This is a genomic window from Bordetella sp., from assembly GCF_057362025.1.
The window spans coordinates 57,672-110,964 of record NZ_JBMQQZ010000097.1; the positions used below are offsets into that span (position 1 = coordinate 57,672).

Here is a 53,293-nt window from a genome sequence, read left to right on the forward strand (position 1 = left end):
GCTGGTCAAGCTGATGGCTCCCGTGCTGTCCTTCACCGCCGAAGAGGCATGGAAGGAATTGACCGGCACCGCGCTCACGCACCAGGCCGACGTCGCACGCGCCACGGTGTTCGCGGAAGTCTTCCAGGCCTTGCCGCCACTGGCCGAGGGGGACCCGCTGCCCGCCAAATGGAGTCGCCTGCGGGCCATCCGCGCGGAAGTGATGCGCAAGCTCGAAGAAGTGCGCAGCGCCGGCGGCATCGGTTCGTCGCTGCAGGCCGAGATCGACATCACCGCATCCGGCGATGACCTCGATGCGCTACGCAGTCTGGGCGACGACCTGCGCTTCGTCCTGATCGTTTCCCGGGCGACGGTACATGCGGGCACCGGTGGCGAGCTGCAGATCGCGATCGCGCCGTCCTCGCACAAGAAATGCGAACGCTGCTGGCACTGGCGGGCCGACGTGGGTGTGGACCCGGACCATCCGGAAATCTGCGGTCGTTGTGTCAGCAACCTGTTTGGCACCGGCGAGGCGCGCGAGCATGCTTGAGGCGGGCGATCGGTTATCCGCCGCCGGCGCGGCGCCCGCGCCACGTGGCCGCGGACTGGCGTTCTGGCTTTTGGTAGCCCTGGTCGTGATCGTCCTGGACCAGGCAGCCAAGCTGTACTTCAACGGCAGCTACTCCTATGGCCAGCGTGTCAATGTGCTGCCGATATTCGATTTCACGCTGGTGTACAACCGTGGCGCGGCCTTCAGTTTCCTGGCCACGGAAGCGGGTTGGCAACGCTGGTTCTTCACCGCGCTGGGCGTCGTCGCCGCCATCGTCATCACGGTGATCCTCGGGCGCCAGGGACGCCGCGCACATCCCCGATTCTCGCTGGCCCTGGCGATGATCATGGGAGGGGCGCTGGGCAACGTGATCGATCGGGTCGTCTACGGCCACGTGGTCGATTTCCTGCTTTTCTACTGGAAGGACTGGTACTACCCGGCGTTCAATGTGGCCGACGTCGCGATTACCTGCGGCGCCATCCTGCTGGTGCTGGATGAACTGCTGCGGATGCGCAAGCCCGATCCGGGCCCTGTCAACCGGCCATGATCGGCGCATAATGGGCACGTCTTCCCGATCCGCGATTCTTCCATGCTCGATCTCGCCCGCAAACGTATCGTCCTAGGCATGTCGGGTGGCATTGCCGCCTACAAAATCGCCGAGCTCGTGCGCCGGCTTACCGAACAAGGGGCGGTCATCGACGTCGTCATGACCGACGCCGCCACGCACTTCATCACGCCGGTCACCATGCAGGCGCTGTCAGGGCGGCCCGTCTATGTCAGCGAATGGGATGCGCGCGTCGATAACAATATGGCGCACATCGACCTGACGCGCGGCGCCGACGCCGTGCTGATCGCCCCCTGCAGCGCCGACTTCATCGCCAAGCTGGCGCACGGCATGGCCAACGACCTGTTGTCCACCTTGTGCCTGGCGCGCACCTGCCCCCTGCTGATCGTGCCGGCCATGAACCGCGAAATGTGGGCCAACCGCGCCACGCAGCGCAACGCCGCGCAATTGCGCGAGGACGGCATCGAAATCCTGGGCCCGGCGGCAGGCGACCAGGCCTGCGGGGAGATCGGCGACGGCCGCATGCTGGAGCCGCATGAGATCCTGGCCGACGTCATCGCCTTCTTCCAACCCAAGACGCTTGCGGGCAAGCATGTGCTGTTGACCGCCGGCCCGACGGTCGAACCCATCGACCCGGTGCGCGTCATCAGCAACCGTTCGTCGGGCAAGACCGGGTATGCGATCGCGCGGGCCGCCCGAGAGGCGGGAGCCCGCGTCACGCTGGTCAGCGGGCCGACATCCCTGCCCGCCCCCCGCGGGGTGGATATCCAACCCGTGCAGACGGCGCGGCAGATGCACGCCGCGGTCATGGCGCAGGCGCGGCAGGCCGATATATTCATCGCCGTTGCCGCCGTCGCCGACTGGCGCGTGAAAAACGCCAGCGCACAGAAAATGAAGAAGGACGAATCCGGGGGCGGCGCGCCGGTACTCGAATTCGAACCCAACCCCGACATCCTGGCCGAGGTGGCGGCAATGCCGAACGGCCCATGGTGCGTGGGCTTCGCGGCGGAAACCGAAGACCTGGCCGCGCATGCGGAAGCCAAGCGCCGGCGCAAGGGTGTCCCGTTACTGGTCGGCAACCTGGCGCATCGTGTCATGGACCTCGACGACACCGAGCTCGTGCTTTTCGATGAAAGCGGCATGCATCCGCTGCCGCCGGCCGCCAAGCTGGATGCGGCCCGCCGCCTTGTCGCCGAGATCGCGGCGCGACTGCCCGGCTGACTTGCTCTTAGTCCGCCTGCGCGGAAGCAGCCTGGGTGGTGCGGCTGGCCCAGGCTCCCAATGGCAGGGGCGGCTGCGGCGCGACGATGCGATTCAATATCTGCCGCAGTTCAGCCCACCCGCCGCGATCGGTCGGCCATCGGCTGGGCAGGACGGTCTGCCAACCCGCCAAGGGTGAGCCCCTCGCCATGACGAATCGAAAGGTGTAATACCCAGGCATGCCCATGCGCAAATCGGTGACCACGAGGTCGCCGCCGATCGCGTCGTAGCGCAGCCAGCCCCCCGTGAACCACTTCAGTCGCGCCAGCAGTCGATCGGGCGGCAGGCCCCGCAGCAATCCCCGGTTCAGCGGCTGGCGCAATTGCTCCGGTTCGTCGCGATCGAACACGCTGGCCACGGTTTCGTAGTACGTGTCGTCGGGCCCGCGCGCGACAACCCGCCAAAGCAGGCTATTCAAGGGCATGGGCGCGGAAAACATCGCCGACGCGCGCTCGCCGCGCGCGGCCAATGCGGTACGCACGTGCTGCTCGACCAGGGTTTTCGCGACCAGCGTCCAGGCCAGGTAGGCCGCCGCGAACCCCAGCGCCCCGCCGCGCAGGCGGCTGATGCGTTCGCCCCAGACGAGGTTGGCCAGGAATGCAGCCAGCAAAGGCAGCGTGAAGACCGGATCGATAATGAAGATGCTGGATAGGCTGGCAGGCTGCACCGGCAACGGCCAGAACAGCTGGGTTCCATAGGTCGTCATCGCATCCAGCAACGGGTGCGTGATCAGCACCAGCCACAAGGTAAGGAATAAGCGGCTCGCGGAATACGGTACCGACGGCCAGCGCCGGCGCACCAGCCAGGCCAGCACGGCGGCCAGGCCGGTCAGGACGAAGAGAGAATGGGAAAAACCCCGGTGATAGGTCATCAGCGAAACCGGATCGGGATACGGCACAAACACGTCCAGATCCGGCAGCGTGGCGAGGACGGCGCCATACAGCAGCGCCTTGCGTCCCTGAAAGCGACCCAGCAGGGAGGCCTGAATGGCCCCACCCATTGCAACGTGCGTAAGCGAATCCATGTTTGCGTGTATTCCCTTGCCAGCGGTGCGCGGCGCCGCCCCGCGCGGCGCCCAGCCGACAAGGTAAGATACCGCATCCGAATGGCGGGGCGCGACATGGACCAATTCGTCGACCAGGTACGAAGCTTTATCGAGGCCAACCAGGATTGGGCTGGCCCCATCACGGCCCTGCTGACCATGGCGGAATCGCTCGTAATCGTCGGGCTGTTCGTGCCCGCCACGGCGCTGATGCTGATCACCGGCGGGCTGGTCGGCAGCGGATCGCTGGACGGCAGCACCATCCTGCTTTGGGGCATCGCGGGCGCCGTCGTGGGCGATGCCCTGTCGTATTGGCTGGGGCGCGGCGTCGGCCCGCGCGTGCTGCGCCGCTGGCCGCTCAGCAATCATCGCCCCGCCGTCGCGCGCGCGCGGCTGTTCTTTTCGCGGTACGGCTTCGCTTCGGTGCTGGCCGGACGGTTCATGGGCCCCATCCGCAGCACGATCCCCACGGTCGCCGGGGTGATGGGAATGAGCCACGCCCGCTTCCAGGCGGCCAATGTTTTGTCGGCCGCCCTGTGGATGCCGGCCATGCTTGCGCCCGGCTACCTGACCATGCGGCACACGGACGATATCTCGGGCGCCAGCCACATCGGCATGCTGATCGGCACGGGCATCTCTATCCTGCTTGGCGTATGGCTGTTGTGCGTGATGCTGCGCAAGCGGCGTATCCCCTCGGCCGCGCGCCGGACGCGCCGGTAGGAGCTCGCATGACGATCGATGGCGAGCCCAAGGACGGCGATTACGTCCGCTATATCGAGAAACTGGTGAACCGCGGCCAGGCCGCGCCGGGCCAGGTCCTCGGCAAGGCGGGCCACGCGGGGCCGTCACCGCTGCCACCGCCCTCGCCCGGCGAAGTGGTTCGCGAGGCGCCGACTGCCGCCCGCCGGCCTGCCGCGGCGTGGGGCCGCGGGGCCGCGTCGGCCACACCCGCTTCCGCGCCGTCACGCGGCACCGCGCCACCCGCGCAGGACACTTTGGCCGCGCGCGCCGGCAAGCGCCGTGGCGCTCTGGCGGTCACCATCGTGGCCCTCGCCATCGCGTGGCAAGCGCTTCGCATGCTATTCCAGGCGCTGCGCCAGCCGGGATTCGATCCGCAGGACCTGGTGCCCGTCGCCTTTCTATTGATTTTCGCCGGCATGCTTTGGCGGGCTGCCCGCAGCCAGCGGACACGGGCCGGCCAGCCGCCCACTCGCCTGCCTCCGTTGACCACCATCGCCAAACACGAGCCCGGTAAACCCGCCCGCTGAATCCCTTGCCGTCCGCGTTCGGCGGATGCTCCAGCCTTACCATCCCGAAACAATGAAATCCGTAGCCCTGAAAATCCTCGACGAACGCATGCGCGAATTCCTGCCCGCCTACGCCACGCCCGGCGCCGCCGGCCTGGACTTGCGTGCCTGCCTGGAAACCGCGCTGACCCTTGCCCCGGGCGAGACGGCGCTCGTGCCCACGGGGCTGGCCATCCATATCGGCGATCCCGGATACGCCGCCCTGATCCTGCCGCGTTCGGGCCTGGGCCACAAACACGGAATCGTACTGGGCAATCTGGTCGGGCTGATCGACTCCGACTACCAGGGGCAATTGATGGTGTCGACGTGGAACCGTGGCAGTGCCGACTTCACGTTGCATCCCATGGACCGCCTGGCGCAGATGGTCATCGTGCCCGTGGCCCAGGTGGCCTTCGAAGTCGTGACGGACTTCGACGCGTCGGAGCGCGGCGCCGGCGGCTTCGGCAGCACGGGCCGCGGCTAGCTGGCGCTTTGTTGCGCCAGCGGCCGCCAGGGGCTTTTGCCGGGAAGCGGCCCAGCCGCCCCCCGCGTGCCTATCGTTGACCGAAGCTGGCGTCGACGAACAGCGTTTTCAACTCGCGGGGCTGCGAACGCCAATACTGCTTGGGTGCCTGTACATGCTCTCCCAGCTGCGCCGCGGCGTGCCAGGGCCAACGCGGGTTATAGAGCATGCCCCGCGCCAGCGACACCATGTCCGCCTTGCCTTGGGCAACGATCTCGTCGGCCTGTTCGGGCTCCGTGATCAACCCGACCGCCATTGTCGGCAAGCCGGTCTCGTGCTTGACGCGTTCGGCGAAAGGCACCTGGTATCCCGGCCCCAGCGCGATCTTCTGGGCGGGCGACATACCGCCCGACGACACATCGATATAGTCGCATCCCCGCGCCTTCAAGGCGTGGGCGAAGGCCACGGTTTGCTCCAGGTCCCATCCGCCGTCCACCCAGTCGGTCGCCGACACGCGTATGCCGACGGGCTTGTCCGCGCCGAATGCCGCGCGGACGGCATCGAACACTTCCAGCGGAAATCGCATGCGGTTTTCCAGGCTGCCGCCATATTCATCGGTGCGGCGATTGGCAAGCGGCGACAGGAACTGGTGCAGCAGGTAGCCATGCGCGGCATGCACCTGGACGGTATCGAAACCCAGACGGTCCGCACGGCGCGCGGCTTGCACAAAGGCGGCGCGGACGCGTTCCAATCCGGCGGCATCCAGCGCATGGGGCGGCTCCTCGCCGTCCTTGTACGGGACGGCAGAAGGCGCGTCGCATATCCATCCCCCTTGGGCCGAGGGAATCTGGTCCCCGCCTTCCCAAGGCGTATGGCTGGAGGCCTTGCGGCCCGCGTGCGCCAGCTGCATTCCCATGTGAATGGTCGAATAGCGGCGGATCGCATGCATGACCTTGGCGATGGAGGCCTCGGTCGCGTCATCCCATAACCCGAGGTCGGCGGGAGTGATCCGGCCACCCGGCTCGACGGCGGTGGCCTCGGTAAACAGCAGGCCCGCGCCCGACAGCGCGAGATGCCCGAGATGAATCATGTGCCAATCCGTCGCCTTGCCATCCTCGGCAGAGTATTCGCACATAGGAGCGATGACGATACGGTTGGGGAGCGACATCCGCCCCAGCGAGATGGAAGAGAATAGCGATGCCATGCGAACTCCGAGCCAGGAAACCTTGCCGTTATACCGCAGGGATCGGCGTATTTTCCTGAATACCCTACTTCGAGTCCGGGCAGCCGCGGGGACTATGATCAAGGAGTCATGCGGCTCCGCATGACCGGTTTCCGACACTCACCCGTCAAGGAGTACGAGCATGAAGCGAAAAGCATCGGCAGTATGGAAAGGCGATCTCAAGTCCGGCACGGGGACGATTTCCACCGACAGTGGCGCGCTATCCAGCGCACCCTATGGCTTCAACACACGTTTCGGCGATACCAAGGGTACCAATCCGGAAGAGCTTCTTGGGGCAGCGCACGCCGGCTGCTTCTCCATGGCGCTCTCGAATATCCTTGGCGAGGCGGGCATGACGGCCGATAGCATCCAGACGGAAGCGGTCGTCACGCTGGACAAGGCCGACGGCGGATTTGCCATTACCGCGGTGCATCTGACCGTCGTGGCCCAGATACCGGGGGCGGATCCACATGCCTTCGAAGAAGCCGCGAATAAAGCCAAAGCCGGCTGCCCGGTCTCCAAAGTGCTGAACGCCACCATCACCATGGACGCCCGCCTGGCTTCCTGACGCGCCGTCACGCCGGGCGCCGCCACGGTGCCCGGCAGCGAACTCCTCGCCGCCTTCCCTACCCTTCTGGATGAGGCCGCCGCGCCGTGGGCACAACTCCTGCGTTCGGGGCGACCACGGCCCCCGTTCAGGCGACGTCCTCAATAGGCCCACCCTAATTCCACCCTAAGTTTAATTTATTTGACCAATTGCTCATCCGCCCCGACAATAAGAACCATTCTCATAAGGAAGACGCCATGAGCGAGTTGATTTACGCGATTTCGGGGGGCAAGGCTGCCCTTCAGGACGGCGGCAAGATGCCCGCCGGCCTGCGCCGGCTGATCGGCTCGGGATTGCTCGTCGCGGTGGGATACATCGATCCGGGCAACTGGGCCACCGACATCGCCGGCGGCAGCCGCTTTGGCTACCATCTTCTGATGGTGGTCTTCCTGGCGGCTTTCCTGGCGCTCGGATTCCAGGTACTGGTCTCGAGGTTGGCACTGGCGACGGGCCAGGACTTGGCGACGCTGACGGTGCGCCATCTTCCGCGCCCCTTGGCCAGGACCGCATGGCTGGCAGGCGAAGCGGCCATCCTGGCCACTGCCCTGGCGGAACTGATCGGCGGTGCCATTGCGCTGCGCCTGCTTTTCGGCATCCCGTTGATGGCTGGCGTCGCCATGACGGGTGCCGGCACCTATGCCGTTCTTCTGTTCGCGCGCAACAATGCCGAGCGCCATGAGCGCATTATCGGCCTGCTGCTCGCGATCGTTTCGGTGTCGTTCGTGTATTTGCTCTTCCAGGCGAACCCGGCGTGGACCGAAGTCGCCAGCGGCGCCGCGCAGCCCATCCGCGCGCTGCGGTCCCCTGAAGGGTTCATGATTGCCCTGGGCATCATTGGCGCGACGCTCATGCCGCACAATCTCTACCTGCATTCGGGTGAGCTGGCCCAGCGCGCGCACGGCCTGCCCGTGGCGATGCGAGGCATGGCGATGCGCGTGGCCCGTAGCGATACGGTGTTCTCGCTGGGCATCGCGACCCTGGTCAATGCGGCGATCATGATCGTCGCCGCCGCCTCGCTCTCGGGAAACGGGGTAGCGGTCAGCAGCCTGGATCAGGCCCACGCCGCGATTGGCAAGACCCTGGGCGTCGGCGCGGCTATCGTGTTCGCCGTGGCCCTGTATGCGGCCGGGCAAAGCTCGACCATCACAGGCGTACTGGCCGGCAAGGTGCTGTCGAAGGGATTCAGCACCGGAGGATGGTCCGACCGCAGGCGCGCTTTGGTGACGCGCGCGGTCGCCGGTGTCGCGGCAATGGGCATGCTGGCCTATACCGGAGGACAGGATCCCGATCAGTTGCTGGTGCTGAGCCAGGTGATATTGAGCCTGGCATTGCCCTTCGCCCTGGTGCCGCTCGTCATGCTGGCCGTGCGGCGGGACGTGATGGGGTCTTTCGTGTTACGCGGGGTCTGGCGCGCGTTGGCGATCGCGGCCACGACGGCGATCATTCTGCTCGACGGCTATCTCTTGCTCGTCCAGGTAATGCCCGGTTAAGGGTCACGGCCAGGCCACTGCCGAAGGCAAGGGGCTGGCCGTGACCATGCAACGCATCAGGCGGTTTCGAGTTCGCCGAGATACGCCGCCCGGACCTTGGGGTCCGTCAGCAAGGTCCTGGAAGTACCGGACAAGATCAGTTCCCCCGACTCCATCACGTAGCCGCGCTTGCTGTATTCGAGCGCGAGCCGCGCATTCTGCTCGATCAACAGGATCGTCACGCCGTCGGCGGCGATGCCCGAGATCACTTCGAATACTTTCTCCACCATGAGCGGCGCGAGTCCCATCGACGGCTCGTCAAGCAGCAATAAAGTGGGACGGGCGATCATGGCACGCCCCAGGGCGACCATTTGCTGCTCGCCGCCGGACAGCGTGCCCGCCGCCTGCTTGCGGCGTTCCGCCAGGCGCGGGAACTGCTCGAAGACGCTTTCCATATCCGCGCGGATTCCGGCCCCGTCGCGCCGCACATAGGCGCCCATCGCCAGGTTTTCCTCGATGGTCAATTGGCCGAAAATGCCGCGTCCTTCGGGCACCATGACAAGTCCTTCGCGGACCAATTCGTGGGGCCGCCGTCCCTGGATGGACGCTCCCTGGTAAAGGACTTGTCCACCGGCGACCGGGATGAGGCCGCAGATGGCGCGCAGTGTCGAACTCTTGCCCGCCCCATTGGCGCCGATCAGGCACACCAGTTCGCCTCGGTTCACCACCAGGTCGACACCACGCACCGCGCGAATCCCCCCATAGGCGACCTGCAGGTCGCGCAATTCGAGCAAAGGCGCTTGGCTCATGCCGCCGCCTCCTGCGCCGCGCCGGCGCCCAGGTACGCTTCGATCACCTTGGGATCGCGCTGCACGTCGGCCGGCTTGCCCATGGCCAGAACCTTGCCGTATTCCAGTACGAGTACGCGATCGCACAAGCCCATTACCAATTTCATGTCGTGTTCAATCAAAAGCACGGTAACGCCATCGGAACGAATTTTCTCGATCAGGCGGCGCAGGACCACGGTTTCGGAGGCGTTCATACCGGCCGCCGGTTCATCCAGCGCCAGCAGACGCGGTTCGGTCGCCAGCGCCCGGGCGATCTCCAGCCGCCGCTGATCCCCGTAAGACAGGGACTTGGCGATGTCGTTGGCACGCGCCGCGATGCCGGTGTATTCCAGCAAAGCATGCGCGCGCGCTTCGATAGCGGCCTCTTCCGCGCGGGTTCGGCGGTTGCGCAGCACCGCCCCGATCAGCCCCGCCCGCGTGCGTACATGCCGGCCGATCATGACGTTTTCAAGCGCCGTCAGATTCGCGAACAAACGGATGTTCTGGAAAGTGCGCGCCATGCCCAGCATAGCGATTTCATGCGGCTTCGCACCCACCAGGTTTTCACCGGCGAACACGCATTGCCCCGCTTCCGGTACGTACAGCCCCGTCAGCACGTTGAACAACGTGGTCTTGCCCGCCCCATTTGGGCCGATCAAGCCATAGATTTCGCCGCTCCGGATATCGAAGCTGACGTCCGATAGCGCCTGCAGGCCACCGAATCGTTTGCCCAGCCCGCGGGCTTCAAGCAAGGTTGCGGTCATGCCCGACCTCCTTCGGACGATCGGCTCAGCTCGCGTTTGCGCACCGACGAGGGCCACAAGCCGGCGGGCCGGAACAGCATGACGCACACCATGGCAAAGCCGAACAACAACATGCGAATGCCTTCCGGATCGACCACGACGCTGCCGAAAATGGCCTGCTGAGCAGGAACGATAACGGCGCGCAGGAACTCCGGAAAAACCGCCAGGACGATGGACCCGAGGATCACACCCGGAATATGGCCCATCCCACCCAGCACCACCATGCAGAGGACGGAGATCGATTCGGTAAGGCTGAAGCTTTCCGGACTGACGAAGCCCTGCATGGACGCGAACAACGAACCCGCCACGCCACCGAACGAGGCACCCATCGCGAAGGCCAGCAATTTGATGTTGCGGGTATTGATACCCATGGCCTTCGCCGCGACTTCGTCTTCCCGTATGGCTTCCCATGCCCGTCCGATGCGTGAGTTCTGCAATCGCAGGCACACGAACATGATCAGCAAGGTCAACAAGAGCAGGAGGTAGTAATACTTCTCCGGCCCCGTCACGCGTATCCCGAACAGCGTTTCGGTGCGGTTGAAGGCAAAGTCCGCCACGCGGAAGGGATCCACGCGGTTGACCCCTTGCGGCCCGTTGGTGATATTGATGGGAGCATTCAGGTTGTTCAGGAAGACCCGGATGATCTCGCCGAAGCCCAATGTGACGATGGCCAGGTAATCGCCGCGCAGCTTCAGGGTGGGCGCCCCCAGCAGAATGCCGAACAGGCAGGCCAGCGCGACGCTGATCGGCAGGATGGCCCAGAACGGAAGGTGCAGGTTGAAATGCGGCGACGCCAGCAACGCCCAGGTATAGGCGCCAACGGCGTAAAAAGCGATATACCCCAGATCCAGCAGGCCGGCGAAGCCCACCACGATGTTCAGGCCAAGGGACAGCATCACATACAACAGGGCGAAGTTGAGGATGCGGACCCAGCTTTGACCAGCCATGCCCAGCAGAAAGGGCAGGACGGCCAATGCGGCCGCCACGAGCCCGATACCCAGCCACGCGGCGGGCGAAATGCGGCCGCGCGAAGCAAAACTTGTCATCATGCGCGATCCCCCACACGTTCGCCGAGCAATCCGGAAGGACGGAAGATCAGGACGAGCACCAACACGAGGAATGCGAACACATCCTGATAGTTGCTGCCCATGAAACCGCCGGTCAGATCGCCGATGTATCCTGCCGCCAAGGCTTCGATCACCCCCAGCAATATGCCGCCGAACATGGCGCCGGCAAGGTTGCCGATGCCGCCCAGCACCGCGGCGGTAAAGGCCTTCAGGCCGAGCATGAAGCCCATCGTGTAGTGCGCCACGCCGTAATAGGTAGTCACCATCATGCCGGCCACGGCGGCCAGTGCCGAGCCGATCAGGAAGGCGGCGGAAATCACCGTATTGATATTCACGCCCATCAGCCCCGCGACTTCGCGGTTCTGCGCGGTCGCCCGCATGGCCGTGCCCAGGCGGGTCTTGTGCACCAACAGCAGCAGCGCGACCATGACCAGCGCGGCGATGAGAATGATGGCGATCTGCAGCGAACTGATCTTTGCCCCGCCCAACGAGAACATCTGGAGTTTGACGATCTGCGGGAAGTGTTCGTAGTCACGTCCCCAGATCATCATGGCAAGGTTCTGCAGGATGATGGAAACGCCGATCGCGGTGATCAGCGCCGCCAACCGGGGAGCTCGCCGCAAGGGACGGTAGGCGACGCGTTCCGCCAGCCAGCCCAGCGCCATGCAGACGGGCGCGGCGCAAAGCAGGCCTACTCCGAAGACAAGCCATGGGGAAACCGACGGGTCCGCGCCGACCAGGGTCAACGCGAGCGTGGTCGCCACCATGGCACCCACCATGACCACATCGCCATGCGCGAAGTTGATCAGGCCGACAATGCCATACACCATGGTATAGCCCAGCGCGACCAGGGCATACATGCTGCCCTGCGTCAGGCCGTTGATAAGTTGCTGAATGAAAATATCCATGGAATGCCAGGTGAAACGTGAATCGCGCGGACAGCCGATGCCGCGCAGTGATGCACCCCGGGGGATGGGGTTGCGGCACGGCGTCGCGCCGTGCCGCGGCGCCTTTATTGCGCCTGGCTCACCATGGTCTCGACCATCTCCCACTTGCCGTTCTTGACCTGGTAGATGGTTACGGACACTTCCTTGAGGTCGCCGTTGGCGTCGTAGGCGATGCTTTCGCTGGTCGCGCCCTTGCGATGCAGTTTGCGCAGCATGGGCAGGTACTTGGCCGAGTCGGCGGAGCCGGCCTCTTCCATGGCCGTGATCATGTTCCACGCACCGTCATAAGCGTACGGCGCATAGACACCTGGCTCTTCCTTGAACCGCGCCTTGTAGGCCGCGGCGAACTCCTTGCCCGCGGCCATTTTGTCCAGCGGTACGCCGGCCAGCGAGGCATACGTGCCTTCCGCTGCGTCTCCGGCAAGCTTCAGGAAGGTTTCGCTGCGCGTCATTTCGCCAGATACGAAAGGCATGGTCAGCCCCAGCGCCGCGAGTTGACGCTTCATCGGGCCGGACTGCGCATCCAGGCCGCCGAAGAAAATCGCCTCGGGAGCAGCGCCCTTGATATTGGTCAGGATGGACGTGAAGTCGTTCGCCTTGTCAGTCGTGTACTCGCGCCGGACAACCTGGCCACCCGCCGCTTTCACGGCTTTCTCGACCTGGTCGGCCAGGCCCTGGCCGTAGGACGTGCGGTCATCGATGATGGCGATCTTCTTGCTGTGCAGGGTCTCGACCATGAACCTTCCTACCGCGGCGCCCTGCTGGGTATCGCTGGTCATCATCCGGAAGGTGTTGTCATAACCCTGCCTGGTGTATTCGGGCGCGGTACCCATGGCGATCTGCACCAGGCCGGCATCGTGATAGACGCGCGAGGCGGGAATGGTAGTGCCGGAATTGAAGTGTCCCAGAATGCCGCTGACATCGTCATCGACCAATTGCTGCGCCACCGTTACCGCGGTCCGAGGGTCGGCCTGGTCATCCCGGGAAACCAGCACGAACTTGACCGCTTTGCCATCGAGCTTGATTCCCTTCTTATTGGCTTCGTCGATGGCCAGGATCAGGCCTTTCTGCATGTCCTCGCCATAGTGCGCCTGGGGCCCGGTCAGCGGACCGGCATAGCCTAGTTTGATTTCCGTATCGGCCGCATGCGCGGCGCCAGCCACGCAAAAGCCGGCGGTGACGGCCATGGCGAGCGATCGTATCGTTGTCGTGAAGCGCATCTATTCCTCCTTGTAGGATAGCCAGTAAGATCTGCGGGAGGGTGGTCCCGTCCGTCCTTGCCGCACGGTCCGCGGGTGACGCGGACCGGTGCTATTGTGATTTATGCATGCGCCGGATAGGCGCGCCTCTGGCGCCAACGGCGCCATGGCAACGGAATTTTCGATGCCGCCAAGGGCGACAGGTATTGGCGATTACCCTCCCCACCATAAAGCCGGGCATCCCGGACCCTACGGCAGGCAGAAGGATATGTCATGTCGTCCCCGGCGCGCTTCAGTATCTGGCTGCTGAAGCACACCGGGGTTTTCGCTTTTTCAACGCTCGCACGCCCCTGGCGTGGAAAATGCCTTAGCCTATGGTCATCAGGCTGGCATTGCCGCCAGCCGCCGCGGTGTTGACGCTGATGGAGCGTTCCGCCACCAGGCGGTCGAGCACGTAGGATTGCCCTTGTGCCAATGCGTCGACCGATAGCCCCTGCACCGCTACGATCGGTCCTGGGCGGGCGGCCACGCGTCCGCTCAGCAACCTCAGCGCATCGCTGTCGCCCTCGAACAGGACTGCCTGGAAATCGGCCGATTCCACATCCTCGTCGCGCATGAAGGCCACGCCATCGCGCTGGGCAGACGGCAGGCCCTGGACGAATTGGCGGGAAACGCCGCCATCGGCGAACAGCACCCGATTACCCGTCGCCTGGGCCGCCGCCCATTGCGCACGCGCGCCTTGTTCGGAGGACGCCACACAAAGCACCGTGCCACGGGGCTCCAGCCGGTAGGTATTGGCTTCACCGGTAGGCCCGGGCAATGTCAGGACGATGGGCATCGCGGAAGTCCCGCCACCTACCGGCAACTGCGCCGGACGAAGCGACAACAGCCTGTACAGGTACAGCGGCCCGCCGGCCTTGGGACCGGTGCCCGACAGCCCCTCGCCGCCGAAGGGCTGCACGCCCACCACCGCGCCGACGATATTACGATTGACGTACATATTGCCGGCATGCACCCGGGACGTGACGTGGCCGATGGTTTCGTCGATCCGCGTGTGGACGCCGAAGGTCAAGCCGTATCCCGTGGAATTGATGTCTTCCAGCAGGCTGTCCAGTTGATCCCGCTTGTAGCGTACGACGTGCAGTACCGGCCCGAACACTTCACGCTTGAGTTCGCGCACGCTGCCGATTTCGATCAAGGTGGGCGCGATGAAAGTACCATTGCGGCAGGCCGGCGATAGCGGAATCTGCGTGACCGGCTTGCCGGCAGTACGCAGGCCCTCGATATGGCGTTGTATGCCGTCCCTTGCCTCGTTGTCGATGACAGGGCCGACATCCGTCGACAGATGGTCCGGATTGCCGACCCGCAACTCGGCCATGGCGCCACGCAGCATTTCCAGCACGCGATCGGCACTGTCCTCCTGGACGCACAGCACGCGCAGCGCCGAACAGCGTTGACCGGCGGAATCGAAAGCCGAAGTCAGTACGTCGTAGACGACTTGTTCGGTCAGGGCGGAAGAGTCCACGACCATCGCATTCTGGCCACCCGTTTCGGCGATCAACGGAATGGTGTGGCCGGCATCATCCAGGCGATCGGCCAGGCTACGCGCAATCAGGCGCGCCACATCGGTGGACCCGGTGAACAGCACGCCCCGGATATCGGGACTGGCCACCAGCGCTGCACCGACGGTCTCGCCACGACCGGGCAGCAACTGCACCGCGTCTTCGGGCACGCCCGCCGCACGCAGGATGTCGACGGCCCGCGCCGCGATCAGCGGAGTCTGTTCGGCCGGCTTGGCGATCACCGCATTGCCCGCGGCCAGCGCCGCGGCCACCTGGCCGGTGAAAATGGCCAAGGGGAAATTCCAGGGGCTGATACACAGCACCGGTCCCAGCGGGCGATGAGTCGCATTGTCGAACTCGCGCTCGGCCTGTTCGGCGTAATAGCGCAGAAAATCGACGGCTTCACGCACTTCGGCAATCGCGTTCGGCAGGGATTTCCCCGCCTCCCGCACAATGAGCCCGAGCAGTGTCTGCATCTGCTCTTCCAGCATCTGCGCGGCGCGGCGCAGGCACAGCGCGCGCTCGGCCACCGGCGTGGACTGCCAGATCGACGCGCCCTGCCCCGCACGGCGCAGCGCCTCCTGCGCTTCGGCTTCGGATGCCTCGACGACATGACCGACGATATCGCGGTGATCCGCGGGGTTCCGCACAGGCACGGCGCGCGCGTCGTCCCACGCATTCGGCCCGACCGTGGGATAGGCGCGCCAGGCCGTCGCCGTGCTGGAAAGCAAGGCGGCGGACAGCGATGCCAGGCGGTGTTCGTTGCTGAGGTCGAGCCCTTGCGAATTGGCGCGCGCGCCCGAACGAATGCTGCCGTAAAGCTCGCGCGGCAGCGGGATTTTCTCGTGAGGCGCCCCCAGCGGGACGATCGCCGACGCCGCTTCCACCGGGTCTTCGATCAATTCGTCGATCGATATGCTGTGGTCGCCGATGCGGTTCACGAAGGACGTATTGGCGCCGTTCTCCAGCAGCCGGCGAACCAGATAAGCCAGCAGCGTTTCGTGGGTACCGACGGGCGCATAAATGCGGCAGGGACGATTCAGCTTGCCCTGCGCCACGGGGCCCACCACTTCCTCGTACAGCGATTCACCCATGCCGTGCAGGCACTGGAACTCGTACTGGCCCGGATAGTAGTTCTGCCCCGCCAGTTGGTAGATCGCAGCCAGGGTATAGGCATTATGGGTGGCGAATTGCGGGAAGACCGCTTCGGGCGCGCCCAGCAGCTTACGGGCGCAGGCCAGATATGCCACGTCCGTATAGACCTTGCGCGTATAAACCGGGTAACCCTCCAGGCCGTCCACCTGCGCGCGCTTGATCTCGCTATCCCAATACGCGCCCTTGACCAGCCGTATCATCAGGCGATGGCGGCTGCGGCGGGCCAGATCGATGACGTAGTCGATGACGAAAGGCGCGCGTTTCTGGTAGGCCTGGATCACGAAGCCGATACCGTTCCAGCCTTCCAGTTCCGGATCGAAGCACAGCGCCTCCAGCAGATCCAGTGAAATTTCGAGACGGTCCGCTTCTTCCGCATCGATGTTCAGACCTATGTCGTAGCCGCGCGCCAGGCGGGTCAGCGACTGCACGCGCGGCAGCAGCTCTGCCATGACACGGTCGCGCTGCGCACGCGAATACCGCGGATGCAAGGCCGAGAGCTTGATGGAAATGCCGGGCCCCTGGTAGATGCCCCGTCCCGCGGCGGCCTTGCCGATGGCATGGATGGCCTGCTCGTACGACGCAAAGTAGCGGTCGGCGTCTGCCGATGTGGTCGCCGCCTCGCCCAGCATGTCGTAGGAATAGCTGAAGCCCTTGGCTTCCATTTTGCGGTTATTGGCCAGGGCCTCCGATATGGTCTGGCCGGACACGAACTGCTCGCCCATCATGCGCATGGCGATGTTCACGCCCTTGCGGATCAAAGGCTCGCCGCCCTTGCCGATGAGGCGTGTCAAGGCGCGCGAAAGGGATTGTTCGCTGTTCACCGCCACCAGCTTGCCGGTAAGCATCAAGCCCCACGTCGCGGCATTCACGAACAGCGACGGCGATTCGCCGACATGCGAGCGCCAGTCTCCGCGCGCCACCTTGTCGCGGATCAGGGCATCGCGCGTAGCGCGATCCGGGATGCGCAGCAGGGCTTCCGCCAGGCACATCAGGGCCACGCCTTCCTGGCTGGACAGGGAAAACTCCTGGATCAGCCCTTCCACCCCGCCGCCGGTACGTTTCTCCCGCAGCGCCCGCACCAGGCCGGCCGCCGTGGCGTGGATTTTTTCCGGGTTGGGCATCCGCGCCTGTCCCAGCAAAAGCGGAACGCATTCCGGCTCGGGTCGCCGGTAGGCCGCCGTGATGGCCGCGCGCAAAACGGACTGCGACTGCACGTCCTGACCGAACTCGAAAAAGGGCGGCACCTGTGCCTGCGGTTGCAATTCGGGCTCTTCGGCGGTCCCCTCTCCCCCCGTGAAGTGCGCGATCTCCGCCGGCAGCTGGCCACGCTCGATACGGTCGAGATAGGCCACAATGGCTTGCTTGTGGAGCCAATGCGGCGTGCATTTCAGTTTGGATGCCGCGTCCTTCAGACGGTCGCGCAACGTTTCGTCGACTTTGACGCCAAGAGTGGTAGTGCCCATGCTGGCTTGATACTCGCTATTTCTTGAAAAGGGCTGGACAGACCTCGCCCAAGGCGGAGGTTCACCGCGATAGTAGGCGGGTTACACCTTGCGGAATATTAAGGTTAACCCTAGGTTTCCTCAGCCTTTCTCTCGAAGGGAGGCCGTTGAGCCCAGCCCCCGTTCCCGCGATCATCTAGCCGACATCGCAGCCCTTGAGTTGCACCGCCTCGCTACCTGCCTGGGCGCGGGCGCCTCCCGCCCGGATACCGCTGGCGATGGTTGCCGCCAAATCGGCGGTCGCCCTTTGCTGCGCGGCGACCGCGCGCGCAGGCGTAGCGCCATCCAGGGGGACGTGAATCACGCTGCGGCACAGCAGCATCTGGCCCGGCAGGTTCAAGGGCCGCAGCCGCCAGGTCGCATCCAGTACCGCATCGCCGTGCGCCGTTGCGTCGAAGCGCTGCACATCCAGCTGGACCCGCCACATCGCCGCGTTGGAGGGCGCGTTAATGGATTGCACATCGACCACGCCCAGATCGCGCACCAGGTTATAGGACACGGCGCCCCGGATTTCGTCGGAAAGGGGGGCCGTCCAGCGATCGGAGTAATAAGCCGAGACTACACCGTCGGCTTCGCGCAGCATGATCTGGGGCTGGTCGGCCTGCGGCGGCACGGTGACAGGCAGGACATCCAGCAGGAAAGGCGGCTTGCCGCCATCAGACCGGGCTGGCGCGCGCGACTCCTGGCCGGCATCCGGCGTCAGCAGCGTGTAGTAATGCACCGGGGGAGAAGTGGAACACCCGGCCAGCGCGGCCCCAAGTACCGCCGGCGTGAGCACGCGTCGAATCGTCGAGTTCATCGTGGGCTCCTGGTATTACCGTAGTTGGGCAACGGATCCGGCCCGCGACCGCGTAACAGGGCCTCCGGACTGGTCTGAAGATAGTCAGCCAGCGCCCGCAGCGAGCGTGCCGCCCTCGATAGCTCGTCCATCGCATTCTGCGCGTTGACCGGCAACGGCGAATCCGGAGCCAACAGATTACCCAAATCGGCGAGGGATTTGTTGGCTTGTTTGAGCAATGCCTCCGCCTGAGGAGCGAGCTGCTTATCCAGGCGTGCCGTCAGGCGCGCGGTATTCGCCAGTGTCTTCTGCAAATCCGTGCCTATTTTGTCGAACGGGATCTTGTCCAGCTTGGCCGCGACGTTGGCGATCTGTTGCTGCAATTGGTCCAGGTTCCCCGGCTGCGTCGGGATCCTCGCTGGCGTGGACATCTCGAATGCCACCGGCTTGGCGTTCGGAAACACATCCAGCGCGACATACAGTTGGCCGGTCAATAGATTCGAACTGCGCAACTGTGCCCGCAATCCGTGCTGCACCATGGAGCCCAACAGACGGCCGCCAGGGTGAGTGGTGCCCTCTGCGCCGGTCTTTTTATCCTCTTGCTCGGAATATTCGCGCACCCGCTCGTAGACAGCTCCGAGCCGCTGCGGGTACAGGTTGGCATGGACGAGCGCGAAGAAGCGCTTCGACGCGCGATCGAAATCCATACTGATGGAGTCCACCTGCCCCAGCACCACACCATTGAAATCGATGGGCGCACCCACGCTCAGGCCGCGTATCGATTGGTCGAAACGCATGACGATGGGGAACGGCTCCCCGTCCTGCCTGGCCTGGGCCGCGGCCTCCGTGCCGTATAGCGTGAACACCGTATCCGCCTTGGCCGGTGTTTCCGTCGCGTCATCATCCGGCTGGCCAAAGGCGATGCCGCCCACGGCCACGGACAGCAAAGACTGCGTGCGTACCTTCAGGCCATCGGCGTTAAGGGTGAAATCGACACCGCTGGCATTCCAGAAGTGCGTATCGGTAGTCACGAATTTGTCGTTGGGCGCATCGACGAACAACTGGATATTGACGAAGTGGCCGGTAGGATCCAATTGGTATCCGATTACCTGCCCGACACTGATGCGCCGGTAATAGACCGGCGAGCCCACGTCCAGGGACCCGAGATCCGTGGCCCGCACCGTGAACCGCTTGCCCGGCCGGTCGTGCGTGACTTCGGGCGGTGTCTCCAGTCCGACGAACTCGGTTTTTTCTTCATCCGACGCCGACTTGGCCGCATCCTTGCCATTCCTGGCGTCCACACCGATATAAGCGCCGGAGAGCAACGTACCGAGACCGGACACGCCGCTCAGGCCCAGGCGCGGCCGCACGACCCAGAATTGCGTGCCTTCCCGGGCGATACTGGCAGCCTCCTTGACCAGATCCGCCTTGACGATCACCTGGGACCGGTCTTCGCTGAGATGGATGCTGCGCACGGTGCCGATATTGACGTCCTTGTAACGGACCTGGGTCTTGCCGACTTCCAGGCCCTCCGCCGTCTTGAAGGTGATGGTGACGGTAGGTCCGGATTCCCACCACGTCTTGGCAACCAGGGAGAGCCCGGCGACGGCGGCGACGAATGGTACCAGCCAGATCCAGGAAATACGGCGCTTGCGCCGGGTGACCTCCGGAGTCCGGATCCCTTGGTTGTCTCCGGACGGTGCTGGGTCTGACATACAGCTGCTTCCTTATTCCTCTTGTTTGTGGATCGCATTGCCCAAGGCCTGCATGGCCGCCGGCGGATTGGCCGCCGGGTAAGCAGCCCGGGGCGACAACGGCGTCGCATGATCGGCCTGATCGGCGGCCATATCCCACCCGTACCGCGGATCGAAGCTCATTGCGGCCAGCATGGTCAATATGACGACCGTACCGAAAGCGCCAGCCCCAGCCCCGGCGCTGATAGTCATCAAGCCCTGGAAGTGCGCGAGCGCGGCCAGCAGGATAACGACGAATACGTCCAGCATCGACCATTGGCCGATGAACTCCACCATACCGTACAGACGCGTGCGCTGACGCAGCCCCGTCGCGCTGCCGCGCTGCACCTTCCATGCCAGCACCGCAAGCGCCAGCAACTTGGTCAACGGCACCATCACGCTGGCGACGAAGACAATCAAGGCGATATCCCACGAGCCGGTTTGCCATAATTCGATCACACCGCCCAGTATCGTGTGCCCGCTGTCGCCGAAAATCGACTCGATATTCATGACGGGCAGGACATTTGCCGGAATATAAAGAATCGCCGCCGCGATGAGCAATGCCCAGGTCCTGGCCAGGTGATCCGGTTTGCGCAGATGCAGCGGGCTATCGCACCGCACGCAGCGATGCGGCGAACCCGGATGCCCGCGAGGCAAGGCCTGTACCTGCCCGCACACATGGCACCCGGCCAATGCCTCGCCCGGGCGGGCATGAGGAATATGCAGGCCCACGGCCCCCGTCCGCTCCGCATAACGCCAGAGCGATTGCGAAGAAAGACGGCCCAGGGTGGTCAATAATATGGTCAACAGGGCAAAACCGGCCAGGCCGACACCGGGCGACACCGACGCCATTCCGGCCAGCTTCACGACAGCGACAAGCACACCCAACACGAACACCGGGACCATGCTCCACGGCGCGAGCAGGCGCAACATTCGGGTAGAGGAAGCGAAGGCGGGAGGACGGACGCCCGTCGATAGGGGGTACAGCACCCATACCAGCAGTACCAATTGCAGCAATGGGAGGACCAACCCCGCCAGGCCGGTCATGACCGCAACAACCTCATGGCCCTGCCGCCACGTGACGAGAACCGCCTCCGGCAATGAGGCCGCCTGCACCATACCCTGCACGCGCATGATGGCGACAGGATAGGCATTGGCGATGATGAAAACAATCAGGGCGGCGAGCGCAAGCGCAAGCCACCCCGAGGGATGAAGACCACTGTAGCGCCACAGCACCGAGCCGCAGCGGCTGCAGGAAGCCTGTTCACCTGGCCTCAGCTCCTGGCGGCGGTAGATCGTGCCGCAATGCTCGCAGGAGATGAGAGGCGGTGTCGACGCCATTACTCCGCCAGCGCGACTTCCTGCGCATCCGGCGCGTCCGAAGCCGGCTTATCACCGAAGGTCAGCGAAACCTTGCCCTCCTGATCGAGATCCACCGTGACCGAGCCGCCATCGACCAGTTTGCCGAACAACAGCTCATCGGCAAGGGCGCGGCGTATCGTGTCCTGGATCAGGCGCTGCATCGGACGTGCACCCATGAGCGGATCGAACCCTTCTTTAGCGAGATGATCGCGCAAGGCTTCCGTGAAAACGGCGTCGACGCGGCGCTCATGCAACTGGTCTTCCAGCTGCATCAGGAACTTGTCGACCACGCGCAGGATGATTTCGCGCGAAAGCGGTGCGAAGGGGATGATGGCATCCAGACGGTTGCGGAATTCCGGAGTGAACATCCGGCGGATCTCCGCCATCTCGTCGCCCACCACCCGCGCATTGGCGAAACCGATCGACGGACGGTTCAGCGTTTCCGCGCCGGCGTTCGTGGTCATGATCAGGATGACGTTGCGGAAATCGGCCTTGCGTCCGTTGTTGTCCGTCAACGTGCCGTGGTCCATGACCTGCAGCAGGATGTTGAAAACGTCCGGGTGCGCCTTTTCAATTTCATCGAGCAGCAACACGCAGTGCGGCTGTTTGGTGATCGCTTCGGTCAGGAGACCGCCCTGGTCGAAACCGACATATCCCGGAGGGGCGCCGATCAGGCGCGACACCGCGTGCCGCTCCATGTATTCGGACATATCGAAGCGCAGCAGCTCCACACCCATGGTGAACGCCAGCTGGCGCGCGACTTCGGTCTTACCCACGCCGGTCGGCCCCGAGAACAGGAAAGCACCGATCGGCTTCTCGGGCTTGCCCAAGCCGGAACGCGCCATTTTGATCGAGGCGGAAAGGGCCTCGATGGCGTTGTCCTGCCCGAACACCACCGTTTTCAGATCTCGATCCAGCGTGGCCAGCTTGCTGCGGTCGTCGTTGGACACGGATTGCGGCGGGATGCGGGCGATCTTCGAAACGATATTCTCGATATCGACCTTGCCGATCACCTTCTTCTGGCGCGAACGAGGCAGCAGGCGCTGGGCGGCACCCGCTTCGTCGATCACATCGATGGCCTTGTCCGGCAGATGGCGGTCGTTGATATGGCGCGCCGACAGCTCGGCAGCCGCCAACAGCGCCGCGGCCGAATAGCGGACATTATGGTGTTCCTCGAACCGGGTCTTCAAGCCACGCAGGATCTGCACGGTTTGTTCGACGCTGGGTTCGCTGACATCGATCTTCTGAAAGCGACGCGACAAGGCGTGGTCTTTTTCAAAGACCCCGCGATATTCCGTATAGGTGGTCGCCCCGATACACTTGAGCTGGCCGGACGACAGCGCCGGCTTGAGCAGGTTCGACGCATCCAGCGTTCCGCCCGACGCGGAGCCCGCGCCGATCAGGGTATGGATTTCGTCGATGAACAGAATCGCATCGGGATTGCCGCGCAATTGCTTGAGTACGCCCTTCAGGCGCTGTTCAAAATCGCCGCGGTATTTGGTCCCGGCCAGCAACGCACCCATATCCAACGCATAAACCTGGGCTGCCTGCAGAATTTCCGGCACTTCGCCACGGGTGATGCGCCAGGCAAGGCCTTCCGCGATCGCGGTCTTGCCCACACCCGCTTCGCCCACCAGCAAGGGATTGTTCTTGCGGCGCCGGCAGAGAACCTGGATGACGCGTTCGACTTCGGATTCGCGGCCAATCAGCGGGTCGATGCGGCCCGCAAGGGCGGCGGCGTTCAGGTCCGTCGCATACTGATCCAGCGGCGACTGGCGGGATTCGCCCTGTTCCTCTGGATTGGGCTGCTGTTCCTTCTGCGAGGCGGCCGACTCGACTTGCGGCTGCTTGGTGATCCCGTGCGACAGGAAGTTGACCACGTCCAGGCGCGTCACCCCCTGCTGCTGCAGGTAATACACCGCGTGTGAATCCTTCTCGCCAAAAATCGCCACCAGCACATTCGCGCCGGTCACGGGCTTCTTGCCGCTGCCGCCGGCCGAAACGTGCATGATCGCGCGCTGGATGACGCGCTGGAACCCCAGCGTCGGCTGGGTGTCCACCTCGGCGCCGCTGGGAATGACAGGCGTGTTCTCGTTCACGAACTGACGCAGATTGCGACGCAGATCGTCGAGATTGGCGGCGCACGCGCGCAGCACTTCCACCGCGGAAGCGTTGTCGAGCAGCGATAACAGTAGATGCTCTACTGTAATAAATTCGTGCCGGGCCGAACGGGCCTCGACGAATGCCATATGCAGGCTAACTTCAAGCTCTTGGGAAATCACGCTTCCTCCATAACGCATCGAAGCGGACAAAAACACAATTCATATTCTATGCCTATCAGGGCGTAACGCCAGCGATTTCAAATTCAATCCGGTCGTAACGGCCCCGGCTGTCCATTACCGTAAGCGTATACCGACCGGCGCGCCCCAACGACACCGTAAATGGATGATCCGCCCGCGCCTGTCCCAGCACCCGGCCGTCCAGCATCCACCATACCTCACCTTGCGCCCCCATCGCGTCTACGTCGAACGCGATAAGACGCCGTCCCGGCAAAGGCCTCAGAACCGCGCCCTGCGCCAGGCCCGTCACCCGCAGGGGTGCCTGCCCGGGGTCCGCATAACCCGCGAACGAGGGTGGGACAGTGTTGTTCAAAGCCCACGCCGCACGCGGTTCCTGACACATTTTGGCCTCCAGGCTTTCCCGGCGCACGCCCAACGGCCAGCAGATGACCACGGGTTGCACGCTGGCCGGCCGGATACGCGCGCGCGGCGGCCCGTCGGGCAGTGCGGCGACCACGTCCCGCAATAATGGCGCGGCGACGTTCGCGCCAAAAAACCCCGGATTCGGCGTGCCATCGGGCCGGCCCACCCAAACGCCGATCGTCCAATTGTCCGTCACCCCGACTGCCCAGGCGTCACGAAACCCGAAACTCGTGCCCGTCTTCCAGGCCAATGCCTTGCCGGGCGCACCGGTTTGGTGAAACGGCCGGTCCGGATGGCCTCCGCCTTCGAGGATATCGCGCACTATCCACGCCGCGCCCGCGCTGATCATGCGAGACTCCAGCAAGGGTTGCGCGGGATCGAGCCGCGGCTGGCCGGCCAGGCCGTCGCGCGCCAAGGCACGGTATGCGCCCACCAGTTCTTCCAAGGTGGTGCCAGCCCCGCCCAAAATCAAGCTTAGATTCGGCGAAGCCCCCGCCGGCATGCGCAGACGAACCCCACCGCTAAGCATAACCGAAGCAAAATGCGCCGGTCCGACACGATCCAGCAAGTCCACCGCCGGCACGTTGAGCGAGCGTTGCAATGCTTGCGCAACGCTGACCGGACCCGAGAATGCCGCCTGAAAATTGCCCGGCGCATAACCGCCGAACGACATCGGAACATCCATCAGCAGGCTTTCCGAATGGATCAGGCCATCGTCCAATGCCAAACCATACAGGAACGGCTTCAGTGTAGACCCGGGTGAGCGCACCGCCGCGACCATGTCCACGTGGGCATAACGGGTATTGTCGGTGTAGTCGGCCGATCCGGCATACGCACGAATGGCGAGGCTATCGTTATCCATGACAAGCACCGCCATGGAAACCTTGGGCGGCAACGCATCGACGCGATCCAGCAGCAGTTGTTCCACGCGCGCCTGGAGCTCGGCGTCGATGGTGGACGCGATGCGTTGCGTTCCCGGCTGGCCGGAAGATCCGGCGACCGATACCGTGCACGAGGGGCAGGATACGCTGGCCCCGGCCTTCGCCTCGCGCAACAGGCGCTGCGCCGCGAGCGGCGCCAGCCAATGCGCACGCAATGGCGGTGCCATGACCGGTTCCATCTTGGCGTCGGCCACTTGGCCGGGGGTCCAGCGCCCCAGCGCCGCCATGCGATCCAGCACCTTATCGCGGGCGGAGCGTGCCAGCTCCGGGTTGCGGTCGGGACGCAACAGCGATGGCGACTGCGGCAAGGCCGTCAACAATGCGGACTCGCCGGCACTGAGGTCGCGCGCGGACTTGCCAAGCCAAAGCCGGGAAGCCATCTCGACCCCCTCCACGATGCCGCCCATAGGCGCCCGGCTGAGATACATCGCAAGGATCTCGTCCTTGCTGTAATGCAGTTCCAGCTGGAGAGCCCGCAGCGCCTGGCGGGCTTTGGCACCCAAGGTGCGGGATGGATGGCCGGCGAGCGCGGGGTCGATCAGACGCGCCACCTGCATCGTCAGCGTCGAACCGCCGGACACGATGTGGCCGGACAACAGCCACTGGGCCGCGGCGCGCGCCATCGCGACGGGATTGACGCCGGGATGCCAGCGGAACCAGCGGTCTTCGTAGGTCAATAGCGTCTGCAGGTACAGGGGCGAAACATCTCCCGGCTGAACGGGGTAGCGCCAGATCCCGTCCCGGCTGGGGTAGTTGCGCAACGGCGTGCCGTCGGCTGCGGTGACCACAACGGCGCCGTCCGAATAAGGCGGTGGCAGCGGATACAGGCGATCCAACACGACGGCGCACACGCATGCCAGCAGGGCCAAACCCGCCGCCAACGCGGCAGCGAAGGTACGCGCGCGGCGGTTTTTTCTTCCGCGCGGAACCTTCGCTTTGGTGACCATCGTCATGGCTACGGCGGCGCACCGCGATCGCGGATCTCGATATCGCCCCATGACGCACCGACACCCTGGACCTCAGGACGATACATGTCCTCCCCCACGGTCGACGGTACGGCGTACCGGCCGGGCGTCACCACGCGCAGCAGATAGTAAATGTCGACCGGTCCCTGCCCCAGGGATACCGCGGCGACGTAGCGATCATCGCGGAACTCCGTGTGTTTGATGCGAGGATCGGACAAGGCGTCGGCCACGCGATGCTGGGCGATGGTCCAATCGTTCATATCGGGATTCTGCGACAGGTTCAGGTTCTCGACCTCCAGGCCCGCCGGCACGCGGTCGATAATCAGGCCGTCGGGAATGGCCTGGCTCGCGTCCGCGCGTATCCACGCCACCAGGATATCGCCGGTCTGCAGCGTGCCACCGTCCCAGGCCTTGCCGTCCGGCCAATACCATTGGCGCTGCAAACGGATAACGCCATCGCGCGGTGCAGGGGGATGGTCGGCCGTCCCCTGTATGTCGATTTCCGCGTACACCGGCCGGGCACCGGTGTTGGACAGCTGCATGCCATCGATATCGCCGGGCTGGAGGGTTACGATACGGTCGTCGTCTCCTTGCAGCACCGTGCGTCCGGCGCCCCTGGACAGCGTAGCTTCCCAGGCTCCGGGCGCGCCGCCGCCGGCCGCGCGCGCTGCCATCAGCAGCGCCATTTCTTCCTGCGTCGAGAAATACGACCGTCCTCCCAGGCGCGCGGCGAGTTCCGTCATCAGGACTTCCCGGCGCGGATGCTGCAGATCGTATTGCCCCATCAGCGCATAGGACAAGGCCAGGTCGCGTACCGCGCTGCCGTAGTCACCCATCCACTCATCCACGCCGCCGGACATCGTGCCGAAACCGTATGGACGGCTCATGCCCGCATCCAGCGCCGCACGCGCCCGGTCGGCGTCACCCATCAGTTTGAAGGCGGCGGCAAGCTGGACCAAAGGCAGGGGCGAACGCGCACGCGCCTGATAATTGTCGAATAACTGGCGTACCGTGGCCAGCGGCGCCTTGCCGTCGCGAGCAAGCACCAGCGATGCCGCGGCCAGGCCGGCGAAGCGCCGGTGATCGTCGCGCAGCACGCTTTGCGCGTCCGCCGGGATACGGCCGTTCTGCACCGCCGCGCGCAGTTGCGCGGACCAGACGCCGAAGCCGGAGGGCGCTCGCTGCACCTGTTCCAACAGCCAGCCGCGCGAGCGGTCCAGCACGGTCTCGGGTACGCTGAACCCGCGGTCGCGGACGTCCTGCAAAAAGCCGACGGCATACGCTGTCAGCCAAACGTCGCGCGCACCCGCCGGTCCACCCCATAGCGAATAGGCGCCGCTGGAACCGCGCATGCCGGACAGGCGCTGCAGTGCCCTGTCCACCCTGTCCTGGCGTGCCGCGGGCGAGAAATCCTTCACGCCATACAGGCGCGCGCTATCCGCGTCCATCAACAGCCAAGGCAATGCCGCGCTGATGGTCTGCTCCGTGCACCCATAGGGATATGTCAGCAGGTTGCCGACGATCCGCTGCACATTGAATGGCGGACGATCGGACACGGTCAGGCTGGCGGTGATGGAATCCGGGTAATACCCCGCTACCCATGCGGCATCCAGGCGCGTGCTGTCGCCCGGCATCAACCGCAGGCGGCGCACCTGACGCTCGGGCGCCTGCGCGGGCTCGACCTGGAGCACCGATTCGCGCACGATATGGACGGCGTCCGCGCCACCCTGGCCGGACACGGACAAACGCAATAAGCCGAGGCCATACGATCCCGTGGTCGTGGCGGTGTAGCGCAAGGTCGTTCGCTGCTGGTTTTTCAGCGTGACCGTGCGCTCTCCGTCGGCAATCGACAGGGGATCGCGCGCCTGCAGCGATACGGAAAACGTTTGCGTCGCACCGCTAAGATTCGTGACGTCAAGCGCGATCGCCGCGCGATCCCCCGGCGTGATGAAACGTGGCGTACTGAGTTCGGCAACCACCGGCGCGGCGACCACCATTTCGGCGTCCGCGCTGCCATATCGGTCCGCGGTGAACGCTACCGCCATCAAACGCAAGGTTCCGTTGAAATCCGGCACATCCAACGGGATTTCGGCTTCGCCCTTGGCATCCAGTGCTACAGGGCCGGAAAACAGGTCCACCAGTTTGACTTTCTTGGGAAGTGGGCGCGTATCTCCGCGCATCGCCGCATCGCCGCCCCATTTCAGGCGCCCTTTCGTGCCATCCATCTTCTCGATCAGTTTGCCGTACATGTCGAGCAGGTCGGGAGCATAGCGATGCTTGCCGAAGAAAAAGCCATACGGGTCCGGCGTCGCATAGCGGTCTATGTTCAGGATGCCGACATCGACCGCGGACAACGTTACCGTCGCCTGGGTATCGGCGGCGCCGTCGATCTTTACCTTGACGGTGGTGCGTGCCTCCGGGCGGACTTTCGACGGCGCCTGCAGGTGTACGTCCAGCTTGCGAGCCGAGGTATCCAACGGCAAAGGCGCCAGCCCGACCGCGCGCGCCGGCGTCACGCGATCGCCTTGGCTGCCCGGGCGAAAGACCACCGCGCCGAGGTAAAGATCGTGGCGCTTCCAGGCGGCATCCACCGGTATGTCGACTTCGGTGCCGGTGGCCTTCGCGTCTATCCACTTCGACCACAGCATGCGATCGCCTTCCACGGTAATCAGGGCATGACCATCATGCGGCGGCGTCAGCGTCAGGCGGACGCTATCGCCCGGCTTGGCGGGCAGGCCTTCGACCTTCATGCGCACGCGGTCCGGCCGGTTCCCGGCGGCCTCTTCGCCCTGCGCGCCCCAGCCCGCGTAGAACCGGTAGCGCAGGGTCTGCCCGGTTTCGGAATCGGAGATCTCCAGGCGATACCGGCCATAGCCGACCGGCACATTGAACGTTTCGCGTCCGCTCAGGGGCAAGGAGCGGGCGTCCGCAAACTCCTCGGTTTCGGTATAGCCGCTGTTCCAGCCCCGCTGCTCGTCGTAGCGCCAGTAGTACTGTCGCTCTTCGCGGTACAAACGGACCTGCGCCTGGCCCAGGGGCCTGATCTTGCCCTCGGCATCGACCCGCACTGCCTCAAATCCCGCAGGGGTATTTTCCTGCGTCACATCGCCGTCGAAAAGCGGGCGAACCGCGATCAGCGCGGGGGCGGGCCAGATCGACCGCGTCAAGGACCGGACAACCGGACGCCCTCCGGATTCCAGCAAGCTGGCCTGAACGCGGACTTGCAGCGGCGAGGTGGCCTTCTGTCCCGACAGATCGACATCGATCCGGCCTTTGCCCTCATCATCCAGTTGCGACTCGGGAAGTTCCTCGTAATGGCGCAAGCTATCGTCGGCGACGTCGCCGAAAATGAAACCGGGCCATTGTGACGGCAGCGCCTGCCGATCCCGTTTAACGGTAAAACTGGAAAGCAGCCGGTTGCCCGCGGCAGGCGCGCCATACAGGTAGTCCCCCTGGACCGCCACCTGCAAGGACTTGCCCGCCGGCAACACGCCTTCCGGCGCGCTCAACAGCAGCTTCATGCGTTCGGGAAGGAATTCCTCCACATGGAAGGCCCAGGTCGCATCGGCGTTACGCGCCGAGGGATCGACCCGCAGCTCCAGCATCCACGTGCCGGTCTGCGCATCGGGGGGCAATTCAATGGCGTGCCTGACGTAGCCTCGCACCGAAGAATCGGGCCGCCATAACGCACTCTGAACGACGCGCCCGTCGGGCCGTTTCAATGTCGCGGTCAACGGCGAAGCGGCCAGCGGACGGCCATCCGCATCGCGCGGCAGCACCGACACCTGCAGCGTTTCCCCGGGCCGATACAGGTCCCGCCCAGCGTACACGAATATGCTGTTGTTGACGGCCGGCAGGCCGCCCACATCGAACTCCGATAGATCCAGCGCCGGCTCGGCCAGCGACAAAACCGTCATCTCCTTGCCGCGCATGGCGCGCAGCACGCTGGCCCGTTGATAGTCCCCGTCGAAACGTACATGCCCCTGCGCGTCGGCCGTCGCCTTCGCCAGAACCCTGCCGCCGCCGTCCAGCAACTCCACGGTATCACCGGCTATGGGCTCCCCCGATCGCAGCGACACCGAAAACGCTTCGATGCGCCCTTCATAGCGCCTGGCGTGCAAGCCGATATCGCTGACGTAAAAGTAGGTGGTCTGGTACTCCGTTCGAAAACGACCCGGCTCGCTCATCACGGCGACGTAAATACCCGCCTCCTGCAGCTCCTTGATGTTCTCGACGGGAAGGAAAGTGACATGGCGGCGGTTCGGCTTATCGTCGGTCAGGAAGCGGCCCTGGTACACGCTTTCGGCGATGGATTTCAAACGATCCAGATCCCAGGCACCGACCGCGCCCTTCAACGATACCGAGTCGACGTAGCCGCCACTTTCCGCGTCGTCGTCCGCATCGCCACCGGACCTTGCGCGATTGCCGGCCAGAAGATCGAAAAACGCCGACACGTGTTCCGGAGCGACTCGAAGGAATTGCACGTCGACCTCCGGCGTATTGACCGTGGCCACCGGCAAGCCACCGTTCTGCCCTGCCGGCAGCACAACCCCGCGGCTGGCGAAGTAGAACGCAGGCGGCATCGCATCCGTAATCAGCTGGCAATGCGCGGCGTCGCGCAGCGAGGACCCATCGCCGGCGGGCAGTCCGGCACCCAGCCTGACGGTATAGCGGCGCTGAGGCAGGATGTAGGGAAAGTAAATGACCCGGGGGTTGTCGCCGACCACCCAATTGCCCTGTACCGGCTTGCCGGATGCAGTGACATCGCCCGGTTCGACGGCATGGGTGGCCGCGGACGCGGCCTGGACCGCGGTTTCATCGTTTGCTTGGCCCGCCGTCGTGGCCGCCCCGCCGTCGATGACCTGCAGGTGGCGTCCCAGGTCGCCCTTGCGATCGACCGGCTGGGTAAGCGTGACGGCCAGGGCAAGACTGCCTTGGTATTGCCGGGCGCCGCAGCTCAATCCCGCGAAGGGATCGGCGGCGACGACCGCCGCACTGGTCGGCGCGGTCGCTGTGCCAGACGAAGCAACTACGTTAACCGGGGTATGCGGCGGTACGGAAAATCGATGCGCCAACCATATGGCGATCAGAACGACCACGACGGCCACGATGGCCACGCCCGCCAAACGGCCGGCGCGCTTGTGCTGCTCCACGATACCCCCTCTCCCATATGCCGACTGACGCAGCCCCCGGCCCGCTTCCCCACGAGCGCGTACAGGCCTGCCAACTTTATTGCTTATTGCTTTACATATTGCCCCGTCGGCCCGGTCCGGCCAGGCAGGTCGTCAAAGAGGTTCCATGACGCACTGCAAGGGATGTTGCTTGGCACGCGCGTGCTGCGCCACCTGTGCGACACGGGTCGCCGCGATATCCCGCGGGTAGACCCCGCATACGCCGCGGCCCTCGTGGTGTACCTGCAGCATGATCCTGGTGGCCTCTTCTTCGCTTTTGCCGAAAAACTTCTGCAGCACCGCGACGACGAATTCCATCGGGGTGTAATCATCATTCAGCAATACGACCTGGTACATGGGAGGCGGCGCGGTTCGCGCGCTCTCCTTCTCCACGACAAGATCATGCTGAGTATCCGTGCTTGTGCTCATAGCGGCGGCTATTTTATTTAACAGTAGAAAACCGGGTATGGAAATCGGCGTATTTTTACATGTCGAAATGCGTAGTTTCCATACTTGACGCGCGAAAGAAAAACGGCGCATTATCGAAGAATTCTAAGTGCTTTCAACTGCTTGTTAGCCTTGGAAAAAAGGGGGGGAGACGGCCCGGCCGGGGAGCCCTTCTGTCAACATATGATTCAAGAGGCAGTCCGCATGTCTGATACGACCGCAACCGCTGTCCAAGGGGACAACCCAAAATCTACGGGAACCGTGAAGTGGTTCAACGACGCCAAGGGATTCGGTTTCATCACTCCCGACGACGGCGGTGAAGACTTGTTCGCACACTTCTCGTCTATCCAGATGAACGGGTTCAAGACCCTTAAAGAGGGCCAAAAGGTGGCATTCGAGATCATCCAAGGACCCAAGGGCAAGCAGGCTTTGAACATTACCGCGGCCTGAGCGATCAGTCGTGGCGTTGTAGGCGTCTTCGAGTACCATACGAAGGCGGGGCGGCTGACGCCCCGCCTTTTTTGCGTACTGCTTTCGTACTCATCATGCATAACGGTGCTGTCTTGCTGCAAGCTCAAATCAAGTCCAGGAGAAGCCGCGCGACCCTGCGCACCCTTCTCGCCGCTGCTACCCTCGCCGTCGCGGTCCTGCCGGCAATGGCCCGCTCCCAGGGTTTCACCGAAGCGCAGCCCCCGCTGCCGAAAACCCAGCTGTCGGCCGGCATCCACATCATCCAGGCCGAAGTTGCCAATACCGACGAGAGCCGCGAACGGGGCTTGATGTTCCGCAAGCGGCTGGAAGGCAACGACGGCATGCTGTTCGTGTTCGAGCGGCCCGATAAACAGTGTTTCTGGATGCATAACACCCCCCTTCCGCTGTCGATAGCCTTCATCGCCGACGACGGCACCATCGTCAATATCGACGACATGGCTCCCGAAACGGACGATACGCACTGCTCGCGCAAACCCGTCCGGTACGCGCTGGAAATGGCCCAGGGCTGGTTTGCGGACCACGGAATCTCCACGGGCAAGAAAATCGACGGCCTGCCTTAATTGTATGGAGAAGAATACATAATAAAAAAGCGAGCGGCGATGCTCGCTTTATTGATAATGATAATCACGGTTAATCTGAAGGGATAATACCGCAAGGTAAACAGGGCGGGCGGCGGACATAACCGTCGCCCGTCTTTCAGACCCGTTCCAGAATCACGGCGATACCCTGGCCGACTCCGATGCACATGGTGCACAGGGCGTATCGACCACCGGTGCGCTCCAACTGGTTGACGGCCGTGGTGGCCAGACGGGCGCCGCTGGCGCCCAGCGGGTGCCCCAGGGCAATGGCACCGCCGTTCGGATTGACCCGCGGATCGCCTTCGCCGATACCCAATTCGCGCAGCACGGCGATGCCCTGCGCGGCAAAGGCTTCGTTCAGTTCGATGACGTCCAGCTGGTCCAGCTTCAAACCGGTCAGCTCCAGTACCTTGCGCGTGGCCGGCACCGGACCGATTCCCATGATGCGAGGCGGCACGCCGGCCGTGGCCATACCGACGACCCGCGCGCGCGGTGTCAGGCCGTGCCGGCGCAATGCGCCTTCGCCGGCAAGCAGCAGGGCCGCTGATCCGTCATTGACGCCCGAGGCGTTGCCGGCCGTCACGGTCCCGCCCTCGCGGACTACCCCTTTCAGCCGGCCAAGCGCTTCCATGCTGGTTTCGCGGGGATGTTCGTCCTTGTTTACCAGAACGGGGTCGCCCTTCTTCTGCGGCACGGATACGGGGGTCAATTCGGTATCGAAGTAGCCGGCTTGCTGCGCCTTCACAGCCTTTTCCTGGCTGGCCAGAGCAAAGCGGTCCTGATCCTCGCGGTTGACCTTGAAGTCGGTTGCCACGTTCTCAGCGGTCTCCGGCATGGAGTCCACGCCGTACTGGGCCTTCATCAGCTTATTGACGAAGCGCCAGCCTATGGTGGTGTCGTAGATAGCGGCGTTGCGCGAGAACGCCGTCTCGGCCTTGCCCATGACGAAAGGGGCGCGGCTCATGCTTTCGACACCACCCGCCAGCATCAGGCCGGCCTCGCCCGCGCGTATCGCCCGCGCGGCGCTGCCCAGGGCATCGAGCCCCGACCCGCACAAGCGATTAACTGTGGCGCCGGGGACCTCGACCGGCAACCCGGCCAGCAGAAGCCCCATCCGGGCCACGTTGCGGTTATCCTCGCCCGCCTGGTTGGCGCAGCCGAAAATGACATCGTCAAGTTCGTGCCACTGCACGCCCGCATTGCGCGCCATCAAGGCCTTGATCGGTACGGCGGCCAGGTCGTCCGCGCGGACGGATGACAATGCACCGCCATAGCGGCCGAAAGGAGTACGAATGGCGTCACAGATGTAGGCGTGCTCGGTCATGGCTGGCTCTCGAAAAGTGCGAAGCGGAATGGTATCCCAGTCCATTTTGGACCCTGGCCGCATTGCCGCGGCTCGTCCATGGCATGGACGGCGTCTAGGGCGTGGACGCGCCTTTCGCCGCCGACGAAGCCTTGGCGGCCCGGCCGGCCTCTACGATGGCCTGACGGCGGAATCGCCCCCCAGCCAGATGGTAGAACGCCTGGGGGCAGAACTGGCGCGACACCAGAGATGCCGAGAGCGAGGCCAGGAGCAGCCAGAAGAGCATGGGTTGGCTGCCGGTCATCTCCATGACAACCACGCTGGCGGTCAGCGGCGCCTGCGTGGCCGCCGCCAGAAAAGCCGCCATCGACATGAGTACCAGCACCCGCTGGTCCACCACACCATCCATCAGGCGCCAAACGGATTCCCCTATGCCGGCGCCGGCGGTCAGTGCCGGCGTGAATATGCCGCCCGGAATACCCGCCCAGTACGATGCCAGGGTGGCGGCCACCTTGGCCAGCCCGAAGCCGTGCTGCTCCAACGGTTCTCCCGCCAGCAATTGCGCCGCCGCGCCATAACCCGTGCCGTAGGTCGTCCCGCCCATGAAGAGGCCCAACGCCGCCAGGGCGATACCCAACACGAAAGCCGTTGCGATCGGATGCGACCTCACGACGGAACGCCAGCGGGCAGGAACCAACACGGTTGGGCCCTTGCCGAGCAAGCGTCCGAATATGCCGCCCACCGCCCCGTTCACCACACCGCATAGCAAGACCCAACCGACCATGTGCGTCAGCGTGCCACCGCCGAAAACGCCGAAATACGGGTTGTTGCCGGCCAGAGCGACCACCATGAAGCCCGATGCCAGAACGCCAATCAGGACCAGGCGCTCCCAGCGCAGCACCGTGCTGCGCCCCAATTCCTCGATGGCGAAGATGACGCCGGCCAATGGGGCGTTGAAGGCAGCGGCCAGCCCTCCCGCGGCGCCAGCCGCGATCAGCTCGTTGTTGTGGAAGGACCGCAATGGCAGCCGGCGGTTCTTCCAGAAGCGCCCCCATGCCAGCATCAGCGCCGCTCCAACCTGCACCGACGGCCCTTCGCGGCCGATGGACGCCCCTGCCAGCAATCCGAGAAACGTCAACGGGATTTTCCAGACGGTCTGACGCACCGAGACGAGACTGTACTGCCCGGGACCTGGCGGTAAGGAAAGCGCGCCAATCACTTGCGGGATCCCGCTGCCCGAAGCATTCGGCGCCAGGCGCAAGGTCAGCCAGCGGATGACCGCCAGTCCGAAAGGCAGCAGGATGAAGGATAGCCAGGCCGACCGGGCGATCCAGGCGGCATTCCATTTCAGGGCCAGGTCGGCCAGTTGCGCGAAGCCCAGGGAAACCAGCGAAACCAGGGCTGCGCCGCCCAGCAACAAGGTCAGTTCCACCGATTTGCGAGATAGCCGGGAAGCCTGGTGCAGCTTGCGCCGAATGATGCGACGAAGATGCGTGGACCAGCCTCGCAGAGGCGAAGGCGAAGATTCGGACATGGAAACGGGACGATGGGGCGGGACAAGGGCGTAACCATACCATCATCCGCCGGGCGATTCCGAGACGCGGCGACAGCGGTTCCGACAGGAGTTTAAACAAAAACAAAGGGCCGCCGCGCAATGGCGGCGGCCCTTCGCGGGCTAGCGGGAGATCAGCCGAAATTCTTGGCCGCGAAATCCCAGTTCACCAGACTCCAGAAATTTTCCAGGTACTTGGGACGGGCATTGCGGTAGTCGATGTAATAGGCGTGTTCCCACACGTCACAGGTCAGCAAGGGCTTGTCCGCGGTCGTGAGCGGGGTGGCGGCATTGCTGGTGTTGACGATGTCGACCGAGCCGTCGCCCTTCTTCACCAGCCAGGTCCAGCCGGAACCGAAGTTGCCGGCGGCGGATTTGTTGAAGGCTTCCTTGAAAGCGTCGAAGCTGCCCCACTTGGCATTGATGGCATCGGCCAGCTTGCCGCTGGGGGCGCCGCCGCCTTGCGGCTTGAGGCTGTTCCAGTAGAAGGTATGGTTCCACACCTGCGCGGCGTTATTGAAAATGCCGCCGGAGGACTTCTTGACGATGTCTTCCAGCGAGGCGTTCTCGAACTCCGTGCCCGGGATGAGGTTGTTCAGGTTTGTAACGTAGGTTTGATGGTGCTTGCCATAGTGGAACTCCAGCGTTTCCTTGGAGATGTGCGGTTGCAGGGCATCCATCGGGTACGGCAGGGGGGGTAGCGTATGTGCCATATCGGGTTCCTTCTTTGTTGAGAGCACGATCGAGCCGACCATTGTATCGGCACTTTTTCCGCGGACGCATTAACCCCTGCCGTCAGACGGGATTAAGACGCCGCATCGCGACCGGCGGGTCGCGCAGCGAGCACGGAAACGTCCGCGCCGCCCTGGCTGAACAGCACGTCCAGTACCTGGCCGGCGGCCAAGGACCCGGCATCGCGGACCACTTGGCCGCGATCGTCCCTGACAAGCGCATAGCCACGCGCGAGCACGTGCTGCGGATCGAAGGCACGCAACTGCGATGCCAGGGCGTCCAGGCGCGCGCGGCGATGCTCCAGCAGGCGGATCTGCGCCCGCCGCAAGCGCCGGATGCGATCCTCCACCCGGTCCGTCGCGCGACTCAGGTCGGGACCGCGGTGCAGCACTTTGGCCAGGAGCAGATCGATGCGCGCCCGCCGGCGCGCCTGCGGCCCGGTCCAGGCATTGACCAGCCGGTGCCGCAAGGTCACCAGGCGCTCGCGCTGGTGGGCCAGCCGCTGGCCGGGCGAAGCCAGTTGTCCGGCGGCGCGGTCCAGTCGCTGCGCCAGGCGTTCCAGGCGCCGCTCCTGCGCACGCACCAGGAATCCGGCCAATTGCATGACACGGTTGTAGAGTTCCAGGCGCGGCACGCACGCCAGTTCGGCGGCAGCCGTCGGCGTGGGCGCGCGCAGGTCCGAAACGAAGTCCACGATGGTGAAATCCGTTTCGTGGCCCACGCCGCTGATGACCGGAATCGCGCTTGCCGCCACGGCACGGGCCAGCCCCTCGTCGTTGAAGCTCCAAAGGTCCTCGATACTGCCCCCGCCACGTACCAGCAGCAAGGTATCGACCTCGGCACGCCGGTTCGCCGCCGCGATCGCCGCGATCAGCCGGGGGGCGGCGTCGGCGCCCTGCACCGGCGCCGGGTACAGGATGACCGGCACATGGGGCGCACGCCGTGCCAGGGCCGACAGGACATCGCGCAGCGCCGCCGCGCGCAGGGAAGTCACCACCCCGATGGCCCGGGGCTGCGCCACGGGGGCGCGCTTGCGGTCCGCCAGAAAGAGCCCTTCGGATTCCAGTTTCTGCTTCAGGCGGAGAAACGCTTCGAAGAGATCGCCCAGGCCGGCGCGCCGCATGGCCTCCACCTGCAACTGGTAGTCGCCGCGCGGTTCGTACAGGCCGACACGCGCCCGCACCTCGACTCTGTCGCCAGCCCGGGGCCCGAAACCGACCGCCATGGCGCGCCCGCGGAACATTACGGCGCGGACAGCCGCCCGGCTGTCCTTGAGCGTGAAGTACCAATGCCCCGACGCCGCCTGGGTGAAATTGGAGATTTCGCCACGAACCCAAAGCATCGGGATATTGCGTTCCAGGACCTGGCCAACGGCCTGATTCAACTGTCCGACTGTGACGATATCGCCCGAAAACATGGCGTCTTTAACTTGAAATTCAACTGTCATAAGGCTTTCCGGGCGAAATCTGTCCACAGGGCGCGAAAATCCATGGGGAGGCCCCCTCCAAGGGCGTTTTCTTACGCCGCGTCGGTTTTCGCTTTAAAACACGCTCACAAGTCATTGATATATAACACTAAACAGCTTTGCCACCCGGTTGCCCTCAACAAGGGCATGCCGAAGATTCCCCGCCGAAATGGGCCATCCGCATGGGTTTTGCACAGAATTATCCACAAAAATTGTGGATAGCTTGCGGCGGGCGGGGCTATTGCCAGGGCCCGTGCCGGACCGTTACAGTGCGCTGATTCCGTCCCCTACCCTGGCCGTCTCCTGCAACCTTTGGAGTTTCTTCTTGCTGTCCGTCCTTCGTGATGCGGGTTGGCCCATCTGGCCCCTGCTTGCCACTTCCGTCCTTTGCCTGGCGCTGATCATCGAGCGGCTGTTTTCCTTGCGCCGCAACCAGGTGGCGCCGGCCGGCCTCGTGACCCAGGTGCTGGACATGGTGCGCAACCGCCAGGACTCTCCGGAAGCCATCGCCCGGCTGGAACGTAATTCCCCGCTGGGACGTGTCCTGGCGGAGGTCCTGCGCCAACGGCACCTGCCGCGGGAGGAAATGCGCGGCGCCGTCGAAGACACCGGTCGCGCCGTCGCGCATGAGCTGAACCGCTACATCGGCGCCATCGGCACGATCGCGGTCGTGGCCCCCCTTCTGGGCCTGTTCGGCACCGTGGTCGGCATGATAGACATATTCGGCTCGTACTCCCCCACGGGCGGCGATCCGGCGCAGTTGGCTCATGGCATTTCCGTAGCGCTGTACAACACCGGCTTCGGCATTCTGATCGCCATCCCGGCCATGATTTTCCACCGCTACTTGCGCGGCAGGGTGGACGACTACATGCACCAGCTGGAGAACGCCGCCTCCCGCGCGGCGCGTATCCTGGGCGCGCCCGCGCGCCGCCGCGGCGACGAGGACGACACGATCTTCGGCGCGCGCGCGGCCACGGTGCAGGACCCGTTGGCATGAATTTCGGCAATCATCGCAGGCAGGACGAACTGGAGATCAACCTCATCCCGTTGATCGATGTGCTGCTGGTCATCCTGATCTTCCTGGCGGCCACCACCTCCTTCGCACGCTTCAGCCAGCTGAAGGTCACTTTGCCCCAGGCGACCGCCGAACAGCGGCTGGCAGCAGCCATCGAGGTCGCGATCAGCCAGGATGGCCATTACGCGCTGAACGGCACGCTGCTGGAAGCCACCTCCACGGACGAAATCGTGGACGCGCTGCGCCGGGCCGCAGCGGGCCAGGCCGATCCGGTGCTGGTCATCAATGCCGATGCCCTGGCAACCCACCAGACCGTGGTGAATGTCATGGAAGCGGCACGCCTCGCCGGCATCGCCAGGATAAACTTCGCCACACAGCTCGCCCGGTGAGTCGCGTCATGCGCAACGTACTGCAGGCCCAGTGGCAACGCGGCGGCTGGCTGTCCACCCTCCTCGCACCGCTTTCCGCCCTCACGCTGCTGGCGGTCGCGGCCAAACGCGCGCTCTACCGGCGAGGCTGGCTGCAATCCTACCGGCCGCCCGTCCCCGTCATCGTCGTCGGCAACATCTATGTCGGCGGCACCGGCAAGACGCCGGTCGTCATCGAGCTGGTACGGGCCCTGCGGGAACGAGGCTGGACGCCCGGGGTGGTCAGTCGGGGATACGGAGTAAAAATCGGCAAGCATGCGCGAACCGGACAGGGAGAACTCGCCGCCGAGCGATTCGGCGACGAACCCGCGCTGATTGCTCACGCGACCGACGCGCCCGTCAGTGTCCACCCGGACCGTCCGCGTGCCGTGCGCACCCTGCTGAGCGCCTTTCCACGCGTCGACGTGGTGGTATCCGACGATGGGCTGCAGCATCTGGCCCTGGCGCGGGATATCGAAATCGTCGTCCAGGATGGGCGCGGCATCGGCAATGGGCGACTGCTTCCGGCGGGCCCGCTCCGGGAGTCGCCGACGCGCCTCGGGCAGGTACACGCCATCGTCACCAATGTCGATGGCCCCGTGCCCGCCGCGGCCGCCCCGTCTGGCGAGCCTTATCGTGTCAGCATGTGGATGGAGCCGGGCGCGGCCTGGAATCTGCGTGACGGCACCTTGCGCACGCTCTGGGAATTGCAGGCAACCTACCAGTCCGGCGGCATCGCCGCCGCCGCCGGCATCGGCAACCCGGATAGATTCTTCGCCACGCTGCGCACGGCCGGCGTGACGCTGAACACCACCGTCCCCTTGCCCGATCACTACAGCTACGCGAAGTCTCCGTTCGCATCGGTCAAGACCGCTCTCATCCTGGTCACCGTCAAGGACGCCGTCAAGTGCAGCGGCCTGGGCGACAACCGCTTATGGGCGGTCCCCGTCACGCCCCGTTTCTCCGACCCCGGCTTCTTCGACCGCGTGGCCGCCCGCCTGCCGGCGCGACAGTGAGGACGCCGGCGGTGCGAAAAGTCCACTAAAATCCGTCCATGGAATCCCGCCTGCTCGACATTCTCGTCTGCCCGATTTGCAAGGGCCCCCTCCGGTACGACCGCCAGAACGCCGAACTCGTCTGTGCGGCCGACCGTCTGGCCTTCCCTGTGCGCGACGGCATTCCCGTCATGCTGGAAAGCGAGGCGCGATCCCTGGACACCGACCGCGGTGTCGACGCGACGTAACAACGATCGTGGATTTCATCGCCCTCATTCCCGCGCGCGCGGCTTCCACGCGGCTGCCCGACAAACCGCTTGCCGATATCGCGGGCAAGCCCATGGTCGTGCGCACCGCCGAACGCGCGGCACTTTCCGGCGCCAGCCGCGTGTTGGTCGCCACCGACGACCCGCGCATCGTCCAGGCGGTCCGGCAGCACGGTCATGAGGCAGTGGTCACCCGCGCCGACCATGCCACCGGCACCGACCGCCTCGCCGAAGCCGTGGACCTGCTCGCCTTGCCGGACGACACGATCGTGGTGAACGTGCAAGGCGACGAACCGCTCATCGAGCCCGAATTGATCGACGCGGTCGCGCGCCTGCTCGCGCAACGGCCGGACGCGGCGATCGCAACCTGCGCGTCACCCGTGGCCGACGCCGGGGCCTTGTTCAATCCCGGTGTCGTCAAGGCCGTGTGCGCGGCCGACGGCCGCGCCCTGTATTTCTCCCGTGCGCCGATCCCCTGGGCGCGCGATGCCTTGGCCGACGGCCAACGGCGGATGGCGGACGGACTACCGGCATGGCACCATGTGGGCCTTTATGCGTATCGGGCCGAATTCCTCCGCCGCTTTCCGCGTCTCCCCCAGGGCGTGCTTGAACGCTTCGAATCGCTGGAGCAGCTGCGCGCCCTGGAACACGGCTACACCATTCTGGTCCACCAGGTGTCGAAGGCGCCCGCTGCCGGCGTCGATACGCCGGCCGATCTGGAACGGGTACGTGCCGTATACGCAAATCGGTTATAAGAGGTCGACACCTTACCGCTCCCGCGGGCATGCCTCGCGGTCGATGCGGCATAATCGGGCCCAGCACAAGAATTACATTCCTCAGGAGTTTTTATGCGTCTCATCCTGCTCGGCCCTCCCGGCGCCGGTAAAGGTACCCAAGCGGGCTTCATCACCCAGCAATTCGGCATCCCCCAGATTTCCACGGGCGATATGCTGAGGGCCGCCGTCAAGGCCGGCACGCCGCTGGGGCTGGAGGCAAAAAAAATCATGGATACGGGCGGTCTGGTCTCCGATGAAATCATCATCGGCCTGGTGCGCGACCGCCTGCAACAGCCCGATTGCGCCAAGGGGTATCTGTTCGACGGCTTCCCGCGCACCATTCCGCAGGCGGATGCCCTCAAGGATGCCGGTGTCAAGCTGGACTACGTCGTCGAAATCGAAGTACCCGAGGAAGATATCATCGAGCGGATGAGCGGCCGCCGCGTGCATCCGGCCAGCGGCAGGAGCTATCACGTACGGTTCAACCCGCCCAAGGCCGAGGGCAAGGACGACCTGACCGGCGAACCGCTGGTACAACGCGACGACGATCGCGAGGAAACGGTACGCCACCGCCTGGCCGTCTATCGCGATCAGACGCGTCCGCTGGTGGACTACTACGCCAACTGGGCCCAGTCCGACCCGCAAGCGCCGCGCTATCGAAAGATCTCGGGCGTCGGGGCCGTCGACGAAATCCGCGCGCGGCTGATGGCCGCCCTTCAAAGCTGACCAGGCCTGACGGCCGTATCGAACCATGGAAATCGCCAACAAAGTATTCATCGTCACAGGCGGCGCCTCCGGTCTCGGGGCCGGCACGGCGCGCATGCTGGTCGCCAGCGGCGCCCGCGTTGTCATTGCCGACGTACAGGACCAGGCCGGCGGCGAATTGGCGGCCGAACTCGGACAGCGCTATGTCCATTGCGACGTCACGCAGGAAGCCGATGCCCAGGCTGCGGTGCATGCCGCCACGGAACTCGGCGCCCTGTTCGGGCTGGTGAATTGCGCGGGCATCGCGCCCGCCGCCCGGATCGTCGGCAAGAATGGCCCGCACGCGCTGGACCTGTTCCACAAAGTCATCGCCATCAACCTGATCGGCAGCTTCAATATGATGCGCCTGTGCGCCCAGGCCATGAGCGGGAACGCGCCCGAGCCCACCGGCGAGCGCGGCATCCTGATCAACACCGCTTCGGTTGCCGCGTTCGATGGCCAGATCGGCCAGGCCGCGTATGCGGCCTCCAAGGCCGGCGTCGCCGGCATGACCTTGCCGATCGCCCGCGATCTTGCCAAGGTCGGCATACGCTGCATGACCATCGCGCCCGGCATTTTCGGCACGCCCATGATTTTCGGCATGCCTCAGGAAGTCCAGGATTCGCTTGCCGCCAGCATCCCGTTTCCGGCGCGCCTGGGCCGGCCCGAAGACTATGCCAAGCTGGTACAGAGCATCATCACCAACGACATGTTGAACGGCGAAACCATCCGGCTGGATGGCGCCATCCGCATGCCGCCCAAGTGAATCCCGGCGCCAGCAGCCGCGTTCGTCCATCTTCGCCATGAGTTTGCTGCGATCGGCCGCCACGGTCAGCGGTTTCACTTTGCTGTCCCGCATCGCCGGCCTGATCCGCGACATACTGGTGGCCCGCGCGTTTGGCGCCGGGCCCCTGACCGACGCATTTTGGGTTGCGTTCCGCATTCCGAACCTGCTGCGGCGGTTATTCGCCGAAGGTGCGTTCGCCCAAGCCTTCGTCCCCATCCTGGGAACGGTGCGGACCAAGCAGGGCGAAGAGCGGGTACGCACCCTGCTGGACCGGGTCGCACTGCTGCTGACCCTCGCGCTGATGCTCGTCACCCTGGTCGGCATCGCGCTCGCACCCTGGGTCGTCATGGCGATGGCCAGCGGGCTGCGCGACGAAGCGGGTGCGCAGGCTTTCGATTCGGCGGTGTGGATGACACGGATGATGTTCCCGTACATCCTTTGCATGTCGCTGGTTGCGTTCGCCTCCGGCGTGCTGAATACCTGGCGCCGGTTCGCGGTCCCCGCGTTCACGCCGGTGCTGCTGAACCTATCCATGATCGCGGCCTGCCTATGGCTGGCGCCGCGCTACCACCCGCCCATCTACGCACTGGCCATAGGCGTCATGGTGGGCGGATTCCTGCAATTGCTTATACAGTGGGCCGCCCTGGCACGCCTCGGCCTGGTACCCCGCTATAGCCTGCATGCGCGTGCCGCGTGGTCCGACCCCCTGGTACGCCGCATCCTCAGGCAAATGCTGCCGGCCATCGTCGGTGTCTCGGTGGGGCAGATCTCGCTGTTGATCAACACCAACATCGCCACATGGCTGCCCCCCGGCAGCGTGACCTGGCTGTCGTATGCCGACCGGTTGATGGAATTCCCAACGGCGCTGCTCGGCGTGGCGCTGGGTACCGTGCTGCTTCCCAGCCTTTCCGCGGCCAGCGCCCGCGCCGACACCGAGGGCTACAGCGCGCTGCTGGACTGGGGCCTGCGCCTGACGCTGTTGCTGGGTCTGCCCAGTGCACTGGGTCTGGCATTGCTGTCGGACGGTCTGGTGGCCACCCTGTTCCACTACGGCGCGTTCGCCGCGCGCGATGTCATGCAAACGCGCATGGCCGTCATGGCCTATTCCGTCGGGTTGATCGGCCTGCTGTCGGTAAAGATCCTCGCCCCCGGCTTCTATGCGCGGCAGGACATCCGCACGCCTGTAAAGATCGCCATCGTCGCCCTGGTCGCCACGCAGGCGCTGAACATCGTGCTGGTCCCGCGGCTGGCCCACGCCGGACTCGCCCTGGCCATCGCGATCGGGGCGTGCCTGAATGCGCTGCTATTGCTGACGGTACTCCATAAGCGCGGCGTCTACCGTCCCAGCCCCGGCTGGCCGGTCTTCCTGCTGCGCCTGGTCCCCGCCTTGGCCGCTTTGGCCGCTGTGCTGCTATACGCCGATCGCCACCTGGACTGGATCGCCTTGCAAGCCCACAGCTCGGCACGGGTCGGCCTGCTGGGGGCCGTCCTGGGCGCCAGCGTCGCGGTTTACTTTGGTTTGCTGCTTATCTGCGGATTTCGGCCGCGCGACTTCCTGCGGCACTCACCTGCTCCGGCGCCCGGCGCGGCCTGAGTCATCTGTTGTATTCACAATACACTTTCACGCATTGCTGGCCTGACGGGCCGGATGGGCGATATCCGCCACCTGGCCCCCTCAACCGGGAATTTTTAGGGACTGACACCCATCCCTTGCCGGATTTTTTGCTTACCACGCTGGCAAATTGCCCCTGTTCTTGATAAAACGCTTTAATATTTACAATTCGACACCCCTTGCGGCCACTCGGAAGTCACTTTGGATCAAGACGCCACCCCGGACAAATCGACGCCCGTCGCAGACCAGGTCGTAAACTGGCTGCTGCTGCTGCGTTCCGGTCGTGCGTCGCAATCCGATTACGCGGACTTTCTCGCCTGGCGGGCGGAAAACCCCATGCACGAGAGCGCATGGCAACAATTGACTTCGGCGCTCGGTTCGTCCTTTGGACGGCTTAGCGATTTTTATCCGATTGGCTTTTCCACCTCCAACAGCCGGCCTGTTCTGACACCCGCCCTGGCGGCATACCGGTCCACGCCCATTCCGTCCGCTCGCGCCTTGCCGGTGAACCCGGCGCGACGTCGATTCATCGCGGGCAGCACGGCGGCTGTGACGGCCGTCGTGGTCGGATCCGTGGTGCTGAACGAAATCTATCCCCTGCATAACCTGACGGCCGACGCCGCCACTGCCACGGGCGAACGCAGGCTATATGGGCTGTCCGACGGCAGCCAGATGCTGCTGGATGCCCGCTCGCGGGTCCAACTGGATTTTGCCGGTGCGCAGCGCAATGTCCGCCTGCTGGAAGGGGCGATCACGGTTTCCGTCGCGCACGACCCGAATCGGCCGTTCATCGTCACCACGGAACAGGGGACGGTGCGAGCCCTCGGCACCCGGTTCATGGTGCGCCAGCAGGCTCGCCGATCCCTGGTGGTGGTGCATGAGCACGAAGTCGAAGTGCAAACGCTCGAGAAGGCGCGCGGCGTGATCGGAGCCGGGATGGGCGCCCGCTTCGACGATGCCAGGGTGGACCCTCCCCGGGCCGAACTTCTCGCCGATGCTGCCTGGGAAACCGGCTGGATTGCGGTGCGCAACCGGCCGCTGGCCGATGTCATCGCCGCCCTGCGCCCCTACCGCAGCGGCATCCTGCGCATTTCCATGGCCGCGGGCGGCCTGCCGGTGACCGGCCAGTTTCCCCTGGACGATACGGACGCCACCCTGGATACGCTGGAGCAGAGCATGCCCGTCACGGTGCGGCGCTATACCCCCTGGATGGTCAGCATAGACGTAGCCCAGGCTTGAGCCTGGAAGCTTGCTTTCCGAGGCAAACTTGCTACAATGTCGAGCTTTGCCGAATTTCTAATTTTTCAACTGCACATGGCCAACACTGCCCAAGCTCGCAAACGCGCTCGCCAATCGGTCGAGCGTAACAAGCACAATTCCAGCCTGCGTTCCATGCTGCGTACCGCGATCAAGCGCGTGCGCCAAGCCGTGGAAGCTGGCGACAAGGCGGCTGCCGCCGCTGTGCTGCAAAAGGCGACCAGCGTGATTGACCGCGTCGCCGACAAGAACATCATTCACAAGAACAAGGCAGCTCGCCATAAGAGCCGCCTGTCCGCTGCGGTCAAGGCGCTGGCGTAATACGCCTGTTCTGAGTCTGAGTTCGGCCGTATTCCGATATGGGCCACCCCGCCCCAGGGTCGGCGGCCCGGCGTGGTTGAAGGCCGATTGCCGCGCGGCGGAGCTGGGTGCACATCACGCATGCACGTGACCTGGACCGCAAACGCGCTGCAATCGACAGCGGGCTCCCGGCCCCGCCCAAGCTTGAAGCAAGCAAGGTGGTGGCATCCCCGCATCGGCAAATAAAAAAGGACGCGCTGGCGTCCTTTTTTTTCGCGTTCCGCGCTTAGCGGAATGCCTCGCGCAGCGCAAAGGTTGCCTGTTTGAACACGCCAAGATCGGTGCCCACGGCGACGAAGTGCATGCCCATGTCCAGATAACGCCTGGCATCCGCGGCAACGGGTGCCAGTATCCCCACCGCCTTGCCATGCGCACTCGCGCGCTCGTGCAGATGGCGAATGACGGCCTGCACATCGGGATGCGACGGGTTGCCGATATGCCCCAACGCCGCCGCCAGATCGGATGGCCCGATAAAGATGCCGTCCACGCCTTCCACCGCCGCGATTTCGTCGACCGCCTCGATGCCCGGGCGGCTTTCGATCTGTAGCAACACACAGATGTTGTCGTTGATGGTGGTGAGGTAGTCGGGTACCGTCCCGAAGCGGTTACTGCGCTGCAAACCCGCCACGCCCCGCATGCCGGCGGGAGGATAGCGCGTCGCGGCGACCGCGCGGCGCGCCTCAGCCGCCGACTCGATAAAGGGAATCAGCAGGTTGTAGAACCCGATGTCGAGCAGCCGCTTGATTTCCACGGGATCATTGATGGTCGGACGCCCGACCGCCGCGGATTCGCTGCCCTGCAGAGCCTGAAGCTGTTGCACGAACAACGGCACGTCATTAGGCGAATGTTCGCCGTCCAGCAGCAACCAGTCGTAGCCGGCCAGCCCGGCCAATTCCGCGGTGATGTGGCTGGCCATACTCATCCAGAAACCGATCAAGGTCTCACGCGCAAGAATGCGCTGGCGAAAGCGATTGGGAATCGGTGCAGTCATCCTATCCATCCTGAAGGTGGCGCGGTGCACAGGCACCGCGGCGACGTGGCCGGCAATACGGCCGGCGACTTGAAGACATTGCGGGACACTTGCGCATGCCCGCATGCGAAGCCGTGTCAATCCATGCGTGCGCCCGAATCCTTGGCGGCCTTGCCCCATTTCGCGATCTCGGCCGTGACGAAATCCGAGAACTGCCGGGGGCTATCGCCGACCACCACGAATCCGACCGCCTCCAGCTTCTGGCGCAGCGCCGGCTCCGCCAGCGCGGCTCGCGTGGCCACGCTCAGGCGCTGGACGACGGCAGGCGGCGTTTTGGCCGGCGCAGAGAGCCCGAACCACGACTCCGCGGCAAAACCCGGATAGCCCGATTCGGCGATCGTCGGCGTATCCGGATAGGCCGGGTTGCGCTTTTCGCTGGCCACGGCCAGGGCCCGCAGCTTGCCGGCCCTGACCTGCGGCAGCACATTGTCCTGGTTCAGGAACAGCACCGATACTCGGCCGGCGATGGTGTCCGTGATGGCCGCCGCCCCGCCCTTGTAGGGGACATGGACCAGATCGATTCCGGCCGCGCGCTTGAGCATTTCCATCGCCAAGTGGCCGGACGAGCCGTTGCCCGAGCTGGCATGCGTGTACTTGCCAGGATTCGCCTTGGCCAGCGCAATGAAATCCTTGAAAGTCTTGGCCGGAAAGTCGGGGTTGGCCACAAGCACGTTCGGCCCGGTCGCGAGCAGGGAAATATGCTCGAAATCGCTGTCCTTGTACGGCATGCTGCCGTACAGCGCGTAATTGATGGCATTGGAACCTACGCCGGACAACAGCAGGGTATAGCCATCCGGCGCCGCCTTGGCGACGACATCCGAACCGATATTGCCGTTGGCCCCGCCTTTGTTCTCGACGATCACGGTCTGGTTCAGCGCCTTGCCGAGTTCCGCCGCGACCAGGCGCCCGACTGCGTCGGTACTGCCGCCAGGCGGGAACGGCACGACCAGCCGTATGGGATGAGAGGGCCAATCACCCGCCTGCGCGTGGGCGGCGCCAGACAGGCCTAGCAGCGCCAGCGCGAATATGGAAAGCGCCCGGCGCCGGGCGCCGTTGATGAAACGCGGGAACATGCTTGTCTCCTTATGATGATATCGGCTCCAACACATAACGGGCCTTGCAGCGTTCACAGATGTCACGCAAGCGGGTGTCGAGCGCCGGCGGGATCGGTATGCCTTCGCGGTGCCGCTGATCGCGCGTCCGGGCTTCGGGTTCGCCGGCCACCTGCACCGGCACATCGGCCCGCGCGCGCGGGGTGTCGTGCATCGCGTCGATCATTTCGTCCAGATCCGCCTCGAACGAGCCCGTGTCGCGGAATGCGTCGGGATTCAACGCCAGGAAGAAATGCCCGATATTGTCGGGGTCGCCCGGCCCGCGGCGCTTGGAGTGCAGCGCCGCGAAGCCGCTGCCGGTAAGCGTGGACCCCAGTATCTGCGCCATCATCGCGAGGCCATAGCCCTTATGGCTGCTCATCGCCGGCGTGCCGCCGAGCGGCGACAACCCACCTTCCGGATGCTTGAAGATATAGGCCATGGCCTGTGCCGCATCCGTGACGGCTTCGCCGCGTCCATCCATGGCCCAACCCGGCGGCAAGGGCTTGCCGTGAAAGTCGTATACCTTGACCTTGTTGGCGGCCACCGTCGTAGTTGCCATATCCAGCACGAAGGGCTCGTTGCGCGCGGCGGGCGCGGCGAAGGCGATCGGATTGGTGCCCAGCATGGGCATTGCGCCGCCGGTCGGCACCATGATCACGCCGTTGGCGCTACTGGTAACCAACCCCACGACGCCACGCCGCACGGCGATGCGGGCATACACGCCGGCAGCGCCGAAGTGGTGGGAATTGCGCACCGCCACAGCCCCCACGCCGTGCGCCAGCGCCTTGTCCACGGCAAGGTGCATGGCGTGGGCGGCAGCCGGATAACCCAGCCCCCCCATGCCGTCCAGCAAGGCCGAAGCCGGCCCGTCGCGAACCACTCGCGGCCGCGCGCCGATCGCCAACGTGCCGGCCAGCACCTTGTCCTCATAGCTCGGCAGCATGGAGATGCCGTGGGAATCGATGCCCAGCACGTCCGTCTCCGCCATCAGGTCCGCCGCCGTGTCGGCCAGATCGGCTTGCATGCCCCAGGCGCGCAGCACCAGCACGATTTGCTCGCGCACCGATGCGAGCGAAGCATTGAAACCCGATGTCTGTTCGCTTGCCACTGCCTGTCTCCCTAAAGTCGTTTATCGCGGCGATGGCGCTGCCGCGGTTCTAATCGCGGTCGCGGTCGACCAACCGATAGCGCGCCTGCCCCAGATGGAATTGCATGGCGGTACGTGCCCGTTCCCCATCCTGTTCGCGTATGGCCGCGAGAATGCTGGCGTGCTCGTCCATCACACGTTCCGCACGCTGGCGCGAACCGGTACGCGTCAGGTTCAGGGACAAACGCATAAAGCCATGAATGGATTCGTGGATCGTTTCCAGGACGCCCAGGAAAAAGTCGTTGCCGCTGGCCTCGGCGATACTTGCATGGAAAGCCAGGTCGGCCTCGGCGGATACCTGTCCCTGCGCCAGACCCTGGGCAAAGGTCTCATGCGCCTCGACGATTTTCTTGAGCTGCTCGTCGGTACGCCGCAGCGCCGCCAGCCGGGCCGCATCGCCCTCCAACGCCACGCGCACTTCCTGCGCTCTCAGATAAGCGCCGACGTTCTGGACATCGCCGAACGTTTTCAGGCGCGGTGCCGGTTGGTGGATAACGAAGGTGCCCAGGCCCTGGTACGCGCTGACCAACCCATCGGCGCGCAAGCGCAGCAACGCCTCGCGCACCACCGGCCGCGAGACACCGAACTGCTCGCAGATTTCGTGCTCGGACGGAAGCTTATCGCCCACGTTCAGGTCGCCCGACGCGATGCGATCGAATATCTGGCCGTAAAGCTGGTCACCCAACCGCACACGCTGGCCACGATCAAGCGTGCGTACGCCCTCCCCGCCAGCCTCGATGGCGCGGACACTGTCCGCATCCTGCGTGCGTTGCCTGGTGGACACCTTGCTCTCCTTTGAATCGAGCGCTAATCGTACGCCATCGACGCCCCGCGCCATCCGGTCACGCAGCCAGGACGTCGCGATCGCGCGCCAGCAGCGCACGGGCCACGGGAGCCACGCGCTCCCGCTCGGCGTCGCTCAGTCCGGTCAGCAGCGGCAGCATGGGGCCCATATCCGCGACGCCGGCCAGCGTCACCGCGTCGTGCAGAACCCGGATCGGGCTGATGGCATCGCGGCAGTCCTCCAGCGGCATATAGGCCGCGCGCACGCGCTCGGCCTCCGGCAAACGCCCTTCCTGCAGCAGACGCAGCAATTGCATGGAGCCGCGCGGCGCGACGCATACGGAACCGGACGTGAAACTCTGCAGGCCGAATTCGCGGCAATGCACGATCGCCGGCCGCTCTCCGATACCGCTGACCATCAGGCGCGGATCGACTGCCTTCAACAAAGCAGACAGATAAGGATCCACGGCAGGATCATGCCGCACAACCGCGTATTTCACGGCCGCAATGCGACCCTCTTCCACCAGGCGACCCAGGGTCGATGGCGCGATGTAGTCGGACGCCTTGATATAAACGACCACAGGGCGCGCGATGGCGTCGCTGAATCGCCGTATACCATCGGCCAGCCCCGCATCGGTAAAGGGGAACGACATAGGCAGCAGCATCGCAGTAGGAAAGCTCCGCGATTTCAGGATGGCGGCCTGGTCCATCAACTTGCCATAATCCGGCCCCGCGGACGGCAAGACCCAAGTGTCCGCCCCAGCCTGCTCCGCCAGGAAATCGACGATGCGCGCGTACTCGCTGACGCCGACGTTATAGAAGTTGGCGTTGCCTCCATACATCACGCTGCGCACCCCGCCCTGCTCCAGATGCCGCAGCAAGGCCGCGTTTGCCTGCGTATTGAGGCTGAGATCGGTGTGGCGCGCGAGCGGTGGTACTGCAATTACGGAACGGCGCAGATCGGTCACCGTAACGGCCGTGGTCTTCATGAATCGACTCCTGATGCGTGGAGGAAAGCAGCCCGCGCCAGGCATGGCTTTGCAGCGTCGGCGCGTTCATGGGCAAATGTCGGACAAGCGTCCTCGACGTCGGGTAAAAGTATACTTGGTTGACATATAGATGCTCAATACATATAGTTGTTTTACAAGCACGTAGTCTGACAACTGACAATAAACGAGGCGTGTGGCTCTCATGCCGAGAGGCGCGGCCTCACCATACAGGAGACCTCCATGACCACGTTCCCGCGCGCCATCGCGCTCGCCGCCGCCCTCACGCTGACAGCAGCGGCTCCCGTCCTCGCGAAGTACCCGGACAAGCCGGTCACGGTCATCGTTCCTTTCGTCCCCGGGGGATCCTCCGACATCACCGCGCGCGCCGTCCTGCCGGGCATGAACAAAATCTTCGGACAAACCTTCGTGGTGGAGAACAAACCCGGCGCCAACGGCGCCATCGGCGCTCAAGCGCTGGCGAGGTCCACCCCGGACGGCTACACCATGATGGTGGGATCCATCGGCACCTTCGCCATCAATCAGGCGTTGTACAAGGACTTATCGTACAACCCAAGCAAAGATTTCAAATACCTGACGATGGCGGTGCGCAACCCGAACGTGCTCGTCGCCGCGCCGAACTTCCCCGCCAAGACCGTGGCGGAACTGGTGGCCTATGCGAAGAAGAATCCCGGCGCGGTGTCCTACGCCTCGTCGGGCACCGGTTCCTCGGATCATCTGTCCGCCGTACTGTTCCGCCAGAAAAGCGGCACGACCGGTGTAGACGTTCCCTACCGGGGCGGCGCCGCGGCAATCAGCGATCTGATGGGTAGCCAGGTCAACGTATCCTTCCAGAATCTCGGCGCCGTCCTCTCCCATATCAAGGCCGGCAAGCTCAAGGCGCTGGCCACGACGGGAGACAAACGCATCCCCGAGCTTCCCGACGTACCGACGATGGCGGAAGCCGGCATCAACGATATGGTCGTGTATTCCTGGCAGGGATTCGCCGTCCCCGCGGCGACGCCGGCCGACATCGTGACCGCGCTTTCGGATGGACTGCGCAAAACCCTGCGCGACAGCGCGGTTGAAAAGACATTGCACGGCCTGGGTTTCGAAGTCGTCGCCGATAGCCCGGAGGCCTTCACGAAATTCCAACAGGCCGAAGTCAAGCGCTGGCAGGATGTGATTGCCAAGAGCAATATCAAGTTGGAGTAAATTACCCGCTACCGTTTTTTCCGTGATTGCTCAGGTAAGCACCCAATGACCGCCAAGCACCGCATCATCCAGGTCGGCTCCTATGCCGGCTCGCCCACAGCGAACGAACGGCTCGCCCGTGACTACGACGTCGTCGAATTGTGGAAGCATCCCGACCGCGAGGCCGCGCTGGCAGAACACGGCAAGGGCGTCGACGTCCTGGTGACCTCCGCCAACTTCGGCTGCACGGCGGCAATGATCGATGCCTTGCCCGACCTGAAGGCCATCTGCAGCTGGGGAGTCGGCTACGAGACCATAGACGTCAAAGCGGCGCAGCGCCGTGGGGTGCAGGTCAGCAATACGCCGGATGTCCTGACCGATTGCGTGGCGGACCTGGCCTGGGGCCTGATGATCGCCGCGGCGCGGCGGATCGCCTATGGTGACCGCTTCGTCCGCGACGGCGGATGGGGACAGGTGCACGGCAGTATCCCGCTCGGCTCGCGTGTCAGCGGGAAAAAGCTGGGTATCGTGGGCCTGGGCCGCATCGGCCAGGCCATCGCCAGGCGGGGCATCGGCTTCGACATGGACGTGCGCTATCACAGCCGCAACAAGCGCGAGGACGTCGACTACCGCTACGAGGCTTCGCTCGTCGATCTGGCCGCCTGGGCGGATTTCCTGGTAGTCGCCACGGTGGGCGGGCCGGGCACCCACCATCTGATCTCGCGCGAAGTACTGGAAGCGCTGGGACCGAAGGGGACCATCATCAATATCGCCCGCGGACCTGTCATTGACGAGGCCGCGCTGGTGCAGGCCCTGCAAAGCGGCAAGCTCGGCAACGCCGCGCTGGACGTATTCGAGCACGAACCCAAAGTGCCGGATGCGTTGAAGGCCAACGACAATGCCGTGCTTTTGCCGCATATCGGCAGCGCCACACTCGAAACGCGCCGCGACATGGAAGACCTGATGGTGCGCAATCTGGAGTCATTCCTGCAGACAGGCAGGGTGATCACACCGGTCACCGATTAGGGCCTCGGACCGTACGCCCCTGCCTAGGACGGATGGGCGATTTCGCGCTCTTCCGTCTTCAGGTGATTATCCGTGGCGAAATCCATGA

At 64.5% G+C, this 53,293-nt stretch carries 46 protein-coding genes (1 of these 46 running past the window's edge); 22 read left to right on the forward strand and 24 right to left on the reverse strand.

Going from position 1 to position 53,293, the window contains the following annotated elements; translation table 11 throughout:
• The 3 genes in view from ileS to coaBC are tightly spaced (at most 42 nt apart) and all read left to right on the forward strand, a layout consistent with a single transcriptional unit that may run on beyond the window.
• Positions 1–529: the end of an isoleucine--tRNA ligase gene (ileS, locus tag ACO1P8_RS21870; RefSeq protein ID WP_486297954.1), read on the forward strand. It extends 2,336 nt beyond the left edge of the window; the window shows 529 of its 2,865 coding nt (coding positions 2,337–2,865); its start codon lies off the left edge, out of view; it ends in the stop codon at positions 527–529.
• Complete coding sequence (gene lspA / locus ACO1P8_RS21875) at positions 522–1,076, forward strand: signal peptidase II (RefSeq protein WP_486297955.1); 555 nt, start codon at positions 522–524, stop codon at positions 1,074–1,076. The genes ileS and lspA overlap by 8 nt, the downstream gene beginning before the upstream one ends.
• A 42-nt stretch (positions 1,077–1,118) precedes the next feature.
• Positions 1,119–2,315 (forward strand): bifunctional phosphopantothenoylcysteine decarboxylase/phosphopantothenate--cysteine ligase CoaBC, encoded by a 1,197-nt coding sequence (coaBC, locus tag ACO1P8_RS21880; protein ID WP_486297956.1) that lies wholly within the window; start codon positions 1,119–1,121, stop codon positions 2,313–2,315.
• Between the two features lie 7 nt (positions 2,316–2,322).
• On the opposite strand, the gene ACO1P8_RS21885 is transcribed toward coaBC, so the two are convergent.
• Positions 2,323–3,378: a metal-dependent hydrolase gene (locus ACO1P8_RS21885; protein ID WP_486297957.1), complete on the reverse strand. Its 1,056-nt coding sequence runs from the start codon at positions 3,376–3,378 to the stop codon at positions 2,323–2,325.
• 96 nt (positions 3,379–3,474) lie between these two features.
• Between ACO1P8_RS21885 and ACO1P8_RS21890 the strand changes: the two genes are divergently transcribed.
• From ACO1P8_RS21890 to dut, 3 genes are read left to right on the forward strand one after another with little or no spacing between them, the layout of a single operon-like run.
• Positions 3,475–4,116 carry a DedA family protein gene (locus ACO1P8_RS21890; protein ID WP_486297958.1) on the forward strand — a complete coding sequence of 214 codons (642 nt, stop codon included), beginning with the start codon at positions 3,475–3,477 and terminating at the stop codon, positions 4,114–4,116.
• A gap of 8 nt (positions 4,117–4,124) precedes the next feature.
• Positions 4,125–4,664, forward strand: a complete 540-nt coding sequence (locus ACO1P8_RS21895; protein WP_486297959.1) for a hypothetical protein — start codon at positions 4,125–4,127, stop codon at positions 4,662–4,664.
• A gap of 52 nt (positions 4,665–4,716) precedes the next feature.
• Positions 4,717–5,166 carry a dUTP diphosphatase gene (gene dut, locus ACO1P8_RS21900; protein ID WP_486297960.1) on the forward strand — a complete coding sequence of 150 codons (450 nt, stop codon included), beginning with the start codon at positions 4,717–4,719 and terminating at the stop codon, positions 5,164–5,166.
• Between the two features lie 70 nt (positions 5,167–5,236).
• Here dut and ACO1P8_RS21905 read toward each other — a convergent pair whose 3' ends face one another.
• Entirely contained in the window at positions 5,237–6,349 is a 1,113-nt protein-coding gene (locus ACO1P8_RS21905; RefSeq protein ID WP_486297961.1) for an NADH:flavin oxidoreductase/NADH oxidase, read from the reverse strand.
• A 160-nt stretch (positions 6,350–6,509) separates the two neighbouring features.
• Here ACO1P8_RS21905 and ACO1P8_RS21910 point away from each other — a divergent pair, with 160 nt between their 5' ends.
• Both ACO1P8_RS21910 and ACO1P8_RS21915 read left to right on the forward strand, forming a co-directional pair.
• Entirely contained in the window at positions 6,510–6,935 is a 426-nt protein-coding gene (locus ACO1P8_RS21910; RefSeq protein ID WP_486297962.1) for an OsmC family protein, read from the forward strand.
• A gap of 236 nt (positions 6,936–7,171) precedes the next feature.
• Positions 7,172–8,464 carry an Nramp family divalent metal transporter gene (locus tag ACO1P8_RS21915; protein ID WP_486297963.1) on the forward strand — a complete coding sequence of 431 codons (1,293 nt, stop codon included), beginning with the start codon at positions 7,172–7,174 and terminating at the stop codon, positions 8,462–8,464.
• A gap of 56 nt (positions 8,465–8,520) precedes the next feature.
• On the opposite strand, the gene ACO1P8_RS21920 is transcribed toward ACO1P8_RS21915, so the two are convergent.
• The 13 genes from ACO1P8_RS21920 to clpS form a co-directional block, all read right to left on the reverse strand.
• Positions 8,521–9,252 carry an ABC transporter ATP-binding protein gene (locus tag ACO1P8_RS21920; protein WP_486297964.1) on the reverse strand — a complete coding sequence of 244 codons (732 nt, stop codon included), beginning with the start codon at positions 9,250–9,252 and terminating at the stop codon, positions 8,521–8,523.
• Positions 9,249–10,034 carry an ABC transporter ATP-binding protein gene (locus ACO1P8_RS21925; protein ID WP_486297965.1) on the reverse strand — a complete coding sequence of 262 codons (786 nt, stop codon included), beginning with the start codon at positions 10,032–10,034 and terminating at the stop codon, positions 9,249–9,251. Before ACO1P8_RS21925 ends, ACO1P8_RS21920 begins: the two co-directional genes overlap by 4 nt.
• Positions 10,031–11,119, reverse strand: a complete 1,089-nt coding sequence (locus ACO1P8_RS21930; protein ID WP_486297996.1) for an ABC transporter permease subunit — start codon at positions 11,117–11,119, stop codon at positions 10,031–10,033. Before ACO1P8_RS21930 ends, ACO1P8_RS21925 begins: the two co-directional genes overlap by 4 nt.
• Positions 11,119–12,048 (reverse strand): branched-chain amino acid ABC transporter permease, encoded by a 930-nt coding sequence (locus ACO1P8_RS21935; protein ID WP_486297966.1) that lies wholly within the window; start codon positions 12,046–12,048, stop codon positions 11,119–11,121. Before ACO1P8_RS21935 ends, ACO1P8_RS21930 begins: the two co-directional genes overlap by 1 nt.
• 104 nt (positions 12,049–12,152) lie before the next feature.
• The gene (locus tag ACO1P8_RS21940; RefSeq protein ID WP_486297967.1) at positions 12,153–13,307 is read right to left on the reverse strand and encodes a branched-chain amino acid ABC transporter substrate-binding protein; all 1,155 of its coding nucleotides are present in this window, start codon (positions 13,305–13,307) and stop codon (positions 12,153–12,155) included.
• Between the two features lie 346 nt (positions 13,308–13,653).
• A complete protein-coding gene (gene putA, locus ACO1P8_RS21945) occupies positions 13,654–17,466 on the reverse strand; it encodes a trifunctional transcriptional regulator/proline dehydrogenase/L-glutamate gamma-semialdehyde dehydrogenase (protein WP_486297968.1) in 3,813 nt (1,270 codons plus the stop codon).
• A 175-nt stretch (positions 17,467–17,641) separates the two neighbouring features.
• Positions 17,642–18,304, reverse strand: a complete 663-nt coding sequence (locus tag ACO1P8_RS21950) for a PqiC family protein (RefSeq protein ID WP_486297969.1) — start codon at positions 18,302–18,304, stop codon at positions 17,642–17,644.
• Positions 18,301–19,998: a PqiB family protein gene (locus ACO1P8_RS21955; protein ID WP_486297970.1), complete on the reverse strand. Its 1,698-nt coding sequence runs from the start codon at positions 19,996–19,998 to the stop codon at positions 18,301–18,303. Before ACO1P8_RS21955 ends, ACO1P8_RS21950 begins: the two co-directional genes overlap by 4 nt.
• Before the next feature lie 12 nt (positions 19,999–20,010).
• Entirely contained in the window at positions 20,011–21,357 is a 1,347-nt protein-coding gene (locus ACO1P8_RS21960) for a paraquat-inducible protein A (protein ID WP_486297971.1), read from the reverse strand.
• On the reverse strand, positions 21,357–23,660 hold the full coding sequence (clpA, locus tag ACO1P8_RS21965) for an ATP-dependent Clp protease ATP-binding subunit ClpA (RefSeq protein WP_486297972.1): 2,304 nt from the start codon (positions 23,658–23,660) through the stop codon (positions 21,357–21,359). The genes ACO1P8_RS21960 and clpA overlap by 1 nt, the downstream gene beginning before the upstream one ends.
• A gap of 55 nt (positions 23,661–23,715) precedes the next feature.
• A complete protein-coding gene (pbpC, locus tag ACO1P8_RS21970) occupies positions 23,716–25,968 on the reverse strand; it encodes a penicillin-binding protein 1C (RefSeq protein WP_486297997.1) in 2,253 nt (750 codons plus the stop codon).
• An 8-nt stretch (positions 25,969–25,976) separates the two neighbouring features.
• A complete protein-coding gene (locus tag ACO1P8_RS21975) occupies positions 25,977–31,139 on the reverse strand; it encodes an alpha-2-macroglobulin family protein (protein ID WP_486297973.1) in 5,163 nt (1,720 codons plus the stop codon).
• Positions 31,140–31,271: 132 nt separating this feature from the next.
• Positions 31,272–31,586 carry an ATP-dependent Clp protease adapter ClpS gene (gene clpS, locus ACO1P8_RS21980; RefSeq protein ID WP_094842676.1) on the reverse strand — a complete coding sequence of 105 codons (315 nt, stop codon included), beginning with the start codon at positions 31,584–31,586 and terminating at the stop codon, positions 31,272–31,274.
• 222 nt (positions 31,587–31,808) lie between these two features.
• Between clpS and ACO1P8_RS21985 the strand changes: the two genes are divergently transcribed.
• Both ACO1P8_RS21985 and ACO1P8_RS21990 read left to right on the forward strand, forming a co-directional pair.
• On the forward strand, positions 31,809–32,054 hold the full coding sequence (locus ACO1P8_RS21985; RefSeq protein WP_006220277.1) for a cold-shock protein: 246 nt from the start codon (positions 31,809–31,811) through the stop codon (positions 32,052–32,054).
• A 95-nt stretch (positions 32,055–32,149) separates the two neighbouring features.
• Positions 32,150–32,656, forward strand: coding sequence for a DUF192 domain-containing protein (locus tag ACO1P8_RS21990; protein ID WP_486297974.1), 507 nt, complete (start codon positions 32,150–32,152; stop codon positions 32,654–32,656).
• 136 nt (positions 32,657–32,792) lie between these two features.
• Here ACO1P8_RS21990 and pcaF read toward each other — a convergent pair whose 3' ends face one another.
• The 4 genes from pcaF to xseA form a co-directional block, all read right to left on the reverse strand.
• Complete coding sequence (pcaF, locus tag ACO1P8_RS21995) at positions 32,793–33,998, reverse strand: 3-oxoadipyl-CoA thiolase (RefSeq protein WP_486297975.1); 1,206 nt, start codon at positions 33,996–33,998, stop codon at positions 32,793–32,795.
• A gap of 94 nt (positions 33,999–34,092) precedes the next feature.
• The gene (locus ACO1P8_RS22000) at positions 34,093–35,511 is read right to left on the reverse strand and encodes a chloride channel protein (protein WP_486297976.1); all 1,419 of its coding nucleotides are present in this window, start codon (positions 35,509–35,511) and stop codon (positions 34,093–34,095) included.
• 152 nt (positions 35,512–35,663) lie between these two features.
• Positions 35,664–36,242 (reverse strand): superoxide dismutase [Fe], encoded by a 579-nt coding sequence (gene sodB / locus ACO1P8_RS22005; protein WP_094842680.1) that lies wholly within the window; start codon positions 36,240–36,242, stop codon positions 35,664–35,666.
• Between the two features lie 92 nt (positions 36,243–36,334).
• The gene (gene xseA / locus ACO1P8_RS22010) at positions 36,335–37,708 is read right to left on the reverse strand and encodes an exodeoxyribonuclease VII large subunit (RefSeq protein ID WP_486297977.1); all 1,374 of its coding nucleotides are present in this window, start codon (positions 37,706–37,708) and stop codon (positions 36,335–36,337) included.
• 343 nt (positions 37,709–38,051) lie between these two features.
• Here xseA and ACO1P8_RS22015 point away from each other — a divergent pair, with 343 nt between their 5' ends.
• From ACO1P8_RS22015 to rpsT, 10 genes are all read left to right on the forward strand, one after another.
• Complete coding sequence (locus ACO1P8_RS22015) at positions 38,052–38,723, forward strand: MotA/TolQ/ExbB proton channel family protein (protein WP_486297978.1); 672 nt, start codon at positions 38,052–38,054, stop codon at positions 38,721–38,723.
• Positions 38,720–39,130 (forward strand): ExbD/TolR family protein, encoded by a 411-nt coding sequence (locus ACO1P8_RS22020; protein WP_486297979.1) that lies wholly within the window; start codon positions 38,720–38,722, stop codon positions 39,128–39,130. The genes ACO1P8_RS22015 and ACO1P8_RS22020 overlap by 4 nt, the downstream gene beginning before the upstream one ends.
• 8 nt (positions 39,131–39,138) lie before the next feature.
• Positions 39,139–40,164, forward strand: a complete 1,026-nt coding sequence (lpxK, locus tag ACO1P8_RS22025) for a tetraacyldisaccharide 4'-kinase (RefSeq protein WP_486297980.1) — start codon at positions 39,139–39,141, stop codon at positions 40,162–40,164.
• Positions 40,165–40,202: 38 nt separating this feature from the next.
• Positions 40,203–40,391 carry a Trm112 family protein gene (locus tag ACO1P8_RS22030; protein ID WP_486297981.1) on the forward strand — a complete coding sequence of 63 codons (189 nt, stop codon included), beginning with the start codon at positions 40,203–40,205 and terminating at the stop codon, positions 40,389–40,391.
• An 8-nt stretch (positions 40,392–40,399) separates the two neighbouring features.
• The gene (gene kdsB, locus ACO1P8_RS22035; protein WP_486297982.1) at positions 40,400–41,164 is read left to right on the forward strand and encodes a 3-deoxy-manno-octulosonate cytidylyltransferase; all 765 of its coding nucleotides are present in this window, start codon (positions 40,400–40,402) and stop codon (positions 41,162–41,164) included.
• A gap of 93 nt (positions 41,165–41,257) precedes the next feature.
• Entirely contained in the window at positions 41,258–41,911 is a 654-nt protein-coding gene (adk, locus tag ACO1P8_RS22040) for an adenylate kinase (RefSeq protein WP_486297983.1), read from the forward strand.
• Between the two features lie 25 nt (positions 41,912–41,936).
• Positions 41,937–42,695, forward strand: coding sequence for a 3-hydroxyacyl-CoA dehydrogenase (locus ACO1P8_RS22045; RefSeq protein WP_486297984.1), 759 nt, complete (start codon positions 41,937–41,939; stop codon positions 42,693–42,695).
• 37 nt (positions 42,696–42,732) lie between these two features.
• Entirely contained in the window at positions 42,733–44,310 is a 1,578-nt protein-coding gene (murJ, locus tag ACO1P8_RS22050) for a murein biosynthesis integral membrane protein MurJ (RefSeq protein WP_486297985.1), read from the forward strand.
• A 219-nt stretch (positions 44,311–44,529) separates the two neighbouring features.
• Complete coding sequence (locus ACO1P8_RS22055) at positions 44,530–45,567, forward strand: FecR family protein (RefSeq protein WP_486297986.1); 1,038 nt, start codon at positions 44,530–44,532, stop codon at positions 45,565–45,567.
• 75 nt (positions 45,568–45,642) lie between these two features.
• Complete coding sequence (gene rpsT, locus ACO1P8_RS22060) at positions 45,643–45,906, forward strand: 30S ribosomal protein S20 (protein WP_066352075.1); 264 nt, start codon at positions 45,643–45,645, stop codon at positions 45,904–45,906.
• A gap of 265 nt (positions 45,907–46,171) precedes the next feature.
• Here rpsT and garL read toward each other — a convergent pair whose 3' ends face one another.
• The 5 genes from garL to ACO1P8_RS22085 form a co-directional block, all read right to left on the reverse strand.
• Entirely contained in the window at positions 46,172–46,936 is a 765-nt protein-coding gene (gene garL / locus ACO1P8_RS22065; protein ID WP_486297998.1) for a 2-dehydro-3-deoxyglucarate aldolase, read from the reverse strand.
• A gap of 116 nt (positions 46,937–47,052) precedes the next feature.
• Complete coding sequence (locus tag ACO1P8_RS22070; RefSeq protein ID WP_486297987.1) at positions 47,053–48,048, reverse strand: Bug family tripartite tricarboxylate transporter substrate binding protein; 996 nt, start codon at positions 48,046–48,048, stop codon at positions 47,053–47,055.
• Between the two features lie 10 nt (positions 48,049–48,058).
• Positions 48,059–49,177: an Ldh family oxidoreductase gene (locus tag ACO1P8_RS22075; protein ID WP_486297988.1), complete on the reverse strand. Its 1,119-nt coding sequence runs from the start codon at positions 49,175–49,177 to the stop codon at positions 48,059–48,061.
• 49 nt (positions 49,178–49,226) lie between these two features.
• The gene (locus ACO1P8_RS22080) at positions 49,227–50,000 is read right to left on the reverse strand and encodes a FadR/GntR family transcriptional regulator (protein WP_486297989.1); all 774 of its coding nucleotides are present in this window, start codon (positions 49,998–50,000) and stop codon (positions 49,227–49,229) included.
• 58 nt (positions 50,001–50,058) lie between these two features.
• Positions 50,059–50,988: a dihydrodipicolinate synthase family protein gene (locus ACO1P8_RS22085; protein ID WP_486297990.1), complete on the reverse strand. Its 930-nt coding sequence runs from the start codon at positions 50,986–50,988 to the stop codon at positions 50,059–50,061.
• A 240-nt stretch (positions 50,989–51,228) separates the two neighbouring features.
• Between ACO1P8_RS22085 and ACO1P8_RS22090 the strand changes: the two genes are divergently transcribed.
• Both ACO1P8_RS22090 and ACO1P8_RS22095 read left to right on the forward strand, forming a co-directional pair.
• Positions 51,229–52,200 carry a Bug family tripartite tricarboxylate transporter substrate binding protein gene (locus tag ACO1P8_RS22090; protein WP_486297991.1) on the forward strand — a complete coding sequence of 324 codons (972 nt, stop codon included), beginning with the start codon at positions 51,229–51,231 and terminating at the stop codon, positions 52,198–52,200.
• A 45-nt stretch (positions 52,201–52,245) separates the two neighbouring features.
• On the forward strand, positions 52,246–53,205 hold the full coding sequence (locus ACO1P8_RS22095) for a 2-hydroxyacid dehydrogenase (RefSeq protein WP_486297992.1): 960 nt from the start codon (positions 52,246–52,248) through the stop codon (positions 53,203–53,205).
• The last annotated feature ends 88 nt before the right edge of the window (positions 53,206–53,293 follow it).

Excerpts from the sequence above, each read along its gene's own strand:
- lspA (WP_486297955.1), top strand. The coding sequence starts at position 522 with ATGCTTGAGGCGGGCGATCGGTTATCCGCCGCCGGCGCGGCGCCCGCG.
- coaBC (WP_486297956.1), top strand. The coding sequence starts at position 1,119 with ATGCTCGATCTCGCCCGCAAACGTATCGTCCTAGGCATGTCGGGTGGC.
- ACO1P8_RS21885 (WP_486297957.1), bottom strand. The coding sequence starts at position 3,378 with ATGGATTCGCTTACGCACGTTGCAATGGGTGGGGCCATTCAGGCCTCC.
- ACO1P8_RS21890 (WP_486297958.1), top strand. The coding sequence starts at position 3,475 with ATGGACCAATTCGTCGACCAGGTACGAAGCTTTATCGAGGCCAACCAG.
- ACO1P8_RS21895 (WP_486297959.1), top strand. The coding sequence starts at position 4,125 with ATGACGATCGATGGCGAGCCCAAGGACGGCGATTACGTCCGCTATATC.
- dut (WP_486297960.1), top strand. The coding sequence starts at position 4,717 with ATGAAATCCGTAGCCCTGAAAATCCTCGACGAACGCATGCGCGAATTC.
- ACO1P8_RS21905 (WP_486297961.1), bottom strand. The coding sequence starts at position 6,349 with ATGGCATCGCTATTCTCTTCCATCTCGCTGGGGCGGATGTCGCTCCCC.
- ACO1P8_RS21910 (WP_486297962.1), top strand. The coding sequence starts at position 6,510 with ATGAAGCGAAAAGCATCGGCAGTATGGAAAGGCGATCTCAAGTCCGGC.
- ACO1P8_RS21915 (WP_486297963.1), top strand. The coding sequence starts at position 7,172 with ATGAGCGAGTTGATTTACGCGATTTCGGGGGGCAAGGCTGCCCTTCAG.
- ACO1P8_RS21920 (WP_486297964.1), bottom strand. The coding sequence starts at position 9,252 with ATGAGCCAAGCGCCTTTGCTCGAATTGCGCGACCTGCAGGTCGCCTAT.
- ACO1P8_RS21925 (WP_486297965.1), bottom strand. The coding sequence starts at position 10,034 with ATGACCGCAACCTTGCTTGAAGCCCGCGGGCTGGGCAAACGATTCGGT.
- ACO1P8_RS21930 (WP_486297996.1), bottom strand. The coding sequence starts at position 11,119 with ATGACAAGTTTTGCTTCGCGCGGCCGCATTTCGCCCGCCGCGTGGCTG.
- ACO1P8_RS21935 (WP_486297966.1), bottom strand. The coding sequence starts at position 12,048 with ATGGATATTTTCATTCAGCAACTTATCAACGGCCTGACGCAGGGCAGC.
- ACO1P8_RS21940 (WP_486297967.1), bottom strand. The coding sequence starts at position 13,307 with ATGCGCTTCACGACAACGATACGATCGCTCGCCATGGCCGTCACCGCC.
- putA (WP_486297968.1), bottom strand. The coding sequence starts at position 17,466 with ATGGGCACTACCACTCTTGGCGTCAAAGTCGACGAAACGTTGCGCGAC.
- ACO1P8_RS21950 (WP_486297969.1), bottom strand. The coding sequence starts at position 18,304 with ATGAACTCGACGATTCGACGCGTGCTCACGCCGGCGGTACTTGGGGCC.
- ACO1P8_RS21955 (WP_486297970.1), bottom strand. The coding sequence starts at position 19,998 with ATGTCAGACCCAGCACCGTCCGGAGACAACCAAGGGATCCGGACTCCG.
- ACO1P8_RS21960 (WP_486297971.1), bottom strand. The coding sequence starts at position 21,357 with ATGGCGTCGACACCGCCTCTCATCTCCTGCGAGCATTGCGGCACGATC.
- pbpC (WP_486297997.1), bottom strand. The coding sequence starts at position 25,968 with ATGGTCACCAAAGCGAAGGTTCCGCGCGGAAGAAAAAACCGCCGCGCG.
- clpS (WP_094842676.1), bottom strand. The coding sequence starts at position 31,586 with ATGAGCACAAGCACGGATACTCAGCATGATCTTGTCGTGGAGAAGGAG.
- ACO1P8_RS21985 (WP_006220277.1), top strand. The coding sequence starts at position 31,809 with ATGTCTGATACGACCGCAACCGCTGTCCAAGGGGACAACCCAAAATCT.
- ACO1P8_RS21990 (WP_486297974.1), top strand. The coding sequence starts at position 32,150 with ATGCATAACGGTGCTGTCTTGCTGCAAGCTCAAATCAAGTCCAGGAGA.
- pcaF (WP_486297975.1), bottom strand. The coding sequence starts at position 33,998 with ATGACCGAGCACGCCTACATCTGTGACGCCATTCGTACTCCTTTCGGC.
- ACO1P8_RS22000 (WP_486297976.1), bottom strand. The coding sequence starts at position 35,511 with ATGTCCGAATCTTCGCCTTCGCCTCTGCGAGGCTGGTCCACGCATCTT.
- sodB (WP_094842680.1), bottom strand. The coding sequence starts at position 36,242 with ATGGCACATACGCTACCCCCCCTGCCGTACCCGATGGATGCCCTGCAA.
- xseA (WP_486297977.1), bottom strand. The coding sequence starts at position 37,708 with ATGACAGTTGAATTTCAAGTTAAAGACGCCATGTTTTCGGGCGATATC.
- ACO1P8_RS22020 (WP_486297979.1), top strand. The coding sequence starts at position 38,720 with ATGAATTTCGGCAATCATCGCAGGCAGGACGAACTGGAGATCAACCTC.
- lpxK (WP_486297980.1), top strand. The coding sequence starts at position 39,139 with ATGCGCAACGTACTGCAGGCCCAGTGGCAACGCGGCGGCTGGCTGTCC.
- ACO1P8_RS22030 (WP_486297981.1), top strand. The coding sequence starts at position 40,203 with ATGGAATCCCGCCTGCTCGACATTCTCGTCTGCCCGATTTGCAAGGGC.
- adk (WP_486297983.1), top strand. The coding sequence starts at position 41,258 with ATGCGTCTCATCCTGCTCGGCCCTCCCGGCGCCGGTAAAGGTACCCAA.
- ACO1P8_RS22045 (WP_486297984.1), top strand. The coding sequence starts at position 41,937 with ATGGAAATCGCCAACAAAGTATTCATCGTCACAGGCGGCGCCTCCGGT.
- murJ (WP_486297985.1), top strand. The coding sequence starts at position 42,733 with ATGAGTTTGCTGCGATCGGCCGCCACGGTCAGCGGTTTCACTTTGCTG.
- rpsT (WP_066352075.1), top strand. The coding sequence starts at position 45,643 with ATGGCCAACACTGCCCAAGCTCGCAAACGCGCTCGCCAATCGGTCGAG.
- garL (WP_486297998.1), bottom strand. The coding sequence starts at position 46,936 with ATGACTGCACCGATTCCCAATCGCTTTCGCCAGCGCATTCTTGCGCGT.
- ACO1P8_RS22070 (WP_486297987.1), bottom strand. The coding sequence starts at position 48,048 with ATGTTCCCGCGTTTCATCAACGGCGCCCGGCGCCGGGCGCTTTCCATA.
- ACO1P8_RS22085 (WP_486297990.1), bottom strand. The coding sequence starts at position 50,988 with ATGAAGACCACGGCCGTTACGGTGACCGATCTGCGCCGTTCCGTAATT.
- ACO1P8_RS22090 (WP_486297991.1), top strand. The coding sequence starts at position 51,229 with ATGACCACGTTCCCGCGCGCCATCGCGCTCGCCGCCGCCCTCACGCTG.
- ACO1P8_RS22095 (WP_486297992.1), top strand. The coding sequence starts at position 52,246 with ATGACCGCCAAGCACCGCATCATCCAGGTCGGCTCCTATGCCGGCTCG.